Source organism: Flavobacterium supellecticarium (assembly GCF_004801375.1).
GTDB classification, from domain to species: Bacteria; Bacteroidota; Bacteroidia; order Flavobacteriales; family Flavobacteriaceae; genus Flavobacterium; species Flavobacterium supellecticarium.
Map to the genome: position 1 here is coordinate 1 of NZ_SSNZ01000010.1, position 57,671 is coordinate 57,671.

The 57,671-nt window shown below is 39.6% G+C and carries 57 protein-coding genes (1 of these 57 running past the window's edge); 26 read left to right on the plus strand and 31 right to left on the minus strand.

What is annotated here, in order from left to right; translation table 11 throughout:
- Nucleotides 1-677 (plus strand): T9SS type B sorting domain-containing protein (locus E6C50_RS15505; RefSeq protein WP_136404152.1); only part of this gene is annotated, 677 nt, incomplete at its 5' end.
- 177 nt (nucleotides 678-854) lie between these two features.
- Here E6C50_RS15505 and E6C50_RS15510 read toward each other — a convergent pair.
- Entirely contained in the window at nucleotides 855-2,048 is a 1,194-nt protein-coding gene (locus tag E6C50_RS15510; protein ID WP_136404153.1) for a pyridoxal phosphate-dependent aminotransferase, read from the minus strand.
- Between the two features lie 124 nt (nucleotides 2,049-2,172).
- Between E6C50_RS15510 and E6C50_RS15515 the strand changes: the two genes are divergently transcribed.
- On the plus strand, nucleotides 2,173-3,501 hold the full coding sequence (locus E6C50_RS15515; protein ID WP_136404154.1) for a PDZ domain-containing protein: 1,329 nt from the start codon (nucleotides 2,173-2,175) through the stop codon (nucleotides 3,499-3,501).
- Between the two features lie 70 nt (nucleotides 3,502-3,571).
- Here the strand turns inward: E6C50_RS15515 and E6C50_RS15520 are convergent, their stop codons facing one another.
- Entirely contained in the window at nucleotides 3,572-4,006 is a 435-nt protein-coding gene (locus tag E6C50_RS15520; RefSeq protein ID WP_136404155.1) for a DUF1573 domain-containing protein, read from the minus strand.
- A gap of 235 nt (nucleotides 4,007-4,241) precedes the next feature.
- Between E6C50_RS15520 and E6C50_RS15525 the strand changes: the two genes are divergently transcribed.
- From E6C50_RS15525 to uvrB, 3 genes are all read left to right on the plus strand, one after another.
- The gene (locus tag E6C50_RS15525) at nucleotides 4,242-6,875 is read left to right on the plus strand and encodes a valine--tRNA ligase (RefSeq protein ID WP_136404156.1); all 2,634 of its coding nucleotides are present in this window, start codon (nucleotides 4,242-4,244) and stop codon (nucleotides 6,873-6,875) included.
- Between the two features lie 201 nt (nucleotides 6,876-7,076).
- A complete protein-coding gene (locus E6C50_RS15530) occupies nucleotides 7,077-8,408 on the plus strand; it encodes a DUF389 domain-containing protein (RefSeq protein WP_136404157.1) in 1,332 nt (443 codons plus the stop codon).
- Nucleotides 8,409-8,465: 57 nt separating this feature from the next.
- A complete protein-coding gene (gene uvrB, locus E6C50_RS15535) occupies nucleotides 8,466-10,451 on the plus strand; it encodes an excinuclease ABC subunit UvrB (RefSeq protein ID WP_136404158.1) in 1,986 nt (661 codons plus the stop codon).
- Nucleotides 10,452-10,467: 16 nt separating this feature from the next.
- Here uvrB and E6C50_RS15540 read toward each other — a convergent pair whose 3' ends face one another.
- Complete coding sequence (locus E6C50_RS15540; RefSeq protein ID WP_317128634.1) at nucleotides 10,468-10,911, minus strand: TerB family tellurite resistance protein; 444 nt, start codon at nucleotides 10,909-10,911, stop codon at nucleotides 10,468-10,470.
- A 47-nt stretch (nucleotides 10,912-10,958) separates the two neighbouring features.
- Here E6C50_RS15540 and E6C50_RS15545 point away from each other — a divergent pair, with 47 nt between their 5' ends.
- Both E6C50_RS15545 and E6C50_RS15550 read left to right on the plus strand, forming a co-directional pair.
- The gene (locus E6C50_RS15545; protein ID WP_136404160.1) at nucleotides 10,959-11,378 is read left to right on the plus strand and encodes a DUF1456 family protein; all 420 of its coding nucleotides are present in this window, start codon (nucleotides 10,959-10,961) and stop codon (nucleotides 11,376-11,378) included.
- A gap of 1 nt (nucleotide 11,379) precedes the next feature.
- Entirely contained in the window at nucleotides 11,380-11,907 is a 528-nt protein-coding gene (locus E6C50_RS15550) for a DUF4269 domain-containing protein (protein ID WP_136404161.1), read from the plus strand.
- Between the two features lie 41 nt (nucleotides 11,908-11,948).
- Here the strand turns inward: E6C50_RS15550 and sucC are convergent, their stop codons facing one another.
- From sucC to E6C50_RS15570, 4 genes are all read right to left on the minus strand, one after another.
- Nucleotides 11,949-13,142: an ADP-forming succinate--CoA ligase subunit beta gene (sucC, locus tag E6C50_RS15555; RefSeq protein WP_136404162.1), complete on the minus strand. Its 1,194-nt coding sequence runs from the start codon at nucleotides 13,140-13,142 to the stop codon at nucleotides 11,949-11,951.
- 221 nt (nucleotides 13,143-13,363) lie between these two features.
- Nucleotides 13,364-13,621, minus strand: a complete 258-nt coding sequence (locus E6C50_RS15560; RefSeq protein WP_136404163.1) for a DUF6952 family protein — start codon at nucleotides 13,619-13,621, stop codon at nucleotides 13,364-13,366.
- A gap of 2 nt (nucleotides 13,622-13,623) precedes the next feature.
- Nucleotides 13,624-13,938, minus strand: a complete 315-nt coding sequence (locus tag E6C50_RS15565) for a thioredoxin family protein (RefSeq protein ID WP_394346709.1) — start codon at nucleotides 13,936-13,938, stop codon at nucleotides 13,624-13,626.
- 13 nt (nucleotides 13,939-13,951) lie between these two features.
- Nucleotides 13,952-14,587: a peroxiredoxin gene (locus E6C50_RS15570; protein WP_136404165.1), complete on the minus strand. Its 636-nt coding sequence runs from the start codon at nucleotides 14,585-14,587 to the stop codon at nucleotides 13,952-13,954.
- Nucleotides 14,588-14,852: 265 nt separating this feature from the next.
- Here E6C50_RS15570 and E6C50_RS15575 point away from each other — a divergent pair, with 265 nt between their 5' ends.
- From E6C50_RS15575 to E6C50_RS15585, 3 genes are read left to right on the plus strand one after another with little or no spacing between them, the layout of a single operon-like run.
- Entirely contained in the window at nucleotides 14,853-16,805 is a 1,953-nt protein-coding gene (locus tag E6C50_RS15575; RefSeq protein WP_136404166.1) for an amino acid permease, read from the plus strand.
- A 33-nt stretch (nucleotides 16,806-16,838) separates the two neighbouring features.
- Nucleotides 16,839-17,684: an N-acetylglucosamine kinase gene (locus E6C50_RS15580; protein ID WP_136404167.1), complete on the plus strand. Its 846-nt coding sequence runs from the start codon at nucleotides 16,839-16,841 to the stop codon at nucleotides 17,682-17,684.
- Nucleotide 17,685: 1 nt separating this feature from the next.
- Nucleotides 17,686-18,060 carry a methylglyoxal synthase gene (locus E6C50_RS15585; protein WP_136404168.1) on the plus strand — a complete coding sequence of 125 codons (375 nt, stop codon included), beginning with the start codon at nucleotides 17,686-17,688 and terminating at the stop codon, nucleotides 18,058-18,060.
- Here the strand turns inward: E6C50_RS15585 and E6C50_RS15590 are convergent.
- Both E6C50_RS15590 and E6C50_RS15595 read right to left on the minus strand, forming a co-directional pair.
- A complete protein-coding gene (locus E6C50_RS15590; RefSeq protein ID WP_136404169.1) occupies nucleotides 18,041-18,424 on the minus strand; it encodes a RidA family protein in 384 nt (127 codons plus the stop codon). The genes E6C50_RS15585 and E6C50_RS15590 overlap by 20 nt on opposite strands.
- Before the next feature lie 18 nt (nucleotides 18,425-18,442).
- Nucleotides 18,443-21,124, minus strand: coding sequence for a putative LPS assembly protein LptD (locus E6C50_RS15595; RefSeq protein WP_168732840.1), 2,682 nt, complete (start codon nucleotides 21,122-21,124; stop codon nucleotides 18,443-18,445).
- 123 nt (nucleotides 21,125-21,247) lie between these two features.
- Here E6C50_RS15595 and E6C50_RS15600 point away from each other — a divergent pair, with 123 nt between their 5' ends.
- The 8 genes from E6C50_RS15600 to bshA all read left to right on the plus strand — a co-directional run bounded on the left by E6C50_RS15600 (nucleotide 21,248) and on the right by bshA (nucleotide 30,794).
- The gene (locus E6C50_RS15600) at nucleotides 21,248-22,426 is read left to right on the plus strand and encodes an N-acetylmuramoyl-L-alanine amidase family protein (RefSeq protein ID WP_136404171.1); all 1,179 of its coding nucleotides are present in this window, start codon (nucleotides 21,248-21,250) and stop codon (nucleotides 22,424-22,426) included.
- 55 nt (nucleotides 22,427-22,481) lie between these two features.
- Entirely contained in the window at nucleotides 22,482-23,450 is a 969-nt protein-coding gene (locus E6C50_RS15605) for an MlaD family protein (RefSeq protein WP_136404172.1), read from the plus strand.
- A gap of 19 nt (nucleotides 23,451-23,469) precedes the next feature.
- Nucleotides 23,470-24,798: a (Fe-S)-binding protein gene (locus E6C50_RS15610; protein ID WP_136404173.1), complete on the plus strand. Its 1,329-nt coding sequence runs from the start codon at nucleotides 23,470-23,472 to the stop codon at nucleotides 24,796-24,798.
- A gap of 42 nt (nucleotides 24,799-24,840) precedes the next feature.
- Nucleotides 24,841-25,632, plus strand: a complete 792-nt coding sequence (locus E6C50_RS15615; protein WP_136404174.1) for a (Fe-S)-binding protein — start codon at nucleotides 24,841-24,843, stop codon at nucleotides 25,630-25,632.
- A gap of 2 nt (nucleotides 25,633-25,634) precedes the next feature.
- Entirely contained in the window at nucleotides 25,635-26,117 is a 483-nt protein-coding gene (locus E6C50_RS15620; RefSeq protein WP_136404175.1) for an ABC transporter ATPase, read from the plus strand.
- An 81-nt stretch (nucleotides 26,118-26,198) separates the two neighbouring features.
- Nucleotides 26,199-29,102, plus strand: a complete 2,904-nt coding sequence (locus tag E6C50_RS15625) for a glycoside hydrolase family 3 N-terminal domain-containing protein (RefSeq protein WP_136404176.1) — start codon at nucleotides 26,199-26,201, stop codon at nucleotides 29,100-29,102.
- 19 nt (nucleotides 29,103-29,121) lie between these two features.
- The gene (locus E6C50_RS15630) at nucleotides 29,122-29,577 is read left to right on the plus strand and encodes a DUF1801 domain-containing protein (RefSeq protein ID WP_136404177.1); all 456 of its coding nucleotides are present in this window, start codon (nucleotides 29,122-29,124) and stop codon (nucleotides 29,575-29,577) included.
- 83 nt (nucleotides 29,578-29,660) lie between these two features.
- Nucleotides 29,661-30,794: an N-acetyl-alpha-D-glucosaminyl L-malate synthase BshA gene (bshA, locus tag E6C50_RS15635; RefSeq protein ID WP_136404178.1), complete on the plus strand. Its 1,134-nt coding sequence runs from the start codon at nucleotides 29,661-29,663 to the stop codon at nucleotides 30,792-30,794.
- 43 nt (nucleotides 30,795-30,837) lie between these two features.
- Here bshA and E6C50_RS15640 read toward each other — a convergent pair whose 3' ends face one another.
- The 3 genes from E6C50_RS15640 to E6C50_RS15650 all read right to left on the minus strand — a co-directional run bounded on the left by E6C50_RS15640 (nucleotide 30,838) and on the right by E6C50_RS15650 (nucleotide 33,091).
- On the minus strand, nucleotides 30,838-31,332 hold the full coding sequence (locus E6C50_RS15640; RefSeq protein ID WP_136404179.1) for a hypothetical protein: 495 nt from the start codon (nucleotides 31,330-31,332) through the stop codon (nucleotides 30,838-30,840).
- Between the two features lie 99 nt (nucleotides 31,333-31,431).
- Nucleotides 31,432-32,214 (minus strand): hypothetical protein, encoded by a 783-nt coding sequence (locus tag E6C50_RS15645; protein WP_136404180.1) that lies wholly within the window; start codon nucleotides 32,212-32,214, stop codon nucleotides 31,432-31,434.
- A gap of 43 nt (nucleotides 32,215-32,257) precedes the next feature.
- Nucleotides 32,258-33,091 (minus strand): UDP-2,3-diacylglucosamine diphosphatase, encoded by an 834-nt coding sequence (locus E6C50_RS15650; RefSeq protein ID WP_136404181.1) that lies wholly within the window; start codon nucleotides 33,089-33,091, stop codon nucleotides 32,258-32,260.
- Between the two features lie 144 nt (nucleotides 33,092-33,235).
- On the opposite strand from E6C50_RS15650, the gene aroC reads away from it, so the two are divergent.
- Together aroC and E6C50_RS15660 are read left to right on the plus strand one after the other, a co-directional pair.
- Nucleotides 33,236-34,285, plus strand: coding sequence for a chorismate synthase (aroC, locus tag E6C50_RS15655; protein ID WP_136404182.1), 1,050 nt, complete (start codon nucleotides 33,236-33,238; stop codon nucleotides 34,283-34,285).
- A 165-nt stretch (nucleotides 34,286-34,450) separates the two neighbouring features.
- Nucleotides 34,451-35,197: a T9SS type A sorting domain-containing protein gene (locus E6C50_RS15660; RefSeq protein ID WP_136404183.1), complete on the plus strand. Its 747-nt coding sequence runs from the start codon at nucleotides 34,451-34,453 to the stop codon at nucleotides 35,195-35,197.
- Nucleotides 35,198-35,242: 45 nt separating this feature from the next.
- Here E6C50_RS15660 and E6C50_RS17780 read toward each other — a convergent pair whose 3' ends face one another.
- From E6C50_RS17780 to E6C50_RS15670, 3 genes are all read right to left on the minus strand, one after another.
- The gene (locus tag E6C50_RS17780) at nucleotides 35,243-35,386 is read right to left on the minus strand and encodes a hypothetical protein (protein WP_168732841.1); all 144 of its coding nucleotides are present in this window, start codon (nucleotides 35,384-35,386) and stop codon (nucleotides 35,243-35,245) included.
- A 65-nt stretch (nucleotides 35,387-35,451) separates the two neighbouring features.
- The gene (locus E6C50_RS15665) at nucleotides 35,452-35,865 is read right to left on the minus strand and encodes a thiol-disulfide oxidoreductase DCC family protein (RefSeq protein ID WP_136404184.1); all 414 of its coding nucleotides are present in this window, start codon (nucleotides 35,863-35,865) and stop codon (nucleotides 35,452-35,454) included.
- Nucleotides 35,866-35,868: 3 nt separating this feature from the next.
- Entirely contained in the window at nucleotides 35,869-38,040 is a 2,172-nt protein-coding gene (locus E6C50_RS15670; protein WP_136404185.1) for an endonuclease MutS2, read from the minus strand.
- Nucleotides 38,041-38,134: 94 nt separating this feature from the next.
- Between E6C50_RS15670 and ung the strand changes: the two genes are divergently transcribed.
- Nucleotides 38,135-38,800: a uracil-DNA glycosylase gene (gene ung / locus E6C50_RS15675; protein WP_136404186.1), complete on the plus strand. Its 666-nt coding sequence runs from the start codon at nucleotides 38,135-38,137 to the stop codon at nucleotides 38,798-38,800.
- On the opposite strand, the gene E6C50_RS15680 is transcribed toward ung, so the two are convergent.
- From E6C50_RS15680 to E6C50_RS15690, 3 genes are all read right to left on the minus strand, one after another.
- Nucleotides 38,801-39,733: a transglutaminase domain-containing protein gene (locus E6C50_RS15680; RefSeq protein WP_136404187.1), complete on the minus strand. Its 933-nt coding sequence runs from the start codon at nucleotides 39,731-39,733 to the stop codon at nucleotides 38,801-38,803.
- A gap of 24 nt (nucleotides 39,734-39,757) precedes the next feature.
- The gene (locus E6C50_RS15685; protein ID WP_136404188.1) at nucleotides 39,758-40,603 is read right to left on the minus strand and encodes a substrate-binding domain-containing protein; all 846 of its coding nucleotides are present in this window, start codon (nucleotides 40,601-40,603) and stop codon (nucleotides 39,758-39,760) included.
- Between the two features lie 148 nt (nucleotides 40,604-40,751).
- The gene (locus E6C50_RS15690; RefSeq protein WP_136404189.1) at nucleotides 40,752-42,269 is read right to left on the minus strand and encodes a succinate CoA transferase; all 1,518 of its coding nucleotides are present in this window, start codon (nucleotides 42,267-42,269) and stop codon (nucleotides 40,752-40,754) included.
- A gap of 158 nt (nucleotides 42,270-42,427) precedes the next feature.
- Here E6C50_RS15690 and E6C50_RS15695 point away from each other — a divergent pair, with 158 nt between their 5' ends.
- Nucleotides 42,428-43,258, plus strand: a complete 831-nt coding sequence (locus tag E6C50_RS15695) for a helix-turn-helix domain-containing protein (RefSeq protein ID WP_136404190.1) — start codon at nucleotides 42,428-42,430, stop codon at nucleotides 43,256-43,258.
- Here E6C50_RS15695 and E6C50_RS15700 read toward each other — a convergent pair.
- The 5 genes from E6C50_RS15700 to E6C50_RS15720 form a co-directional block, all read right to left on the minus strand.
- A complete protein-coding gene (locus E6C50_RS15700; RefSeq protein WP_136404191.1) occupies nucleotides 43,255-43,791 on the minus strand; it encodes a GNAT family N-acetyltransferase in 537 nt (178 codons plus the stop codon). The two genes, E6C50_RS15695 and E6C50_RS15700, sit on opposite strands and share 4 nt — an antisense overlap.
- Nucleotides 43,788-44,231, minus strand: coding sequence for a DinB family protein (locus E6C50_RS15705; protein WP_136404192.1), 444 nt, complete (start codon nucleotides 44,229-44,231; stop codon nucleotides 43,788-43,790). The genes E6C50_RS15700 and E6C50_RS15705 overlap by 4 nt, the downstream gene beginning before the upstream one ends.
- 1 nt (nucleotide 44,232) lies before the next feature.
- Nucleotides 44,233-45,105: a nucleoside phosphorylase gene (locus E6C50_RS15710; RefSeq protein ID WP_136404193.1), complete on the minus strand. Its 873-nt coding sequence runs from the start codon at nucleotides 45,103-45,105 to the stop codon at nucleotides 44,233-44,235.
- 15 nt (nucleotides 45,106-45,120) lie between these two features.
- Nucleotides 45,121-45,471, minus strand: coding sequence for a translation initiation factor (locus E6C50_RS15715; protein WP_136404194.1), 351 nt, complete (start codon nucleotides 45,469-45,471; stop codon nucleotides 45,121-45,123).
- 104 nt (nucleotides 45,472-45,575) lie between these two features.
- Nucleotides 45,576-46,526 carry an isopenicillin N synthase family dioxygenase gene (locus E6C50_RS15720; protein WP_136404195.1) on the minus strand — a complete coding sequence of 317 codons (951 nt, stop codon included), beginning with the start codon at nucleotides 46,524-46,526 and terminating at the stop codon, nucleotides 45,576-45,578.
- A gap of 219 nt (nucleotides 46,527-46,745) precedes the next feature.
- Between E6C50_RS15720 and E6C50_RS15725 the strand changes: the two genes are divergently transcribed.
- From E6C50_RS15725 to E6C50_RS15735, 3 genes are all read left to right on the plus strand, one after another.
- On the plus strand, nucleotides 46,746-48,722 hold the full coding sequence (locus E6C50_RS15725) for an alpha-ketoacid dehydrogenase subunit alpha/beta (protein ID WP_136404196.1): 1,977 nt from the start codon (nucleotides 46,746-46,748) through the stop codon (nucleotides 48,720-48,722).
- 173 nt (nucleotides 48,723-48,895) lie between these two features.
- Entirely contained in the window at nucleotides 48,896-49,342 is a 447-nt protein-coding gene (locus E6C50_RS15730; RefSeq protein ID WP_136404197.1) for a hypothetical protein, read from the plus strand.
- 131 nt (nucleotides 49,343-49,473) lie between these two features.
- On the plus strand, nucleotides 49,474-49,758 hold the full coding sequence (locus E6C50_RS15735; RefSeq protein ID WP_136404198.1) for a hypothetical protein: 285 nt from the start codon (nucleotides 49,474-49,476) through the stop codon (nucleotides 49,756-49,758).
- Between the two features lie 72 nt (nucleotides 49,759-49,830).
- On the opposite strand, the gene E6C50_RS15740 is transcribed toward E6C50_RS15735, so the two are convergent.
- A complete protein-coding gene (locus E6C50_RS15740) occupies nucleotides 49,831-50,283 on the minus strand; it encodes a GNAT family N-acetyltransferase (protein ID WP_136404199.1) in 453 nt (150 codons plus the stop codon).
- A gap of 760 nt (nucleotides 50,284-51,043) precedes the next feature.
- Here E6C50_RS15740 and E6C50_RS15745 point away from each other — a divergent pair.
- Entirely contained in the window at nucleotides 51,044-51,373 is a 330-nt protein-coding gene (locus E6C50_RS15745; RefSeq protein ID WP_136404200.1) for a DMT family transporter, read from the plus strand.
- Nucleotides 51,374-51,375: 2 nt separating this feature from the next.
- On the opposite strand, the gene E6C50_RS15750 is transcribed toward E6C50_RS15745, so the two are convergent.
- The 7 genes from E6C50_RS15750 to E6C50_RS15780 form a co-directional block, all read right to left on the minus strand.
- On the minus strand, nucleotides 51,376-51,759 hold the full coding sequence (locus tag E6C50_RS15750; protein ID WP_136404201.1) for a DUF3037 domain-containing protein: 384 nt from the start codon (nucleotides 51,757-51,759) through the stop codon (nucleotides 51,376-51,378).
- Nucleotides 51,737-52,531, minus strand: coding sequence for a HipA family kinase (locus E6C50_RS15755; protein ID WP_136404202.1), 795 nt, complete (start codon nucleotides 52,529-52,531; stop codon nucleotides 51,737-51,739). The genes E6C50_RS15750 and E6C50_RS15755 overlap by 23 nt, the downstream gene beginning before the upstream one ends.
- Before the next feature lie 112 nt (nucleotides 52,532-52,643).
- The gene (locus E6C50_RS15760) at nucleotides 52,644-53,408 is read right to left on the minus strand and encodes a type 1 glutamine amidotransferase domain-containing protein (protein ID WP_230979023.1); all 765 of its coding nucleotides are present in this window, start codon (nucleotides 53,406-53,408) and stop codon (nucleotides 52,644-52,646) included.
- A 3-nt stretch (nucleotides 53,409-53,411) separates the two neighbouring features.
- The gene (locus E6C50_RS15765) at nucleotides 53,412-54,377 is read right to left on the minus strand and encodes an aldo/keto reductase (protein ID WP_136404203.1); all 966 of its coding nucleotides are present in this window, start codon (nucleotides 54,375-54,377) and stop codon (nucleotides 53,412-53,414) included.
- Nucleotides 54,378-54,409: 32 nt separating this feature from the next.
- A complete protein-coding gene (locus E6C50_RS15770) occupies nucleotides 54,410-55,510 on the minus strand; it encodes an alkene reductase (RefSeq protein ID WP_136404204.1) in 1,101 nt (366 codons plus the stop codon).
- Complete coding sequence (locus E6C50_RS15775; RefSeq protein ID WP_136404205.1) at nucleotides 55,500-56,486, minus strand: TIGR03571 family LLM class oxidoreductase; 987 nt, start codon at nucleotides 56,484-56,486, stop codon at nucleotides 55,500-55,502. Before E6C50_RS15775 ends, E6C50_RS15770 begins: the two co-directional genes overlap by 11 nt.
- A 2-nt stretch (nucleotides 56,487-56,488) precedes the next feature.
- Nucleotides 56,489-57,671, minus strand: partial view of an MFS transporter gene (locus E6C50_RS15780; protein WP_136404206.1) — the 3' portion only. Its footprint extends 35 nt past the window's final position; only the last 1,183 of its 1,218 coding nucleotides appear in the window; the start codon falls outside the window, past its right edge — the gene reads right to left on this strand; it ends in the stop codon at nucleotides 56,489-56,491.

The window sequence follows — 57,671 nt, forward strand, 5'->3', positions numbered from 1 at the left end:
TCAACAGCGGATTGGATGCTACAACGCATACGTTCCAATGGTATGAGAATGATGCAGCGGGAGTACCACAACCGATTACAGGTGCAACAGGAGCTACGTATGAAGTAAACCACCCGGGAACGTTCTCGGTAATTGCAACCAGTATTGCAACAGGATGTTCTTCATTACCGGCATCAGTAGTGATCACACAATCGGAACCGGCAGAAGTAACGGCTTATGTATCGAATGCATTTACGGATAACCAATCGATCACAGTAGAAGCGATCGGAATCGGAGAGTACGTGTATCAATTAGACGAAGGCGATATCCAGACAAGCCCGGTATTTACCAATGTAAGCTCTGGCTCGCACACCGTAACGGTATACGATAACAAAGGTTGTGCTACGGTAACAATCCCTGTAACGGCAATCAACTATCCGCATTACTTTACGCCAAATGGAGACGGATACCACGATTTCTGGAATATTGGTGATTTAGAAAACGATGCAAACGCAAAAATTTATATATTTGACCGATACGGAAAACTATTGAAACAGATCAAACCATCGCGCTCAAGCGGATGGGACGGAACGATGAACGGTCAACAGCTGCCATCGACGGATTACTGGTTCACAGTGACTTATACGGAGAATGGAGATATTAAAGAGTTTAAAGCACACTTCTCGTTAAAACGATAATTGTAATTGAATCTCAAATAAAAGGGCTGTCCGATTGGACAGCCCTTTTTGTTTGGGTTGAGAGAAGAAACACCTGACAGGTTTTTAAAACCTGTCAGGTGTAGTATAAATAGCAGCTAAAACAAATAAAAAAAGCGATGCCTTAGCATCGCTTTTTATAATATATGAAAAGTAGTATTACTTATTGTTATACGTATGCAACGCTTCTTTTAAAATTCGAACCGATTGAATCAGATCTTCTTTTTTCAAAACATAAGCAATGCGCACTTCATCAAGACCAACATTTGGAGTAGAATAGAATCCGGCAGCCGGAGCAACCATAACAGTCTCTCCGTTTAAATCGTAACTTTCCAAAAGCCATTGTGCAAAATCATCGGCATTTTTAATGGGTAGTTTAGCAATACAATAGAAAGCTCCTTTTGGAGAGGCAACGGTAACACCATCGATTTTATTTAATTCGGCGATTAACGTATCTCTACGGTCTTTATATTCGGTGATTACATCGTCAAAATAGCTTTGCGGTGTTTCCAGTGCTGCTTCGCTGGCAATCTGTGCAAATGTAGGCGGACTCAAACGAGCCTGAGCAAACTTCATAGCGGTAGCCATTACAGCTTTGTTTTGGGAAACGATACAACCGATTCGCGCACCACACATACTATAACGTTTGGAAACAGAATCAATCATAATAGCGTGCTCTTCCAGTCCTTCGATATTCATTACAGAATAATGTTTATCACCATCGTAAGTAAACTCGCGGTACACTTCGTCGGCAATCAGGAAAAGATCGTGTTTTTTAACCAGTTCGGCCAATTGCATGATCTCTTCTTTCGAATATAAATAACCGGTTGGATTGCCAGGGTTACAAATTAAAATGGCTTTGGTTTTAGGAGTGATCAGTTTTTCAAAATCACTGATTGGAGGAAGCGCGAACCCGGTTTCGATAGTCGAAATAACCGGTACCACTTTTACACCTGATGCAGTTGAAAAACCATTATAGTTGGCATAAAAAGGCTCTGGGATGATAATCTCATCATCAGTATCCATCGTACTTCCCATTGCAAATAAAAGTGCTTCCGATCCACCGGTAGTGATAATAATATCAGCAGTGTCGATAGGAAGACCGTGCTCACGGTAATATTTGGAAAGCTTAGTACGGTAGCTTTCAAATCCTGCGGAATGGCTGTATTCCAACACCGAGATATCGGCATTTTTTACAGCATTTAAAGCTACTTCCGGTGTTTTAATGTCCGGCTGACCGATATTAAGATGGTAAACTTTATGACCTTTCTTTTTCGCAATTTCTGCATAAGGAACCAATTTTCGGATTGGCGATTCAGGCATCTGTTGCCCTTTTAATGAAACTTTAGGCATGGTGATAATTTTTGTTGCACAAATTTGCGACTTTTTTTTAAGAAATTGATAAAAAATCCGCCTTCAAATTTTATATTAATAGGAAATATCGACGAAAATAGCTATATTTAAGAAAAAATTAGTGATGCGGTTATTTGTCTTCCTTTTGCTAATCATCACATATCCCGCCAAACTTTTGGCACAAGAAGGCTTTCAATGGCATTCCCCTAAAGACAAGATTGATATCCCATTTGTTTTTGTAGATAATTTGATCATTATTCCGGTGGAAATCAACAATGCCAAAATGAATATGTTATTGGATTCGGGTTCGGAACCGTCGTTGATTTTTAGCTTTCCACAAAGCGATCCGCTACAGTTATATAATACAAAAAAAGTGCGGATTTCCGGATTAGGTAGTGAAGAGATGGCAGAAGGACTGTTGTCGCAAAAAAACAAACTTAATGTCAGTAATTATATTGATACAAATTTTGAAATTCTGGTGATTCTGGATGAAAAACTAAATTTCTCATCCCGTATCGGAATCCCGGTCAATGGGATTTTAGGGTATTCTTTTTTTAGAAATCATCTGGTAGAAATCAACTATATCAAAAAAAAGATCACACTTTATAAAAACAACGACCTGTTAAAAAGCAAACGGATACGGAAATATACGGCAATACCTTTGGATATTGTAAATGGCAGGCCCTATGTAAATGTAAATACAAAATTGGATGGTAAAGAATTACCGTTAAAATTATTGATGGATACCGGATTAACCGATGGTTTATGGCTGTTTGAAGACGATGTGATCAAATGTAATGACAAATACTTTGAAGATGTTTTAGGGGAAGGAATCGGTGGGACTATTTACGGAAAAAAATCACGTTTATCGGAAATAAGAACGGCTCATTTCCTGTTTAAAGAACCATTGGTTTCGTATCCGGATACGACTTCGTATAAGCAATTAAGCATTGTCAAAGATCGAAATGGTTCGTTGGGAGGGGAGATCTTAAAACGCTTCTATTTGATTGTGGATTATAGCGGAAAACAAATTTATGTAAAGAAAAACAAAATGTTCGACGATCCGTTTTTGTATAATATGAGCGGTATCGAAGTGCAGCATAATGGCGTTCAATGGATACAGGAATCGGTTAAAAACGATGTTAACAAAAATTTGCCAATAGGTACGACCAATATCGATGATATTGTATTTGATAATTCCAGTTTTAAATACAAATTTATGCTGAAGCCGGTTTTTGAAATTGCCAGTGTACGTAAAGGTTCACCAGCTGATGAAGCCGGATTAAAGGCGGGCGATAAGATTATTCGGATCGAGCGTAAAAATGCCTATAATCTGACCAAGCAGCGAATTAATGAGTTGTTGCAGGTCGAAGACAGTAAAACGATTCGGATTGAAATAGAACGCGACGGAAAGAACCAGGAATATCAGGTAACGATCCGAAAGCTATTCTAAAAAATGTTGATCAAATAAAAAAAGAGCAGTTCAAAATGAGCTGCTCTTTTTATATCAGTAAGTAAAGTTGTTACGACTGTGGTGTTGCTTTTGGTTTTTCAAGCACGCCCGATTCCTGTTTTACAACTACTTCTCCTTTAATACGTAAAGCTACTTTTCCACCTTCATAGTTAACCGCATTGGATTCTACTGTAATGGTTTTGCTGATTTTACCAGGGTTCATGTTATATTTAACATCGATTTTACCGGTTTTACCAGGCATAATTGGTTCCGTAGGTTTAGAAGGTACTGTACATCCGCAAGTAGATTGTACATTAGTAATAATTAGCGGAGCATCTCCGGTGTTTTTAAATTCGAAAGAACGAATACCGTTATCCGATTCTTTGGTAACCATACCATAATCGATAGTGTTGTCTTTTGCTTTAAATTCAATTTTCGGTCCTTTTTGAGCATATGAAGCAACACTAAATGCTAATACTGCAACTAATCCTAATAATTTTTTCATTTTCAACTTAGTTTTTTTAATTGTTATTGTAAAATTACATTGTTTTGCTAAACGAACAAATATTTTAACGCTCTTTTTTTATTTGCTCAGATATAACTATTTTTGCGATATAGTTTACAAAAAGTGTACCAAATTATAACGCTATAAAGGGTTCTTTTTTGAGGAAACATTTTGAAAATAAGTGATTTATAGTTCGGTGAGCTATGCTAAACAAAAAACAAATCAAATTATTAATATGACAATTCCAGCTCAATTTGACGCCAAAGCAGTAGAACAGAAATGGTATGACTACTGGATGAAGAACAATTATTTTCACTCGGAACCTGATCACAGAACGCCGTATACTATTGTTATTCCTCCGCCAAACGTCACCGGAGTACTACATATGGGACACATGCTGAACAATACGATTCAGGATGTACTGATTCGTCGCGCCCGTTTGAGAGGATTCAATGCCTGTTGGGTTCCGGGTACTGATCACGCTTCCATTGCGACAGAGGCTAAAGTTGTAGCAAAATTAAAAGAGGAAGGGATCAATAAAAACGATCTTACCCGGGAAGAATTTTTAGTACATGCCTGGGAATGGACCAACAAATACGGTGGCGTAATCCTGGATCAGCTAAAAAAACTGGGTGCTTCCTGCGACTGGGAACGTACGAAATTTACGATGGATCCGGATATGTCGGCATCGGTAATCCGCACGTTTGTGGATCTGTATAATAAAGGATTGATCTATAGAGGATATCGTATGGTAAACTGGGATCCGGAAGCCAAAACAACGCTATCGGATGAAGAAGTTATTTACGAAGAACGTCAGGGCAAATTATACCATTTGCGTTATCAGATCGAAGATAGTAACGAATATGTTACCATTGCAACCACACGTCCGGAAACGATTTTGGGGGATACAGCAATTTGCATTCACCCGGATGACGAACGTTATTTCCATTTGAAGGGTAAAAAAGTAATCGTACCGATCTGTAATCGTGTGATCCCGATTATTTTTGACGAATATGTAGATATGGAATTCGGAACCGGATGTTTAAAAGTAACGCCGGCGCACGATGTAAACGATAAGGAACTGGGGGATAAACACAATCTGGAGATCATCGATATCTTTAACGAAGATGCGACGCTAAACGTGTTCGGATTGCAGTATGAAGGAAAAGACCGTTTTGTAGTTCGCGAAGAAATCGCAAAAGAACTGGAAACATTAGGAGCTTTGGTAAAAGTGGAAACCCATATTAACAAAGTAGGAACTTCCGAAAGAACCAAAGCTGTAATCGAACCGCGATTATCCGATCAGTGGTTCCTGAAAATGGAAGAACTGGTAAAACCGGCGATCAAAGCGGTATTGGAAACGGAAGAGGTAAAACTGTATCCAAGCCGATTTAATAATACGTACCGTCACTGGATGGAAAACATCCGCGATTGGAATATCTCCCGTCAGTTATGGTGGGGACAACAAATTCCGGCCTATTATTATGGCGATGGAAAAGAAGATTTTGTAGTAGCCGAAAGCAGAGCGGAAGCCTTAGCATTGGCAAAACAAAAAACAGGAAATCAGATTCTGACCGAAAATGACCTAAAACAAGACGTAGATGCCCTAGATACCTGGTTCTCTTCCTGGTTATGGCCGATATCGGTTTTTGGAGGAATTATGGATCCTGAAAATCCGGAATATAAATATTATTATCCGACCAATGATTTGGTAACCGGACCGGATATCCTGTTTTTCTGGGTAGCACGTATGATTATTGCCGGTTATGAATATGCCGGAGAAAAACCGTTTACGAATGTATACCTAACCGGTTTGGTTCGGGATAGCCAACGCCGAAAAATGTCAAAATCACTTGGAAACTCACCGGATCCGTTGGATTTGATTGAAGAATTCGGTGCCGATGGAGTACGGGTAGGGTTGTTGTTAAGTGCTTCGGCCGGAAACGATATCCTGTTTGATAAAGAATTGTGTAACCAGGGGAAAGGTTTTACCAATAAAATATGGAATGCTTTCCGTTTGATCAAAGGATGGGAAGTAAGTGATAGCGTAGCACAACCGGAATCGGCAAAAGTTGCGATTGAATGGTATGAAGCCAAATTGCAGAAAACCCTAGTGGAGATCGAAGATCATTTCGAAAAATACAGAATTTCGGATGCGCTTATGGCCATTTACAAACTGGTATGGGACGATTTCTGTTCATGGTTCCTGGAAATGATTAAACCGGGTTACCAACAGCCAATCGATAAAACGACTTTCGAAAAAGCCATCGAAATGTTGGAGGCAAACCTAAAACTATTGCATCCGTTTATGCCGTTCTTAACGGAAGAGATCTGGCAACATATAATCGAAAGAACGGAAAAAGAGGCATTGATCATTTCCGAATGGCCAAAAGCGAAAGCCTATAGTGAGCGTTTAATTCAGGAGTTTGATTTTGCAACCGAAGTAATTTCGGGTATCCGTACGATCCGTAAAGATAAAAATATTCCGTTTAAAGATGCGATTGAGCTTAAGGTGATCAATAACGAAAAAGCAACGACTTTCTTTGATACGGTAATTCAGAAATTAGGAAATATCAGTACGTTGGAATATGTTTCGGAAAAAGTAGACGGAGCGTTATCGTATCGTGTAAAATCCAATGAGTACTTTATTCCGATCACCGGAAACATTAATGTGGAGGAAGAAATTGCCAAGTTAACGGAAGAATTGAATTATATAAAAGGCTTCCTGAAATCGGTACAGGCAAAACTTTCCAATGAGAAGTTTGTAGGATCGGCTCCGGAAAAAGTGGTAGCGATGGAACGCCAGAAAGAGGCCGATGCGCTTGCTAAAATTGAGACGATCGAACAAAGTCTGATGAGTTTAAAATAAACGAAAACGACAGATAAACAAAGGCTGCTTCCTACGAAGCAGCCTTTGTTGTTTATTAATACACCTGACAGGTTTTTAAAACCTGTCAGGTGTTGAATGTTAGCGATTAAAGAAAGATAGATAACCTAACTAAGGTATTGGGAATAAATCACTATCTTTAAGAGGCATATAAAAAGAAGTGTTTTTTAAAAGTTAGAATTTATGATAAAACGCATACTGGAATATTTAAACCTGGAAAGAGAAGTTGACGATTTTGATAAAATCCACGAGAATATCGAAAAAGATGTCATTTTTAAAGGGACAAACCTCTGGATTTTAGTTTTTGCCATTTTTGTAGCTTCGATTGGATTGAATATGAATTCGACGGCCGTGATTATCGGAGCGATGTTGATTTCTCCGTTAATGGGCCCAATCAACGGAATGGGTTATAGTCTGGCAACCTATAACTTTCCGTTATTCCAGAAGGCTTTTAAAAATTTCGGATTTGCCGTTATGGCGAGTTTAATCGCGTCGACCTTATATTTTACAATCAGTCCGGTTTCGACTGCACATTCGGAATTGTTGGCCCGAACCAGTCCGACGATTTACGATGTACTGATTGCTCTTTTTGGCGGTCTGGCCGGAATTGTAGCGATGAGTAGTAAACAAAAAGGAAATGTGATTCCGGGTGTGGCCATTGCAACGGCTTTGATGCCACCTTTGTGTACGGCTGGCTATGGTCTGGCGACGTTTAATCTGAATTATTTTTTCGGTGCCTTTTACCTATTTACGATCAATACGGTATTTATAGCCCTTTCGTCGGTTTTGGTTTCCCAATTATTAAAATTCCCGATTCGTACACTGGTCAACGAAGAACAAAAGAAAAAAGTAAACCGTTGGGTGTCGTTTGTAATTCTCATTACGATAGTGCCCAGTATCTATTTTGGTTATGTTCTGGTTGTAAACGAAAGATTTACGACTCAGGCCGATCGTTTTGTTAAAAGTGTAAGCGTATATGACGGGAATTACCTTTTAAAAAACGAGGTCGATCCCAACAAAAGAAAAATTACGCTGGTCTATGCCGGAAATACCTTAACCGATAAAGCCAAAAAGAACATTCTAAGCAAAGCGCTCGATTTTAGTATCGACAGTTCCAGTGTCAACATTCAGAAAGGACTTGCTTTTGGCGAATCGAATGATAAAAACCTGTCCAAAGTCGAAAGCCTGCAAAGCGAACTGAACCGTATGCATCTTTTGTTAAAAGAAGGTAAGCACAAACAGGATAGTATTAATGCAAGGGTTCGAATCGGAAAACAATTATTGGCTGAGATCAAACCGTTATATCCGGGAATAAGGTCCTGTTCGTTTTCGGAAACGGAAATATATCGGGATACATTACCGGAAAAAACGGCTATTGTAACCTTTTCGGCGATTAGCAATGGCCTAAAACCAGACGATAAAAACAAAATTACCGAATGGATCCGTTCGCGTGTCAATAACGAAAAAACCAGAGTCTATTTTGAAACGGAAGGAGCTGTTAAAAAGGCTCGTTAAACTTTTAGCTGTTTTCGTATTTTCCTTTGTACCTTTGCAACTAGCAAAATGTAACCAATGAAATTTCAGGTAGTTTCCGAGTATAAGCCAATGGGTGATCAACCACAGGCTATAGACAAACTGAGTAATGGAGTGAATAGTGGTGAACGGTACCAAACCCTTTTGGGAGTAACTGGTTCCGGAAAAACCTTTACGGTGGCCAACGTGATTCAGGAAGTGCAGCGACCAACACTGGTACTCGCGCATAACAAGACACTGGCGGCACAGCTGTATTCGGAATTCAAACAGTTTTTTCCGAACAATGCGGTAGAATACTTCGTGTCGTACTACGACTATTACCAGCCGGAAGCCTTTATACCGGTAACCGGAACCTATATTGAAAAAGATCTGTCGATTAACGACGAACTGGAAAAGATGCGACTGAGTACGACTTCATCCCTGTTGTCGGGTAGGAGAGACGTATTGGTGGTCGCTTCAGTATCTTGTTTATATGGTATTGGTAACCCGGTAGAATTTCAGAAAAACGTAGTTTCCATCGAACAGCATCAGGTCATTTCCCGAACAAAATTATTACACCGTTTAGTACAGAGTTTATACGCGCGTACGGAAGCCGAATTTACGCCGGGAACCTTTCGGATAAAAGGGGATACGGTGGAAGTATATCCGAGTTATGCCGATGATCCGTTTCGGATTCACTTTTTTGGTGATGAAATTGAAGAAATCGAAGCCTTTGATCCGAAAACAGCGCAGGTAATCGAAAAATACGACAAACTAAATATCTATCCGGCCAATATGTTTGTAACGTCACCGGATGTATTGCAAAATGCAATCTGGGAAATTCAACAGGATTTGGTAAAACAGGTCGATTATTTTAAAGAAATCGGAAAACACCTCGAGGCCAAACGTCTGGAAGAGCGAACCAATTTTGACTTAGAAATGATTCGCGAATTGGGGTATTGTTCCGGTATCGAAAACTATTCCCGTTATCTGGATGGACGAGCACCCGGAACACGACCGTTCTGTTTGCTGGATTACTTTCCGGATGATTTTCTGATGGTGGTCGACGAGAGTCACGTTACGATTTCTCAGGTGCATGCGATGTATGGTGGCGACCGTTCGCGTAAGGAAAATCTGGTCGAATATGGATTCCGTTTACCGGCGGCGATGGATAACCGTCCGTTAAAGTTTGAGGAATTTGAAAGCCTGCAAAATCAGGTGATTTACGTGTCGGCCACACCAGCCGATTACGAATTACAAAAATCGGAAGGAATTTATGTCGAACAAATTATCCGTCCGACCGGTTTGTTGGATCCGATAATTGAAGTACGTCCAAGTCAGAATCAGATTGACGACCTGATTGAGGAAATACAATTGCGTTGTGAAGCCGACGAACGCGTATTGGTAACCACACTAACCAAACGTATGGCGGAAGAACTAGCCAAATACCTGACAAAAGTGTCCATACGTTGTCGTTATATCCATTCGGAAGTCGATACGCTGGAACGGGTTGAAATCATGCAGGATTTGCGAAAAGGATTGTTTGATGTACTGATAGGAGTAAACCTCTTACGGGAAGGGTTGGATTTACCGGAAGTATCGCTGGTGGCCATTTTGGATGCCGATAAAGAAGGATTTCTGAGAAGTCACCGATCGCTGACACAAACCGTGGGACGTGCTGCGCGTAACGTAAACGGTAAAGCGATCATGTATGCCGATAAGGTTACCGACAGTATGCAGAAAACGATCGATGAGACCAATTACCGTCGTACCAAACAGATGAACTATAACGATAAAAACAACATCGTTCCAAAAGGACTGAATAAAAAAATAGAAAGCGCGCTGACCAAAAACCAGTCGAGCTCCTACCAATATGAAGTGGCAGCCAAAGCGGCAGAACCGAATACGGCGTATCTGTCGAAAACGGAAATCGAAAAGCTGATTCGCGAAAAACGCAAGGCTATGGAAAAAGCCGCGAAAGATCTCGACTTTATGCAGGCGGCCAAATTACGAGACGAAATCAAAAGTTTACAGGAAAAAATATAAGTGTTTTGAAGAACGGCTAGTTATGCTGTTCTTCAAAAGCACAAATCAGAAAAGCCGGTTCGACCATTCGGTTCGGCGATTGTTCCATGGCTTTTAACGTCTTCCGGATTCCCATTGGATTCAATCCCATTTTAATTCCGATTTCATTGATCATCTTTATTTCGCGTTCGTGTAAAACATTGTCCACATGCATTAATAAAGCCAGGCGATAAAATTGCATCACGCGTTGGTGTTCGCTTTGAATTGGCATAATGGCAGCACGTTTTTTAAAAAGCTCCAGAAAGAGTTCTTTTTCAATGGCCAGTTCTTCGGCAACAATCGCTAAAAAATCGTATTCACTATCGTGCAACTCGCCATCAACAATGGCAAAAGCAATCATTTCAGATAAAAGACTTATTCGTTCCTCACGGGTATTCATATCGGGTATTTTTTTGCAAAAATAAATTAAAATCAGATTCAAAACAGAGACCGTTGATTTTATGTATCTTTGAACGATAATTTAGGACTATGACGAATAATGATATTTTTAAAAAGCTTCGCGTGGCATTGCAGTTGCGTGATGATCAAATTGTGGAGATTTTAGAACTGGTTGATTTCAGAATATCCAAAGGAGAGATTGGAAATTTTTTCCGCAATGCCGACCATCCGAAGTTTATGGAATGTGGCGATCAGGTATTGCGTAACTTCCTGAACGGATTGGTGATTCACCTGAGAGGAACAAAAGAGAACCCTAAAAATCCAATGGAAGTACTGGCGCAAAATAAAGAAGCGGTCAAAGCCGGAGGAAAATCGGAAGTAAAAGCGAAGGCACCACAAAAACCGGCAGCTAAAAAGCCAATGGGTAAAAAACCGGTGTTTAAAGCGAAAAAACAAGAACCCGTAGTGGAAAAAATCCGCTTTAAAAACGGAAAGAATAAAAACGCGTAATTTGAGTGTATTTGATACGTTGGATTACCTGAAAAAGGGAAATGCACTACAGCAAAAAAGCTACGACCTTTTAACGAAACATGCTATTTTGGAACTGCTATCGGATTTTGATCCGATTCTGGTTGGAACCATTCCAATCGCTATTGCGATTGAATCGAGTGATCTGGACATCGCTTGTTATTGGAAAGACAAAAACGGTTTTATAGCGACGTTACACAAAGCATTTTCTGGATATCCGGATTACTCTTGTCAGGAATTGGATCATGGCGCTATGGAAGCTATAGTGGCTAATTTCAGTATTGATGGCATTGCAATCGAAATCTTTGGACAAAATATTCCCACACGGGAACAAAACGGTTACCGGCATATGTTGATCGAACACCGGATTTTACAGGAAAGGGGAGCGGTATTTCGGGAAGCAGTTATTGCTTTAAAAAAGAGCGGAATCAAAACCGAACCGGCCTTTGCGCAACTTTTACAAATAGAAGGCGATCCGTATTTAGGATTGTTGGAATATAAAAAAGCCTGAGTTTTAAACTCAGGCTTTATAATTATATAACTTTTTATCAATTATGATAAAGCAGCTTTTACTTGATCAGCGGCTTCCTGGAATTCAACAGCAGATAAAATTGGCATACCGGAATTGTCGATCAATTCTTTAGCAATTTCTGCGTTAGTTCCCTGTAAACGTACGATGATTGGCACTTTAATACTGTCACCCATGTTTTTATATGCATCTACAACACCTTGTGCAACACGGTCACAACGAACGATACCACCAAAGATGTTAATTAAGATTGCTTTTACGTTTGGATCTTTTAAGATAATACGGAAAGCGGTTTCCACACGTTTTGCATCAGCAGTTCCTCCTACGTCAAGGAAGTTTGCCGGCTCAAAACCTGCATGTTTGATTAAGTCCATAGTAGCCATTGCTAATCCGGCACCGTTAACCATACATCCTACGTTACCGTCAAGGTCAACATAGTTTAATCCTACTTCTTTTGCTTCTACTTCAATTGGATTTTCCTCACGGATATCACGCATTTCAGCATACGCTTTCTGACGGAATAATGCGTTATCGTCTAAAACAACTTTTGCATCTACCGCTAAAATTTTATTATCAGATGTTTTTAAAACCGGGTTGATTTCGAAAAGAGAAGCATCAGCACCAACATACGCATCGTATAAAGCGGCAACGAATTTCACCATATCTTTAAACGCATCACCGGATAAACCTAAGTTAAAAGCGATTCTTCTAGCCTGGAAACCTTGTAAACCTACAGCAGGATCGATTTCTTCTGTAAAGATTAAATGAGGTGTTTTTTCAGCTACTTCTTCGATATCCATACCTCCTTCGGTAGAATACATGATCATGTTGCGTCCTTTACCTCTGTTTAATAAAACAGACATATAAAATTCTGAAGTTTCACTTTCACCAGGATAGTAAACATCTTCCGCAACCAATACTTTGTGTACTTTTTTACCTTCTGGCGGCGTTTGCGGCGTTACTAAATCCATTCCGATGATTTGCCCGGCAATTTCCTGAACTTGCTCCAGGTTTTTAGCCAACTTAACACCACCACCTTTTCCACGACCACCGGCGTGAATTTGTGCTTTGATTACATGCCATCCGGTTCCGGTTTCGGCAGTTAGTTGTTTTGCTTTTGCTACAGCTTCCTCGGCATTGTTAGCAACATAACCACGTTGTACTCTAACACCGTGACTAGCTAATATTTCTTTACCTTGATATTCGTGTAAATTCATAATTGGATACGTTTAGCTTTATTATAAAGTGCCACAAAAATAGCAAACTTGATTTAAAGTGCCTAATTAAATTTAGATGAGTTTACGATTATGGGATTAAAATAAAGCACTTTGACTGTTTTTTATTTTGAACGGAGTCTTAAGCACTGTTGAATCGGATAGAAATTAAAAAACGCCTTCCTTTCGGAAAGCGTTTTGTATTACAATTTGGAGCGTCGGGTTTATTTGTCGATCGAACCCAGAACCCGCTTCATAAAACTGTTTAAAGCTTCTTTTTTATCGGTTCCTTCTTTGACCATTTTGTGTACTTCCAATGCGCCATACATATTGGAGATTAACTCCCCGATTACGTCCAGTTCTTCGTCTTTTAACGACGGAACTTCGGTTAAGGCTTCCAGTACTTCGATGGTTTCGATAAGGTAGTCTTGGTCGTTCTCTTCGATAAACTGTGTAAGTTGTTTAATTACAGGTAATTTCATAATTAAGCGATTTCATTTACCAATTCCGACAACACTTCTGCTTTATTGGTTTGCGATTGGTTGACCAAAGCACCGTTTACGAAAGTAGCAAAAGTAGGCAGGTTGCTCACATTAGCCAGTTTTCGGGATTCCGGTGAATTTTCGGCATCAACCAATACAAAAGTGATATTTTCTTTTTCGGAAGCCAGTTTTTTAAATTTTGGCTTCATGATACGGCAGTTTCCACACCAGGAAGCAGAAAATTGTACCACTACTTTTTCGTTAGCACTCACTAACTCCTGTAGTTTATCTTCATTTAATTCAATTAACATAGCAATTTTTTTTAAAGAATTAGTTATTTAAGTAGTTTGCAACACCTTCTCTGGTAGCAAACATCGCTTCTTTTCCTTCTTCCCAGTTAGCAGGACAAACTTCACCTTTAGTCTGAACGTGCGTATAAGCATCGATAAGACGTAGGTACTCGTTTACGTTTCTACCAAGTGGCATATCGTTTACACTTTCGTGGAAAATTTTTCCGGTTTCATCTACTAAATACGTAGCACGGTAGGTTACGTTAGAACCTTCGATAATAACCGTATCCAAATCGTCATTGTAATTCGCTGTTTCGATATCTAAAATACCTAAGATGTTAGCAAGGTTACGGGTTGTATCCGCTAAGATCGGGTAGGTAACACCTTCGATACCACCATTATTTTTTGGTGTATTTAACCAGGCAAAGTGTACTTCGTTAGTATCGCAAGAAGCACCGATTACGATCGTGTTTCTTTTTTCGAATTCAGGTAAAGCAGCTTGGAAGGCGTGTAATTCAGTTGGACAAACAAAAGTAAAGTCTTTTGGATACCAAAATAATAATACTTTTTTGTTGTTTTTAGTTGCTTCTTCGAAGATGTTGATTTTTAAATTATCACCCATTTCAGAGATAGCGTCAATTGCAATGCTTGGAAATTTTTTACCTACTAATGACATAATTTTAATGAATTTTAAAGATTATTATTTTTTTGCAGTACAAAAGTAGCCAATTCTTAGCGGACCTTTGTATTAAGTTTGATTATTATTTTTTATTTTAATATAAATAAAACCTATCTGTATCTATGGATTTTACTTTATTTACCAGAGAACCGACAATTTATAAATTGGTTTTATATATTTGTTTTTATTAGCAGAAAAAAAAATTACGGTTTAATTTATTGTTAATAATCCTAAAACTAACCGATTACGCACAAAATAATTTATGAGTTTTTCCAATTTATTTCGAAAAAAATCCGTTGATGCCATATTAAAGCAGGTAAAAAAGAATGAAGCCGATGGTCACGGAGCCCTTGGTAAGCATTTAACGACAAGGGATTTAACCGCATTTGGAATTGCGGCCATAGTAGGAGCCGGGATTTTCAGTACGATTGGAAAGGCGAGTTCCGACGGTGGTCCGGCCGTTATCTTTTTATTCCTTTTTACGGCGCTGGCCTGTGGATTTGCTGCTTTTGCCTATGCTGAGTTTGCTTCGATGGTACCCGTTTCGGGTAGTGCCTATACCTATTCGTATGTCGCTTTTGGCGAATTAATCGCCTGGATTATCGGTTGGGCGTTGATTATGGAATATGCGATTGGAAATATTACTGTTGCGATTTCCTGGAGTGACTATTTTACCGGGCTGCTCGCAAGTGGTGGCATACACCTGCCACAATGGATACAAATGGATTACCTGACGGCTTCCAACGGTTATGCCGAAGCTACCGCATTAATGCAGGGCGGAAAGTCCTTTGAAAATCTGAGTGCAGCGTTACAGGCGGCTCATGAGGCCTGGACGACGTCGCCGGTTATCGGTTCGTTTCACTTTGTAGCCGATCTTCCTGCATTATTGATCATTATAATTATTACCTGGCTGGTATACCGCGGAATGAAAGAATCCCGTAATGCCAGTAACCTGATGGTGGTCGTTAAACTGGCCATTATTTTATTGGTTATTGCTGTAGGGGTGTTTTATGTGGATACCGAAAACTGGAATCCGTTTGCACCCAATGGTATTAATGGTGTTTTAAAAGGTGTTTCGGCGGTTTTCTTTGCTTATATCGGATTTGATGCCATCTCAACTACGGCTGAAGAATGTAAAAATCCACAAAGGGATTTACCACGTGGAATGATGTGGGCCATCGTAATTTGTACGATACTATATATTGTAATTGCATTGGTATTAACCGGAATGGTTAACTATAAGGAATTGAATGTAGGCGATCCGCTGGCATTTGTATTTGAAAAACTGGATCTGAAATGGTTGTCCGGTATTATCGCTGTAAGTGCGGTTGTGGCGATGGCAAGCGTATTGTTGGTGTTTCAGATGGGACAACCGCGAATCTGGATGAGTATGAGTCGTGACGGATTATTGCCAAAGCGTTTTTCGAAAGTACATCCAAAATACAAAACGCCTTCTTATGCCACCATCGTAACCGGTTTTGTAGTAGCGATACCGGCTTTATTTTTAAACCTTACAATGGTGACCGATTTATGTAGTATCGGTACTTTATTTGCTTTTGTATTGGTATGTGCCGGTGTTTTGGTGTTACAGGATAAAAAAGACATTCCGAGAGGAAAGTTTAAAACACCCTATATCAATGCGAAATATATTGCGCCGGTATTGGTAATCGCAGGTTTGGTATTCGCCTTTACTGTGAATAAAAAGGCGACTATGGATTTTATTACCAATGTGCCGCAGGTTAACGAGCCGTCGGCTATTGTAACGGCTTTAACGAAAGAAGAAGCCACCGGAGTATACAATCAGTTATTACAGGGAGATAAAGCGCATATCGCTAAGGAAACGCAGGATTTAGAACATATTCTAAGTAATTATAAAGAAGAGGATGCCGGTAAATATGCAGAAATGGTTGCCGGATTACCGATAAAAGACTCGGTAAAATATGAAAGCGGATTGGCTTTATTTCAGCATAAAATCCCGATGTGGATCTTTTTTATCGTGTTGATCGGATTAACCGTTTGGGCGTATAGAAAGAATTTGTCGCTGATTCCGCTTTTAGGATTAGTGTGCTGTTTGTATATGATGGCGGAACTAAGCGTATGGAACTGGATTTATTTCACAATCTGGTTGTTGATCGGACTGGCTATCTATTTTGGCTATAGTCAGAAAAACAGTAAGCTAAACTTTAATAAAATTGAGCCGACACTAAACGATTAAAAAGTTTATAAAAGACGAATAACACACAACAGGATGAGATTAGTAGTGGATAGTGGCTCAACAAAAGCCGACTGGATTGCATTGGATAACAAAGGAAATATACAGTTTACGGTGACAACCTTAGGGTTAAACCCGGAAGTGCTGGAAAAAGAAGAAATGTTGGAACGAATGTCACAGCGTTTTGATATTTCGCATAATAGGGATCTGGTTACCCATTTGTTTTTTTACGGTGCTGGTTGCGGAACCGACCGTATGAAGAATTTTCTGGCCGGTGTTTTTAGAGAATATTTTTCAAATGCGGAAGTTGTGGTTCACGAAGATACCTATGCGGCCGTATATGCGACCACGCCTCGAGGTGAAGAAGCAATTGTATGTATATTGGGTACGGGATCGAATTGCAGTTATTTCGACGGAAAAGAATTGCATCAGAAAGTACAGTCGTTAGGGTATATCGCTATGGATGATTGTAGCGGAAACCGTTTTGGTCGTCACCTGATCCGTGCGTATTATTTTGGTACGATGCCAATAGAATTGGCTGAAAAATTCGAAAAAGAATACGATCTGGACCCGGATACAATTAAGCATAATTTTTATAAGGTACCCAATCCAAATGCCTATCTGGCTACTTTTGCGAAGTTCCTTATTCAGCATAAAGACCATGAATTTATTCGTGCGATTATCGTAAAAGAAATGCAGTTCTTCGTTGATCATTATATTATGCAATATGAAAATTGTAAAACGATACCGGTACATTTTATCGGATCAATAGCCTATTATTTGAAAAGGGAACTTCAGGAAATCCTTACACAAAACGAATTAATACTAGGCAATGTATACCGTAAACCGATAGACGGATTAATTAATTATCACACAGTATAAAATGGAAATAGCAGTTATTGCGCATGATGGTATGAAAGCCGATCTGGTTCAGTTTTTAAACAAACACAAAAGCTTTTTGCAATCGGATGAAATAACACTTATTGCAACCGGTACAACAGGGAGTAAAGCCGAAAATGCAGGATTTAAGGTAACCCGAATGTTATCAGGTCCTTTAGGAGGTGATGCGCAGATTGCGGCACGCGTGGCGGAAGGAAAATGCAATATGGTATTGTTTTTTAAAGACCCTTTAGCAAAACACCCTCATGAGGCAGATATTAACATGCTCATAAGGGTGTGTGATGTACATAATGTGCCCTTGGCTACCAATCAGGCTACAGCCGAATTATTGATAAAGGCTATTTCTCAGCAATCATAGAGATTTCGACATTAACGTTTTTAGGCAAACAAGCCACCTGAACCGTTTCGCGTGCCGGAGCGGTTTTTTCGTTAAAATACGCACCGTAAACGCTATTTATTTTTGCGAAATCGTTCATGTCACTAATAAAGATAGTCGTCTTAACAACGTTTTCAAACGACATACCAGCCGCTTCCAATACCGCTTTCATATTTTCCATAACCTGTTTGGTTTCCACTTCAATGGAAGAAGTGATCAATTCACCGGTTTTCGGATCCAAAGCGATTTGCCCGGAAGTATATAAAGTACGGTCGTTTACCAGTACAGCCTGGTTATATGGACCGATTGGAGCCGGTGCATTTTCGGTAAAAATAATCTGTTTCATGCTATTGTGTTTTTATGATTATCGTAAACGACGATCCGGAAGACTACGTTTATCCCACTTGATATCGCTAAGAACGGAAGACTTGATTCCGATAAAGAAGCCCCAGTAGGAGTACGTTCCAAAGGGTACCCAGTTAAAACTCATTCTCCAGCTTAAAAGGTCTCTTTCAAAACGGAATTGCGTAAAGCTTACTCCTTTTCGAACAAAATCATATCCGGTGGAAACCCCAACTTTCCACTGCGGGGTTAAGTCGATATTTCCGGAAACCATCAGGGAGTTGGTTACGATCTGGTTTTCACGGTTATTGTTTCCATAGGTTAGGGAATAGGCAAATTGTAAATCCCAAGGGAGTGCCAGTTGGTAAAACCCTTTAAATTTGTCTTTACCGTCGTCGTCTTTGTCTTTAAATAAACTATGTCTGTTATCGCTCAGGTCGGTAGCGCGTCCGAATAAATCATCGCCACGGCCTCCGTTCATAACATTCTGATCGTTAACTTTTGAGTCTTTATCTGAACTTGGTCCGAAATCGGAACTGGAAAGGCTGTAATTAATAGTAATATTGGCACTCGTCATACGGAACAAACTACCACCGTTATCGATATTATACTTGTTGATTCGTTTTCCGGCATTGTCAATGGCATACATATCGAGTGTCGTACCAAAGTTAACATTCATTTTGTTGTTAAAAAACTGCGTTCCTCCCGAAACCATTACTGGTGACCATGCCAATGAGTCGGCAGCCATATTGTAATTCGTAGAAAAGTTCAGGTTGTTTAACAACATCACTTTTTTCGGTTCGGTTTTGGTTTCGTCCTTATCGCGAACTTTGGCTTCAAAAGTATTGCTCAGGGTAAAGCCAATATTATTTGCCATTAACTTTCCGGGAGCACCGAAGATACCGTTTTCAAAACGCGAATAATCCGCACGTGTCGCTCCGGTAGCATCGATGGCATACGTATCGTAATAGTTGCTAAAACTCGGTAAATAAGAATAGGAAACACTTGGACGCATTACGTGACGGATAGCCTGAATTTTTTTATCATCGCCAAAATTAAACGTACCATAAATGGTTGTTCCGATGTTGGAAGTGAAATTATAAGTGCGATAAGCATCAAAACCATTAATATCGTTGGTAACCACCTTGTTTTGTGAGGCATCGAATTCTTTACTGATAGTTTTCAAATACCATACTTCACTATAGTTGGTTCCGGCCGTCACACTAAAAAACTTGAATACTTTAAAGTTGGTACTAATCGGAATACTGTGCTGGAAACCGGTTTTGGAATCCCGGAACATCTGAGCGGTAAAAAACAGGGAATCGGTGGTGTGGATTCTGTTTTCGGCTCTCAGATTATACTGGAAGTTGATGTTTTTAAAGATCCCTTTTTTAAGTTCGTCTCTTTTGGCAAACGGGAAAATACGATCCACACTGGCCTGAAAAGTAGGTAGGGTCATATCAATAGCTTGCGTATTCGTATTCTGTGAATGCGTAGCGGTTACCGAAAAGTTCACCTGAGGAATAGTTTGTAAGGTCTGCGAATAGGAAATCGAAGAGCTCATGTTGTTATTCAGGGAAGAACCGACGTTAAGCATGTTTAACGTATTACGGAAATACTGACTACTACCTAAATTGACTGATGCGGAGAATCGGGAATTAGGACTGGCTTTGGCATCCTGAGAATGCGACCATTGAATGTTGTATTCGCGTCGCTTGGTATAATCGGGAAATCCTCTTTCGCTTTGAATCTGATTCTCGAAACGTATATTTACCCGTCCGTTAAAAGCATAGCGTTTGGCATAGCTACTTTCAAATCGGAGGGCATAACTTCCGTTGGTATAATAATCTCCTAAAACCGCAAGATCATAATAATCGCTTAAAGCGAAATAATAACCACCGTTCTGAAGGAAATAACCGCGATCACGGGTGTCACCAAATGAAGGAATTATAAAACCGGAAGCGGATGTTTCGCTCATCGGAAAATAACCAAAAGGCAATCCTAAAGGAGTTGGTACATCGGCGATAACCATATTGGTAAGACCAACAACTACTTTTTTACCGGGTACAAATTTGATTTTTCGCGCCAGGAAATAATATTCCGGATCGTCGATATTTTTTGAAGTGGTAAAACGGGCATTTTTCATAAAATACACCGAATCATTTTCTCTTTTGGAAACCTCTGCTTTGATACGGAAATCACTTTGCTCAGTTCTGGAGTTCCAAATTTTGGCTTTTTTTGTCTTAAAATTGAAACGAATTGAATCGGGTTCGACTACGTTTTGTCCCTGTTTAAAATAGGGGAATTGGGTGTAATTTCCTAAACTGTCTTTGATTCGTCCGGCATATACTTCGTCTTTGTCATAGTCTAATACGATGATTCCGGACTTTAATTCGATGTCTTTATAGTATAATTCGGCCTCGTTATAGAGGGTAAGTTGTTTCTTTTTTTGATCAATTTTTTCGTAATCTTTTGCTTTACGCTTCACAATACCGTCTATAGAGGACTTCTTTTTTTTGATAGTGTCGTTCTTGGTTTCGACAGTCGGTTTTTTTAAACTGTCAGGGTTCAGATGAATACTATCTTTCTGTTTTTCAGCGGGTATGTTTTTAGTTAAGGACCGGTTTTCCTGAGAATAGATTTCATGTTTTCCTGCGAGAAGAAAAAATGACAATAAAACGATATGAAATAAGTTTGTACGCAAAGGTTTTAATACTATTTTTGTAAAAATATGGCTCAATTTTTGACGGTTCAAACTTACATATATTTTTTTTCAAAAATAAGCATTTAATAAAATTATAACCAATATCGATAAATATCAAAGACAATGAGAGGGAACATCAAGTTTAATTTTATAAGACCAATTTTTTTACTATTGTTTTTCCATGCTGCTTTTGCTCAAAATAATACAAAATTTAAGGTTGTTTTGGATCCCGGACACGGTGGTAATGACTTTGGTGCCGTTTATCACGGCTATGTTGAAAAAAACAACGCCCTGAACGTAGCACTAAAAGTAGGGAAATTATTGGAAAAAGACCCTACTATACAGGTAATTTACACCCGTAAGACCGATGTTTTTATCGAATTGGACGAAAGAGCCAACATTGCGAACCGAAATGACGCTAATATTTTTGTGTCAATTCACTGTAATGCCAATAAAAATCTGGCCGCTTCCGGAACCGAAACTTATGTAATGGGGGTTACCCGTAACGCGTCCAACCTTGAAGTAGCGAAAAAAGAGAATGCCGTGGTTACGATGGAGAGCGATTATAAAATGAAATACGACGGATACGACCCGAATTCTCCGGAATCGTTAATCGGAATGACACTTTTACAGGAAGAATATATCGAGCAAAGTATTGATCTGGCTGCCCGTATTCAGGATGGTTTCGAAAACGGATTGGGACGAAAAAGCCGTGGTGTAAAACAGGCGGGATTCCTGGTATTGCGTAAAATCTATATGCCACGCGTATTAATCGAGATGGGATTCGTATCCAATAAAGACGAAGGTTCGTATTTGAGTTCGGATAACGGTCAGGAAGAATTGGCCAAAGCTATCGCCGATGCGATCATCGGCTATAAGAAAGAATACTTCGTACCCGGTGTTTCCGTAGGAAGAGACGAAAGACCAACACCGTCTAAAACAGTCGAAAAAGAACGTGAAAAAGAAAAAGATACCAAAGTAGTTAAGGTAGATTCCGCTAAAGTTACCAAAGAAATTAAAAAAGAAATCAAACCGGTTGCTTCGGCAAAAGGGGTGGTGTTTAAAGTGCAGATTTCGGCCAGTGGTAAAAAACTGGATTTAACACCAAGTAACTTTAAAGGGCTGAATAACATTTCGATGGAAGAAGATAAGACCATTATTAAATATTACTACGGACACGTAAAAGAGCATTCCGAAGCCAAAGAACTTTTAAACGAAGCGAAAGAAAAAGGCTTTACATCGGCCTTTATCGTGGCCTTTAAGGATGGTAAAAAGATTAGTATCCAGGAAGCATTAAAATAAATAATACTGTAGGTAAAATATTTATTTTTAATTTTGCTCATTAAATATTTGAATTTTGAAAATAACTAGAGAAGTTAAAACAGCAATTTTAGTCATTACCTCTATAGTGGTATGTTTATGGGGGTATAGTTTTCTGAAAGGAAAAAATCTATTTGACTCCAATCGTAAATTTTATGTTGTATATGATAACGTAGAAGGTTTATCACCTTCGGCGGCCGTAACGATAAACGGATTGGTAGTGGGGAAAATATCCGCTATCGAAATCCAGCCAAACACCGGGAAATTACTGGTGGAAATGCAAATTAAAAATGATTTTGCGATTTCGAAATCGAGTGTTGCCAGTATTTACGAACCGGGATTTATCGGAGGTAAACAAATTGCGATCCTTCCGAATTTTAAAGATACCAACATGGCACAGTCAGGCGATTATTTACAAGCCGATGTGAAATTGGGCTTAACAGCCAAACTGGAAGACAAATTGGCGCCGATTCAGGAAAAACTGAATAAAGTTCTGGAAAGTACCGATGTGTTGCTTAATAATATCAATAATGTAATGGATACACAAACGCAGGCGAACTTAAAAAATAGTTTAGCGGAGTTAAACAAAACGTTGACCAACTTTAGTGCGGCTTCGGTAAATGTAAATCATCTACTGGCAGACAATAAAGGTAAACTTGATCATACGATTACGAATATTGATAAAGTATCGACTAATTTTGCGAAGATGTCCGATTCATTAGCGAAAGCAAACATTGGTAAAACGGTTAAAAACCTGGAAAGCACATTAGCTAATGTCGACAAGATCATGAACGACTTACAGTCCGGAAAAGGATCTATGGGGAAATTGTTAAAAGACGATGCGATGTATAAAAACTTGGCGGGCGCTTCCAAACAATTGGAATTGCTGTTAGGCGACATGAAGCTAAACCCGAAACGCTATGTACATTTCTCTCTATTCGGAAAAAAAGCAGCGCCTTATGTAGCACCGGAAGAAGAGAAAACAACAACAGAACAAAAACAATAAGCATTAATCTATACTTTATATGAGTTATTTAGATAATATACTATTTGCCATTATCCTTGTTTTAGGAATCGGTTTTTTTGCACAGAATGTCAAAAAACTGATTCGCAACATTAAATTAGGACAGGATGTAGACCGTACAGATAATCCAAAGGAAAGATGGCGTAACATGGCAATGATTGCCTTAGGTCAATCGAAAATGGTTAAAAGACCGGTAGCCGGAATATTACACATCATAGTATATTTAGGATTCATTATTATCAATATTGAAGTATTGGAAATCCTGATCGACGGTTTATTCGGAACACACCGCGTTTTCTCCTTTTTAGGCGGATTCTATAATGTATTGATCGGTTCGTTCGAAGTATTAGCTTTTTTAGTAATTGTAGCTATTGCAACGTTTTATATCCGAAGAAATATCATCAAATTAAAACGTTTTATCAGCAATGATTTAACCGGATGGCCAAAAAGTGACGCAAATAATATTCTATATTTCGAAACGGTATTGATGGTTTTATTTCTGGTTTTAAATGCTGCCGATTTGCATTTACAGACACTAGGCGTAGGTCATTACAATCAGGCGGGAGCTTTTCCGGTTTCGCAATTTATCGCACCGATCTTTAACGGAATTTCCGAAAACATCGTGGTATTGATCGAAAGAGCAGCCTGGTGGTTGCATATTGTGGGAATCCTGATCTTCCTGAATTATTTGTACTATTCGAAACACCTCCACATTCTATTGGCTTTTCCGAATACTTATTTTGCCAACCTGAAACCACAGGGGCAGTTTGATAATCTGGAATCGGTTACCAAAGAAGTAAAACTAATGATGGATCCGAATGCTGATCCGTTTGCAGCAGCACCGGCAGGAGAAGAACCGGTACATTCCAAATTTGGAGCCAGCGATGTTCAGGATTTAAACTGGGTTCAGTTGCTAAATGCGTATACCTGTACCGAGTGTGGACGTTGTACGTCGTCCTGTCCGGCAAACCAAACGGGTAAAAAGCTGTCACCAAGAAAGATCATGATGGATACCCGTGACCGACTGGAGGAAGTAGGGAAGAATATTGATACCAATAAAGGCGTATTTGTACCGGATGGTAAATCATTGTTAAACGACTATATTTCAACAGAAGAACTATGGGCTTGTACCTCTTGTAATGCCTGCGTGGAAGAATGTCCGGTAAACATTAGTCCGCTTTCCATCATCATGGACATGCGTCGTTACCTGGTAATGGAGCAAAGTGCCGCGCCGATGGAATTAAACAGTATGATGACCAACATCGAAAACAACGGAGCACCTTGGCAGTACAACCAGATGGACCGTTTGAACTGGAAAGACGAAAACTAATTAAAAAACAAACCTTGCAGTATTGCAACTAGTATAAAAGATATGTCAGCAAATTTAGTAGTTCCTACAATGGCCGAAATGATGGCAGAGGGAAAACAGCCGGAAGTCCTGTTTTGGGTCGGTTGTTCGGGAAGTTTTGACGATAGAGCGAAAAAAATAACCAAAGCGTTTGTAAAAATATTAAACCAGGCCAACGTATCCTTTGCCGTATTGGGCACGGAAGAAAGTTGTACCGGTGATCCCGCAAAAAGAGCCGGAAACGAATTCCTGTTCCAAATGCAGGCGATGATGAATATTGAAGTGATGAATGCCTACGAAGTAAAAAAAGTCGTAACCGCATGTCCGCACTGTTTTAATACCATCAAAAACGAATACCCGGAATTGGGCGGAAGCTACGAAGTGGTCCACCATACCCAGTTTTTAAAATCCCTTTTGGACGACGGACGTTTAACCATCGAAGGTGGACAGTTTAAAGGTAAAAAAATAACCTTCCACGATCCGTGTTATTTAGGACGTGCGAATAATGTTTATGAAGCACCACGTGAGCTAATCCAGAAACTGGATGCGGAATTAGTGGAAATGAAACGTTCGCGTGCCAACGGACTTTGTTGCGGAGCCGGAGGAGCACAGATGTTTAAAGAACCTGAAAAAGGAAATAAAGATATTAATGTAGAGCGTACCGAAGATGCGCTGGAAACCCAGCCGGAAATCATAGCAGCCGGCTGTCCGTTCTGTAATACCATGTTGACCGACGGTGTGAAATTCAAAGAAAAAGAACACGAGATCAAGGTAATGGACGTGGCAGAATTAATTGCTAATGCCAAAGATTTATAATTATGTACGTACCTTTTGATACTATGCCTGAAGAATCCCGAATCTGGATTTATCAGGCCAACCGAAAACTTAGCGACGAAGAAATGCAGGAAATTGAAGTCGCTTTGGTAGCATTTGTATCCAATTGGGCCGCTCATGGAACCGGTCTTGAAGCTTCGTTTATTACCAAATACAACCGTTTTATCATTTTAACGGTTAACCAGGAGAAACAAGCAGCAACAGGTTGTTCGATTGATGCGTCGGTTCAGTTTATACAGGATCTGGAAAAGAAATACGAAATCGACTTGTTGGACAAAATGAATGTAACGTTTCGTTTAGGTGACTTTATTGCCCACAAACCGTTGATTGAGTTTAAGAAGATGGCCAAAGAAAAAGCCGTATCCGGTAACACTATTGTTTTTAATAATTTAGTGAATACACTGGGAGAGTGGCAGGAATTTTGGGAAGTTCCGGCTAGCGAAAGCTGGCATAGTCGCTTCTTCTAAACGAAAAATAAAAATACTAGCATCTAAAATCATCATGTGCAACGTTGCGTGATGATTTTATTTATTTAAAAAATTAAGTTAATGAGATACCCTGTTTTTCTACTGTTATTAATTGGTCCGTTTATTTTTGCACAAAGCCCCAAACCTGTTTCCCATTATTCTGAGGAAAGAGAAAAAACCTGGGTGGACAGCATTTATAACAACCTGAATTTCGAGGAAAAATTGGGACAATTATTCATGGTTGCGGCCTATTCGAATAAAGATGCCGCTCATGTTAAATCGGTTGAAAAACTGGTAACCGATTATGGCGTGGGAGGATTAATCTTTTTTCAGGGTGGTCCGGTGCGGCAGGCAAAGCTGACAAACTATTACCAGTCGAAAGCAAAAGTGCCGCTTTTTATGGGAATTGATGCCGAATGGGGATTGAGCATGCGACTGGATTCTACCTATCGTTATCCGTGGAATATGACATTGGGTGCGGTTCAGGATTTAAAACTGATCGAAAAAATGGGACAGCAAATGGCTATTCAGGCTAAACGCATGGGCTTGCATTTTAACTTCGCTCCGGTTTTGGATATCAATACCAATCCGAAAAATCCAATTATCGGAAACCGTTCGTTTGGGGAGAATAAAGAGAATGTAACCAAAAGAGCCTTGGCGCTGATGAAAGGGATTCAAAGCGAAAATGTCTATGCGACCGGAAAACACTTCCCGGGACATGGAGCGACCGAAAACGATTCGCATTATACCTTACCGTTGATCAATGCTACCCGGGAACAACTCGATGATGTCGAGTTTTACCCGTATAAAAAACTGTTTCGGGAAGGATTGTCCAGTGTAATGGTAGCGCATTTGAATGTGCCGAGTCTCGAGCCACGACCGAATTATCCGAGTTCGATATCCTATGAAGTTGTAACCAATGTGTTGAAAAAGAAACTCGATTTTGACGGACTCATTTTTACCGATGCGCTCAACATGAAAGGTGCGAGTAGTTTCAAGCAACCGGGCGATATCGATTTGGAGGCCTTTTTAGCTGGAAATGATATTCTTTTGTTTGCCGAAAATGTTCCGGTGGCGATCGAAAAATTCTGTCAGGCGTATAATGATTCAATATTATCGGACGATAGAATCGAGTATTCGGTAAAAAAAATCCTGAAATACAAATACCGAATCGGATTGAACCATTACAAGCCAATCGATTTAAACAATTTGGTTAAAGATTTGAATGCGCCGGAATACGACGATTTGAATTACCAGTTATACGAAAATGCCGTTACCGTTTTAAAAAATACTGATAACGAATTGCCAATTGGTGATCTGGAAAACGAACGAATAGCCTATATTAAATTAGGCGACGATAAAAACGAAACGTTTTTAAACACACTGCGAACGTATGCGCCAGTCACCGATATTCCATTGGATACGGTGCCTTTAATGCTCGAACAACTGCGAAATTTTACCAAAGTCATTGTAGGTTTCCATAAAGCAGATGGTGCCTGGAAAAAGCATGATTTTACGCAAAAAGAATTGTCGATGCTCAACCTGATTGCTTCCAATCATAATGTGACGCTAACAGTTTTTGCTAAACCGTATACATTATTAGCAATCGATAACTTCAATGTCTTTAGAAACGTAGTATTGGCTTATCAAAACAACGATATTGCACAAACCGTAGCGGCCGAAGTTATTTTTGGAGGAGTCGGAGCCAAAGGAAAACTACCGGTTTCAATTAACAATGCATTTAAAGTTAACGACGGTCTCAAGACGCAAAAAATGAATCGCTTGTCGTTTACGACACCGCAAAATGTAGGAATGAACCCGACAATATTGGCAAAAATTGATAAACTGGCACAAAAAGCCATTGATGGTAAAATGACACCGGGACTGCAAATCGTAGTCGCGCGTCATGGACGGGTTTTCTACCAGAAATCATTCGGATACCGCGATTATAAAAACACCGATAAAGTGACCAATCAAGACGTATACGATCTGGCATCACTAACCAAAATCCTGTCGACTTTACCGAATATCATGCAATTGTATGATAAGAAAAAGATCAACATGGATACCAAACTGGGCGATATGCTACCGGTTTTTGCAAATACCGATAAAAAGAACATTACTCTAAAAGATATGTTGACGCATCAGGCTCGTTTTCAGGCCTGGATTCCGTTTTATCAAGCCACTTTAGACAGTACCAAACACCCGTCTAAAAAATACTATCGCTATACCTATTCGCCGGATTTCCCGCTTCAGGTTTCCGAAAACCTGTATTTGCGTAAAGATTATTCCGATACGATTGTAAAAAGGATCGCAGATAGTAAGTTACTACCGAAAAAAGAATACAAATACAGTGATTTTCCGTTTATCATCCTAAAAGATTATCTGGAAAAAACCAACCATACGACCTTGGATGTTTTAAGTGATAAGGCCTTTTACAAACCATTGGGATCGGCCACGATGACCTATAATCCGTTGCGTAAAATGGATATGGATATCATTCCGCCAACCGAAAAAGACAACTATTTCCGTTATACAAAAGTGCAGGGTTATGTACACGATATGGGTGCTGCGATGCAGGATGGCGTAGCGGGACATGCCGGTTTGTTTGCCAATGCCATCGATGTGGTCAAAATGATGCAGATGTATCTTCAAAAAGGAAACTATGGAAACCATCAGTATTTTTCGGAAAAGACATTCGATGAGTTTAATAATTGTGCTTTTTGTAAGGAAGGAAACCGTAGAGGAATTGGTTTTGACAAACCGCAACTTGGAAAAGAAGGACCAACCTGTGGTTGTGTATCGATGACCAGTTTCGGGCATACCGGATTTACCGGAACCATGGCCTGGGCCGATCCGGAGAAAGATATCGTTTATGTATTCCTGTCCAACAGAACCTACCCGGAAAGTGCTGTAAACAAACTTTCAAAAGAAAATATCCGTGAAGATATTCAGAAAGTGATTTACGAAGCGATTACTGACTAAACCATCAAAAAATATCCTTATGCAATCAAAAGAAACCACTCCTGATGCTTATTTCGATTCGTTACCAGACGATCGTAAACCAGTGATGATCAAATTAAGAAAGATCATAAAAGAAAGTTTACCAAAAGGATTTGAAGAAGGAATGGGCTATGGAATGGTAGGCTATTCGGTTCCACATTCGACCTATCCGAATGGGTACCATTGCGATCCGAAACAACCGTTACCGTTTTTAGGAATGGCTTCTCAAAAGAATTTTATTGCCATTTACCATATGGGGATTTATGCCGATAAGGCATTGTACGATTGGTTTGTTGGAGAATATCCGAAGCATGTCAAAACCAAATTGGATATGGGAAAAAGTTGTATCCGCTTTAAAAAAATGGACACGATTCCGTATGAACTACTAGCGGAACTTTTTACCAAAATGACGGTAGAAGACTGGATTATACGCTATGAAAGTATGCTGAAACGCTAACTTTTTCGTTTCGTTAATTTTATCTAAAAATCCGGATTACCTTACTTTTTTGCAGTACTTTAGTTCACTTTTAAAAACTAAAAATGAAAATTGCTATAGTATGTTATCCTACCTTCGGCGGTAGTGGTGTAGTGGCAACCGAGTTGGGTTTGGAGCTCGCCCGGAGAGGTCACGAAATTCATTTTATAACGTATAGTCAGCCGGTGCGATTGGCCTTGCTGAATCCTAATATCCATTATCACGAAGTACACGTACCGGAGTATCCGTTGTTTCATTACCAGCCGTACGAACTGGCCTTGTCCAGTAAGTTGGTCGACATGGTAAAACTGCATAAAATTGAACTTTTACACGTACATTATGCTATTCCGCATGCCTATGCCGGTTATATGGCAAAAAAAATGCTGGAAGATGAAGGAATCCGTATTCCGATGGTGACTACACTACACGGAACGGACATCACGCTGGTTGGGAACCACCCGTTTTACAAACCGGCTGTATGTTTCAGTATCAATAAATCGGATGTGGTGACTTCGGTATCGGAAAGTCTTCGCGATGAAACCTACCGACTTTTTGATATCAAAAAAGAGATTGTGGTGATTCCGAATTTTATCGAGATTGATAAAAACAGAATCGATGAAAATTCCCCTTGTCATCGTTCGTTAATGGCGACAAAAGAAGAAAAAATCATTACCCATATCAGTAACTTCCGAAAAGTGAAACGCATTCCGGATGTGGTGAAAATTTTCAACGAGATTCAAAAAGAAATTCCTTCCAAGTTAATGATGGTTGGCGACGGACCGGAAAAAGAAGTGGCCGAAAAATTATGCGAAGACCTGGGGATTACCGACAAAGTGATTTTCTTTGGAAATAGTAGTGAAATCGATAAAATTTTATGTTACTCCGATTTGTTCCTGTTGCCATCGGAAACGGAAAGTTTTGGATTGGCCGCATTAGAAGCAATGGCTTGTGGTGTGCCAATTATCTCAAGTAATTCGGGCGGATTACCGGAAGTAAACAAAGACGGTTATTCGGGTTACCTGAGCGATGTTGGGAATGTACAGGAAATGGCTGCCAATGCGATAAAAATCTTATCGGACGACGAAAAGCTACTGACGTTTAAAAAGAATGCGCTCGAAGCATCCAAAGAGTTTGATATCATGAATATACTTCCGCTTTACGAAAATCTGTATCGCAAAGCACTGGAAGATTTTGCATAAATTAGAAAATAAAAACGGGTTGTCTTAGACAACCCGTTTTATTTTAGAAACGGTAACGAATACCTAATGCGATATCCGGACCGAAGTTATCACCTCTGTAATCGTCGTTAAAGTATAGCTCCGGACGGAAGTCTAATGAAATTTGTAACGGAATGTCGAATACATATTCGATACCGATATCACCGGCAGCAAATACAAAAGTACCGCTGTCTTTTACATCTACATGGTAGTCATTTTCATAACTCCAGCTTCCGATTCCTCCACCAACACCGGCATACCAGTTAAAGCCACCGTCGATGTTCCAAACCCACTGGTACAAACCGCTAAGTTTGAAGGCATCTACATGCTTGCTGTTTCTCCATCCAAGGTCGACTTCCAAACGGTTATTTTTAGAAAGACCTCGCTGATAGGAGATCTCACCACCAAAACCATCGTTGTCGCCTAAACGCAGACCTAAAGCATTTTTAGAAATTTCCTGTGCTTGTGTGCCAAATGCTAATCCCATTAACATGAAGGCAGATAAAAATAGTTTCTTCATATAAAAAATTTTAACAATATAACCCTGCTGTTTGGTTATTATTATAATTGTCGGCTTTATTTTAACAAACAATTTTATTGTATGGCAGGGTAACTTTTTTTAATTAATATGATAATCATCTAAGAATTCCTGTTGCGTCTGATTTCCGGAATTCGGTATTGGTAAAGGGATTCCGGCTGGAATACCACTACTCAATGCATACTGTAAATGGGTATTGGTATGCACCACACCGATGTCTTTGGCGAAATACTGCGTAGAAACAAGAACATCTTGTGAAGGTAAGACTACAAAAGGTATGCCAAAATAAACGGTTGAGACCTGTAAATTTATGATTGTGTTAACAGCTTTTACATTGGTGTAGGCATCACCGTTAGGTGAAGTATAGTTTGGGAACGTGACTCCGGCGATGCTAGTTGTCTTATATTGAATGGTTAACGGTAAATCCTGAACGGTTTGTTGTAAGGTTCCGGTGACGTTACTTAATGTTTGTCCGGTGGTAGCATTTTCTTTAAAAATAATAAAATTATTTAGGCTAATCGCGATAGGGAGTCCGGTAAAAGCTTCCAGATCGAAGGTCCCGGAAGCCAGAATCTCATCGCCCGACTTACGAATTCCGTTTTTATTTAAAGAGTTGGAATAAAATCCAACTGGAAAATCTTTGGCTTTGCATTTTTTATGAGGAGTGCTGGCAATCAGTGTGTCGTTTGCGATATAAAGGGAATCCCGCATGGCATCGACGGTATACGTCCAGTAGTTATTAGTCGATAGAGGAAAATAAACAGAATTGGAAGGTGTACTACCCGTTGTTGATTCTTCAGTAGAGGAAGAACAGGAGCAAAGTAGCAAAACACCCAAAAGGGCCGGGATGTATCTTAAAATCATTTAGTAAAATCTTTTAGCTAATGTACTAAAAAATGTTAAAATATTAACCTTTCATTAGTATTTTTAAGGATAATAACTCCTGGCTCAATTTGGTTTCCTGTTCGAAATAATCATCCTCCTCTTCGGCTTGCACCGCTTCCGGAGAATACTGATACAATTTCCATCTTTTTTTATTGTATTCCAGCGCGGTCAGATTTTCAATCCAGTCACCGGAGTTCAAATAGAGTGTTTTCCCTTTTTTATTTTCCTTTTCAACGATTTTAGGTTCGTGAATATGTCCACAGATCACATAGTCGTAGTTTTTTTCGATGGCCAAATCAGTTGCAGTCGTTTCGAAATCGGAGATAAATTTAACGGCTTTTTTGACACTGCTTTTGATCTTTTTGGATAGGGAATACGGTTCTTTTCCCATTTTTATCAGACACCAGTTGATAAAACGGTTTAGCAAAATCAGATAATCGTAGCCAATACCGCCTAGTTTCGCGATCCATTTGGCATGATGTACGGAATTATCAAAAATATCACCGTGAAAAATCCAGGCTTTTTTATCGTGTAAATCCAAAACCAGTTTGTCGACTATGGAAAAATTCCCCATTGTGGTGTCGCTGAATTTCCGTAACATCTCGTCGTGATTTCCGGTGATATAATAAACCCGCGTCCCTTTTGAAGAAAAATCCAGTAATTTTTTTACGACTTTAAGATGGGATTTTGGGAAATAGGATTTTCGAAACTGCCAGATATCGATAATATCACCATTTAAGATCAGTGTTTTGGGCTTGATCGTGTTCAGATATTTCAGTAATTCTTTCGCATGACAGCCATAAGTACCCAAATGTACATCGGAGATAACAACAATATCAACGCTTCTCTTTTTCAAGGAATTGAAATTTAAGTTTAACAAATAAACCCTTTTGTTGTTATTAAAAATTTAATGAAACATTAAATAATTATTAGTTCTTTGCGAAAAGTTTAGTATTGCCGTGCGATCAGAATAGTTTATTTTTGTATAAAAATACGCGTTATGGCAGGAAATACATACGGAACATTATTCAGGATAACCACATTCGGGGAATCGCATGGAGAAGCTTTAGGAGGAATTATTGACGGATGCCCGGCTGGGATTGCTCTGGATTTTGAAGCCATTCAAAAAGAAATGCAACGCCGGAAACCGGGACAATCGGCTATAGTAACCCAACGAAAAGAGGAAGATGCTGTACAATTCTTATCGGGAATTTTCGAAGGAAAAACAACCGGAACGCCAATCGGTTTTATTGTACCGAATACGAATCAGAAATCAGACGATTATTCCCATATAAAGGACACGTATCGTCCCAGTCATGCCGATTATGTATACGAACAAAAATATGGCATCCGCGATTATCGTGGTGGCGGACGTAGTTCAGCTCGTGAAACAGCGAGTCGGGTAGTGGCCGGAGCGATCGCCAAACAAGCCATGCCGGAAATTAAAATCAATGCGTTTGTCTCGTCGGTTGGCGATATTTTTATCGACAAACCCTATCAGGCCTTGGATTTTTCATTAACAGAAAGTAATGCGGTACGTTGCCCAGATCAGGCGACGGCCGAAAAAATGGAAGCGTATATTAAAGAAATCCGAAAAGAAGGAGATACTGTTGGTGGTACTGTTACCTGTGTCATTCAAAATGTACCAATCGGTTTGGGCGAGCCGGTATTCGACAAACTGCATGCCGAACTGGGAAAAGCGATGTTATCGATTAATGCGGTAAAAGGGTTTGAATATGGTAGTGGTTTTTGTGGTGCCAAAATGAAAGGAAGCGAGCATAACGACCTGTATAATCCCGATGGAACCACTAAGAGTAACCTCTCCGGAGGTATTCAGGGGGGAATCAGTAATGGTATGGACATTTATTTCCGGGTTGCCTTTAAACCGGTTGCAACGATCATGCAAAAACAGGAAGTTCTTGATAATAAAGGGAATATAGCCGAACAGCAGGGCAAAGGACGTCATGATCCTTGTGTGGTGCCGCGTGCGGTGCCGATTGTCGAAGCAATGACTGCAATTGTCCTATTGGATTTTTTCCTTAGGAAGTGAAAAATTAGTAAAAAAAATGAATTTTCTTTAAAACCTTAAGTTAATAGTAAGGTTTTTTTGTGTGTGTTAACGGAAGGTTGTATTTATTTTGAATTAACATTTGTGTTGTTTTTTCCTTAAAATTTAATAGTTAATTTTACTTTTAGTAATACAAAACCAATTATAATGAAAAAAACATTACTTTGTTTATGCCTTGTGTTGGCATCAATAAACACAACGTTCGCACAATCGGTAACGGTTCCTTTTAACAATATGGCAATCGAAAGCTTTATGTTTTATAAGCTTAATGAGCCGGGAGAATTCACCGGGACGCTAAACAGTGTTACGATGAATGCTATCCTTAACGATTCTGCCATGGAAACGTATGCGAGTGATCTTACAGTATATGTTACGGCTAATGGCGATATTAATTCATTGGGATTATTGCAAATTGGAGGGTACGACGATTTATATGCAGACCAGAGCTATTTCTGGGATGATGGTGATTCGGACGAGCCAGGAACTCCTGTAACAGGAACAATTGTATTGGATACACCGCTTAGTTTCGACGGAACAACGTATACCGTTTGGTTAGGTCATGGTTACGATGGAGAAGGAGCAGCAGGTATCTGGACCGGAACGTTAACGTTAAACGGTCTTACAGAAGTAACGGCTTCTGCTAACGATTTTTCAAAAGCGAAATTTACAGTATTCCCGAATCCGGTTCATGATGTGGTAACAGTTGCAAACGATGCTAACGTTATGGTGAACCAGATTGCAATCAACGATATCAATGGAAGAACGGTAAAAACTGTAAAATTTGATGCGGTTTCGGAAGCTCAGGTTAATATTGCCGATTTAAATTCCGGAATCTATTTTATGAATATCACAACAGATAAAGGTGTGACAACTGAAAAGATTGTCAAAAAATAATAATTATTTTTTCTGATTTGTATTTGTAAGAGCGGGACTATAATATTAGTCCCGTTCTTTTTTCTTTTTATTGCTGTTCATCATCAGGAAAATAGATGCGACTAATGAAAAGATGACGAACGAAAAAATACCAATCATAATAAAGGCACCAACGGACCAGGAATACAGGGAAATAAAAAGCTTTACCATTTTTAAGAGATTTAGTTACCCAAATCTAACTTTAAATTAGCGGTAAAATGATGATAATTATCAGGTTATAAAAATTTTGCTTTAATTTCCGGACTCGGTAACATACACTGGTCTTTTTTACCATACCATTTATAGCGGTTTTTAGCCACATAATCGTAAACAGCATTGGAAATCGGTTTTGGAACCCAACTAAATAAACCAAATAGCGAATAAACGCCACCGATGGTTTTGGCAATCGAAATCGCAGCATCGGCTTTATAATGGTAGGCTATTCCGGGTTCGTACAGAATAATACTGTCGGTTTTGGAGGTGTCCACACCGATATGGCGAATTACTTGTTGCCCCAATTCCGATTGTAACGGAAGGAAACGAAACACATCTTTCTTGTCGTGTTTGATGATAAACTGCACCGAACGATCACACAAGTTGCAGAAACCGTCAAAAAGCACGATCTTTTTGTCTTGAGGTAAACCTTCCATAGCCTATTTTTTGCGTTCGACCAGTTCCAGATTATCCAGAGCAACTTTGGATGTGAAAATACCATAATTGACCGTTGCTTTATTCTTTTCGATGGCATCAATGCTTCCTACAGCTTTACCGTCGATCATACGAACGCGGTCGCCCACTTTTAATGGGATTTTAGGTTTGTTGCTTTCTTCCTGAATGGCTTTTATTTTCTTTTCCTTTTTCTCTTTTCGGATCACTTCAACCTTTTCCTTAACCTCTTCGATAATTTCTTTCTGAACCGCTTCTTTGGCTTTTTTCTCCTTAACCGTAATTTTTTTACGCTTGGAGTTTTCGATCTCTACCATTTTCAGGAATTCACCGATAAGTTCTTTTTTATTTTTGTTATTAAAGTACTTTTCGGAAATATCGTCCATTTTTTGACCCATATAGATCAAACGTTGGTTGGAATCATACAATTCCTGGTAGCTTTCCAGTTTTTGCTGAATTTTCGTATTGATACCTTCTAATTTTCGGCTTTCCTCGCGCGCCCGGGTTTCTTCCTCTTTTAGGTTTTGAGAAGTTTTTTCCAGTCGGGAACGCTCTTTTTGCAGGTTGGCAATCGTTTTATCAAAGCGGACTTTATCGCCTTCAACTTTTTTCTTCGCACGATTGATCAAACTGTATGGAATGCCGTTTTTCTGCGCCACTTCAAACGTAAAGGAACTACCGGCCTGACCCAGGTGTAATTTATACATCGGTTCCAGTGATTTTTCGTCGAATAACATATTTGCATTGGTAGCAAAAGGCAGTTCATTGGCAAGTATTTTCAGATTGGTGTAATGCGTGGTGATAATCCCAAAAGCTTCACGGTGGTAGAATTCTTCCAGAAAAGTTTCGGCCAAAGCACCACCAAGCTCCGGATCGGAACCGGTTCCGAATTCATCGATCAGGAATAAGGTTTTGGCATTACACTTTTTTAGAAAGTAATTCATATTTTTCAACCGGTAACTGTATGTACTCAAATGGTTTTCGATGGATTGGTTGTCACCAATGTCGGTCAGAATACGGTCAAATAAAAACGTTTCACTGCGTTCGTGTACCGGAATCAGGATACCGCTTTGTAACATCAATTGTAATAATCCGATGGTTTTAAGGGTGATACTTTTACCACCGGCATTGGGTCCGGAAATGACAATAATCCGGTTTTCCTGCGTCAATTCGATTGTTTGCGGATAGGTTGGCGCATTTTTCTGTTTGTTATTCAGATACAGAATCGGGTGGAAAGCTTCGCGGAAGTACAGTCTTTTCTCTGTCGTTATTTTCGGAAGCAAACCATTGATTTTATAGGCATATTTTGCCTTCGCAGCGACCACATCGATAGCGCTCAGAAAGTCCTGATAGTCTTTTAAAAGCTGAATATACGGGCGGATGGCATTGGTGAGCTGCTTTAAAATCCGGGTAATTTCTTCGCGTTCTTCATATTCCAGATTACTCAGTTCCCGCGAATAGCGCAACGTGGCTTCCGGCTCGATATAGGCGATACTTCCGGTTTTGGAACTGCCTAATATGGTTCCTTTAACTTTACGACGGTACATGGCCAAAACGGCCAACACGCGACGGTTATCCACAATCGTTTCCCGAATGTCGTCCAGATAGCCCATGCTATTGTAGCTGGATAAAGCTGCGCCAAAACTCTGATTGATTTTTCCGCGAACCAGATTCATATTACGACGGATTTCGACTAAATCCGGAGACGCATTGTCTTTAATCTCGCCGTATTTGTCGACTACCTCATCAATTTTCTGGATGATGAATTTTGTCAGTTCGACCTCCGAAGCCCGAAGGTTTAATTTCGGATAATAGTCATCGAATTTTCGGAAAAACTGAATCAGCGTATTGGAAGTATCGGAAAGCGCACTAATCTTTCGAAAGCCGCTCAACTCCAGAAAACTATCTTCAATAGCCAGGTATTTTATTTCGTGGTGAATCGCATCAAAATAGTGATTCGGGATTACATTATTATTGGTAAAAGAAGAAACATACTCGGATGTTTGCAATAGCGAATCCATTAGCGTTTCCTCAGTTTTGAAAGGGATAATCTCAAGCGCCTTCTGTTTTCCGGTTTCGGTATTACACAAGTCCGAAATGGTTTCCAGTATGGTTTTAAATTCTAAATCCTGTAGGGTTTTATCGGTAATTGAAATCATTTTTTTAAATTGAATTGCAAATTTACAAAGAAGATGCGGTATCGTTAAAGCTAAAAGTTAGCTAAAAGTGTTATTTTTGGTAAAAAATTATAAAATGCAAGTAAATATACATCCTTCCTGGGAAAACGTACTATCCGCCGAATTTGAAAAACCGTATTTTGACAAATTAATTCATTTTGTAAAAACGGAATATGCGCAAACCCGTTGTTACCCAAAAGGAAATCATATTTTTGCTGCATTCGATCGTTGTCCGTTTGATAATGTTAAAGTTGTAATCATCGGACAGGATCCATATCATGGCGCGAATCAGGCCAATGGTTTGTGTTTCTCGGTAAACGATGGTATTGCTTTTCCACCGTCATTACTCAATATTTTTAAAGAAATTGAAACCGATTTGGGTATTCCGTTTCCAAAAAGCGGTAATCTCGAACGTTGGGCCGATCAGGGCGTATTGTTGTTAAACGCTACGTTAACCGTTCGGGAAAGTATGGCCGGTAGTCATCAAAACCAGGGTTGGGAAACGTTTACCGATGCTGTGATTCAAAAAGTTTCCGACGAAAAAAAGGACGTAGTCTTTTTACTTTGGGGCGGATTTGCCAAGAAAAAAGGAGCTAAAATCGACAGAAATCGCCACTTTGTATTGGAAACCGGACATCCGTCGCCATTAAGTGCCAATCGCGGACTATGGTTTGGAAACAAACATTTTAGTAAAGCGAATGCATTTTTACAGCAAAAAGGCAAACCGCCAATCAACTGGTAATTAGTAAAACGTTAATTCTCCTAAAATTTCTTCCGACATAAACGGACCACCGGGATACTTGGCGGTATAATCCAGATTGAGCCAGATTTGACCGCGTTCGTCGATATGGTAATTGATTTCTTTTCCTCTGCTTTCGTCTTTAAACAACACTTCCTTGATCAGGTAAATTACATTTTCCAGGTCGGCTTTGGTTCCGATTAACATTTCGGGATACAAATGCCCACCGGTATGGATAATCCGCGGGGTACCGCCTATAGCGCGGATCAATGCGGCCATCAAAATTGCATGATCATCACAATCCCCCGAAAAGTGTTGTAACGACTCACTGGCCGAGGCAATATATTCCCGCCCCTTTGGGTCGTTTACATAATTCCAACGCTTTTTTACTTCTGCAAAAACCGCAAAACACTGAATCGTTTGTCGGTATTCACGGAATCCTTTCACATCCTGGAAATGTAACGTTGTGGCTTTTAAAGCAAAATTCCGAACCTTAGGATTGGTATAATCCACCGCGTCGATAATCTTGGATTTATTCGGAAACGGAAGTAGTTTGGCAATGATAATGTCCTGTGGATTGGCGTCGTCCGACATGGTATAGATCATGGCCCGATAATCTTCAAAGACCGAATTAAAACCGTATCCGCCAAATAAGGTTCCCCAGATTAATGCCAGTAAATACAGAAAAATACAAATAATGATCACGGTTTTAAGCATTCGTAAAACCAATTGGATGATAACCAGTATGACGACAAAAAGCAATACGCGATCGATATGTAAAAACCATTCCGGGTCGATAATATTCTGATGGACAATAATAAATATCGGAATGGTGATCAGTATATTCAGGAAAAAAATGACAACATTGTCCCAAGGCTTTGGCAAAGAAAGCTTTTCTTTTATTTTTTGGATCTTGGTTTTTTCGGACAAAGTCATTTTTTAGCGATGGCTTGTAAATACTTATTTTATGACGGATTCATAAGCGGCTTTGGTTTCGATTATGTTTAAATCGAATAATTGATTTTGAATTTTTTCAAAGGTTTTTTTATCCGGTTTTTTTTGCGACCAACGCGTTAGTTGCAGCCATTCCTGTATGTCTTCCTTTTTTTGATTAAAACGATTCGCCAGTGTTCGGTCGATACTCGGAATTTCTTTAAACTCGCGGGTGGTGGTATTGATAATTTCCAGAATTTGATCAATCACATGTTTGTCGGTTGCCAATACGTCATTGCGAACGGCAATTACAAATGACGGCCATGGCGTAGGACAATCGCCCAAATGACGGAAGGTACCGTTATCCACCAATGGTTTGGTCATAAAACGTTCCCACATAAAATAATCAGCTGTTCCATTGGTAAGTGCAGTAACGGCACCGTCTATGGTGTTCACAATTTCAAAAGGAATGTTTTGCGTATCCCAGCCTTCGTTTTTAGCATTTACGATCGACATCAGTTGGGAACCCGATCCGATCCGACTGATTGCCGCTTTTTTACCCTTCAGATCGCTCAGTTTTTGATAAGCCGATTGCGCGCCTACATGGATACCCCATAACAAAGGTGATTGTACATAAAGCTGTACGATACTACTTGGGTTACCATTCGAAATATCTTTTAGGATGCCTTCGGTTAAAATAATAGCGATATCGGTTTCGTTATCGCGGAGCATCTGACACATTTTTCCGGTTCCTTCGGGCACATCGGTCCACTGTAAATCGATGTCAACCTCATTAAATTCGCCGTTTTCAATGCATAAATGCCAGGGTAAATTAAAATGCTCGGGTACTCCTGCAATTCGAATTGTTTTCATGTGAAAAAATTAATTGCTAAGATAGTAAGAGTAAACAAATTTTTGCGATAAGAAGGGGTTAAAAATAAACATTCCCCGCATAATAACTTATAAATTACTATCGGGGAAGTTTTCGCAAATAAACAAAGAAAACAACACAAATGTTACCTTACCCTTCGTAGGTTGCAAGGCAATTTTGTTTCATGGTGCCTGTTTCCAGGTATCGTGTATGGAAATTAAAAGCTTCTTCCAGTATATGTGGCGTATGCCCGCCGCGTTCAGAGGCTCTGTTGTAGTAATCCTGTAATTGCTCGCGGTATTCGGGATGGGCACAATTTTCAATGATTACTTTGGCGCGCTCGCGTGGTGCCAGTCCGCGTAGGTCGGCCAGACCTTGTTCGGTTACCAGAATGTCCACATCGTGTTCCGTATGGTCGGTATGGGATACCATGGGTAGTACATGGGAAATAGCGTTTCCGTCTTTTGAAGCCGACTGTGTTACGAAAATACTCAGGTAGGCATTACGGGCAAAATCACCCGAACCACCAATTCCATTCATCATCTTCGTTCCGGAAATATGCGTTGAATTGACATTACCGTAAATATCAAATTCGATAGCCGTATTGATGCCGATAATACCCAGGCGACGGATCACTTCTGCGGAATTACTGATATTCTGCGGACGAAGGACAATTTTGTCTTTATATTGATCGAAATTGTTCAAAAGGTGTTGGTAACAGGATTCCGAAACGGTAATAGATGAAGCCGAAGCAAACGTCATTTTGCCGGTATCCATTAGTTCGAAAGTACTGTCCTGTAGTACTTCGGAATACATCACCAGATTTTCAAAATCACCTTTAGCCAACCCCGACAATACCGCATTGGCCACCTTACCGATACCGGCCTGTAATGGCATCAAAGATTTTGTTAAACGCCCGCTTTGTATCTCTTTTTCAAAAAAGGCCAGTAAATGGTTGGCAATGGCAGTGGTTTTAGCGTCCGGAGCAGTGGTTTGCGCCGGACTATCCGGGATTTCGGTAAAAACGATTCCGACCACTTTATCCGGGTCAATACGGATAACATCGGAGCCAATGCGATCGTCGGAAGCCGTAATGTTAATGACATCACGATTAGGGTAGTGGGTTGGTATAAAAATATCGTGTATTCCTTTAAATTCAAAAGGAATGGAGGTGTTGATTTCAATAATGATTTTGTTGGCCAAATGGGCAAAAGTAGCCGAGTTTCCAACGGAAGTTGTTGGGATTATATGCCCGTTGGTGTCAATATACGTGGCTTCAATAATCGCAAAATCCAATTGGGCAAGGTGTTTGTTTTCGAGTAATTCAGCCGTTTCGCTAAGATGTTGATCAATAAATAGAATTTCTCCGTTGTTGATTTTTCCCCGCATCACCGGATCGACCTGGAAAGGCATTCGTTTGTACAATGCATTCGTTCTGGCCAGATCGGCATCGGTAGTATGACCAAGGGAAGCACCGGTAATCAGGGTAATCCCGATATCCTCATGTTCGGCACGCAACGCAAAAGCCGGTAAAACTGCTTTACTGTCACCTGCTTTTGTGAATCCACTGGAACCGACAACCATTTTATCTTTAAAAAAAGCGGCGGCCTGGTGGGCGGAAATCACTTTGTCTTCGTATTTTTGAAATTGAATTCTTTCTGGGTTCATAAAATGATTTTTTGATAAAAAATTAAACCAAAAAATAAAGTTTTATTAACAAAAGCTTTTACTTGTTTTTATTCTTATTGGTTTAGTTTACAATTTTAAAGAAATAATCCAGTAGCTAATTATCGTAATAAGCCAAAAAAATATTCATTTCAGACAGCATGGAAAAGGAAAATCTAAAGGTAGAGAAGTATTATACCAAGGATGTAGACACGGATAAGAACAGTATTTATTGTCATCACGACCTGATGGGTGAATTATTGATTCCGACGCATAAACATGAAAAAGCACAGCTGTTGTATACCGAAGGCGGATTGGTGTATGTGACTACCGAAACCAAAACCTACTTTTTACCGGCGCGCCATTTTATGTGGATTCCGGATACGATCAAACACAGTATCCATCCGAGTTCGGAAAATGTAATGATGCGAAACCTGTATTTTCCGGTCGACAAAAACGAACATTCCTTTTATAATAATGAAGGGATTTATCCGGTTAACGATTTGCTACTGCAAATGATGTTGTTTACTAACCGTTGGAATGGCAATCTAAAAAAAGGAAGCCGTAATTATTTTATTGCAAGAGCCATCAAGGCGATCTTACCGGAGATTTGCGAAACCAACCTGCCATTAGCGTTACCCACAGCCAAAGACAAACGATTATTAAAAGTGATCACCTATCTGGATGAGCATCTTGATGAAACCATTTTCTTTTCCACATTGGCCGAAAAATTCGGATTTAGCGAACGGTCGTTATACCGTTTGTTTCAAAAAGATATGGGCATGTCGTTTATTCAGTTTTTTACCATCCGAAGAATGCTAAAAGCGATCGAATTATTGCTGGAAAAACGCTTGCCGGTTAGTGAAGTCGCGGTGGCGGTGGGTTATAATAGTATACCGACTTTTAGTAATACGTTTTATAAGTTATTGGGACAACGTCCGTCGGATTACCTGAACGGTGTGGAAATCCTAAAAAAAAATCAGCAGGTTTAACTGCCGATTTTGTTATTTTGAAATTCAAACCAAATGGTTTCGACTCCTTCATCCCAAAAAGATTCCGTATGCACGGGTTGTAATTTTTGTAATATCGTATTAGAACCGGTATTTCCCTTTTCGGCATTGGCATATACTTTTTCGAGTTTCATAACCGAAAAAGCATAATCCAAACAGGCCTTAGCCGCTTCAAAACCATAACCTTTCCGCCAATGTTCCTGAACCAATCGGTAACCAAGGTCATAAAAATTCCGATGACCGTTCACTTCTTCTGTGTTGATCAATTTAAGCCCCGTCCAACCGATAAACTCATTTGTGTCTTTTAATACCATCGCCCAACGCCCAATACCATTCGTTTCATATTGTTTTCGAATAAAGGAAATGGCATTTTGTGCCTCTTCTATGGTTGTAATAGGCGATTTTCCCAGATATTCATGAACGGCCGGGTTGGAATCTAGTCGGAAAATACCTGCGGCATCATCGGGTTGTAATTCCCGGATGATCAGTCTTTCGGTGGTGATAATGGGCTTCATTTTCGTATTTCAATTAAATGATGTTGTATATGATGAATATAGTCGGTCATTAAAAAACGCAAATCCGATGTAGTTCCGTCGGGTAATAGTAATGGTAAAGCCAGTGTTTCTGTTGTTTGACACTGCATTATAAAAGCAATTTGTCGGTTTAAAGCCGACCATAATAACAGTAATTCGCTACTTTCGCGTTGTTGATACTGATTCGCTTTAACCTGTTTGTCCTGATTGTACTGGCGAACCGTATACGGATTTTCAGCATACTGAATTTCCGTAAAACGTTCCAGATTATAACGTGCTGAATCGATCAAGTGGCCTAGTATCTCTTTTTTAGACCAAATGGACTCCCCAGATTTTACCTCAAAACCGGAGATATGTCCCTCGTGAAACTGACGTTCAAAGGCTGTGATTTCTGCGATAAGTTGTGAAGCCAGCGTATGCATGTTATTCTGCCAGTTTATTTAATGTATATAGGATAAGCGCATCAACAGCTTTATACGGATCTTCGCTAAAAGTACCATCAGCACGATTGGCAATGATGGCGTTAAGCGATAAGGCCTCGTGACCTAATAAACGGGAAAGTCCATATATAGCGCCGGTTTCCATTTCCAGATTGGTCATTCGCGTACCGTTATAGTTAAAACTGTCCATTTTGGCGTTTAGTGTTTCGTCCTGAATCGGAAGGCGCAATACGCGTCCCTGTGGACCGTAAAAACCACCTGCCGTACCGGTAAATCCTTTATGAATCTCGGTACTTTCGATTTTCTGAGCCAGTTTTTCACTGCCTTTGATTACATACGGTTTTCCCTTGCGCATGTCCCAGTTGGTGTGCGCTATAAATGCCTCTTCAATAGCTGTTTCAGAAATCGAATCGATAATATAGGAGCGGAGCATATTGTCCAATCCTAAGCCATATTCAGACATTACAAAACTATCCACCGGAATGTCGGATTGTAACGAACCCGATGTCCCGATACGAACGATATTTAAGGATGTAAGCTCCGGTTTGATCATACGGGTGTTGAGGTCAATATTCACCAAAGCATCCAGTTCGTTCATCACAATATCAATATTGTCAGGGCCAATTCCGGTAGACATCACCGTAAGGCGTTTACCTTTATAGGTACCGGTTTCGGTTTTAAATTCACGTTTTTGAGTTGAAAATTCAACGGTATCAAAGTGTTTGGTGATTTTTGAAACCCGGTTTTGATCGCCCACAAAAATAATATCGGTAGCGATGTTTTCCGGTTTCAGATTTAAGTGGTACACACTACCGTCGGGATTCAGGATTAATTCGGATGATTTAATTGCTGTCATTATGTATATATTTTATTAACCGCCTACGCGTTTTATTTTATAGCCTTCTTTTGTCAGAAAATCCATGATTTTGTCACGGAAATTCCCCTGGATGATAATTTCGCCGTCTTTTGCGGAGCCACCCACGCCGCAAAGCGTTTTTAGTTGTTTGGCAAGCGTCTTCAGGTCGTCGTCATTACCGACAAACCCTTTGATGATGGTTGCCACTTTTCCGCCCCGGTTCTTTTTGTCGAGGTGTGCTTCCAGTTTTTGCTGACCGGCAGACAGGGTTTCTTCCTGTTCGGACTCGGTATTAAATTCAAAATCTTTATTGGTGGAAAAAACAAATCCGCCTAAATCTTCCAAACTGCTTATTTTCTTTGTCATAGTGCTAAATCGATCGATGTATTATTGCATTTCAAAAGGTTGTAAAAGATAAAAGACATTGAGTGTAAAACCCAATGTCTTTTACGATTTTATAAAAATAAGGATTATTTTTTAATTAAGCCCAAATCAACCAAACGTTCGTAAAGGAAATCACCAGCGGTAATATCGTCATAACGTTTTGGATTTTCGGCATCGATACAGTTTTCCAGACAGTTAAGTGGCATTTCGCTTATCGGGTGCATAAAAAACGGAATCGAAAAACGGGAAGTTCCCCATAATTCACGTGGTGGATTGACCACCTGGTGAATAGTTGATTTTAGTTTGTTGTTGGTGTGACGGGAAAGCATGTCACCCACGTTGATCACTAATTCATCCTCCTCAGCAATGGCATCGATCCAGTCGCCGTTATGATTTTGAACCTGTAATCCTTTACCTTGTGCACCCATTAATAAAGTGATCAAATTGATATCACCGTGAGCAGCGGCACGAACGGCATTTTCCGGTTCCTGTGTAATAGGAGGATAGTGGATAGGACGTAGAATACTGTTTCCGTTTTTGATGTAGTTATCAAAATAAAACTCATCCAGTCCAAGGTATAAGGCTAACGCTCTTAAAACATATACACCGGTTTTTTCCAACATCTGATAGGCTTCTTTACCTACCGTGTTAAATTTAGGAAGTTCGGCAACTTCCACATTTTTAGGATATTCAGCTTCCAGTTTCGGGTCGTTTTCGACATACTGACCAAAATGCCAGAACTCTTTTAAATCACCTTCTTTTTTTCCTTTGGCATGTTCCTTTCCGAAAGAAACATAACCACGCTGTCCACCAATTCCAGGAATTTCGTATTTTTCTTTTACCTCAAGTGGCAAGCTAAAAAAATTACGAACCTCACCATAAAGTTCATCAACTAATTTGTCATCTAAAAAATGACCTTTTAATGCTACGAAGCCGATGTCTTCGTAGGCTTTTCCGATTTCATTTACAAATTTTTGTTTACGTACCGGGTCGTCCGATAGGAAATCACGCAAGTCAACACTGGGAATGTTTTGCATCTTGAAAAATTTTGTTAATAACTTTTTGGTTGTGAAACCATTATAAAACAAAGGTAAATAATAATTTTTAGATAAAATTTATAAAGTTATCAACAATGAGATTACGCGTCGTAATTACCCGGACGAATCCGATAATTTGGGAAAATATTTAGAGTACAATTCCATTGGTGCTGGTTATTTTTTTATACTTTTGGAAGCGTTTAATCAAAGCACAACATCATGAATTTTGATCGGAAAAATCTAAGTGACGAAAAACTATTAGATTTATATAAGAAATTAATCAAGCCAAGGCTGATCGAAGAAAAAATGCTGATCCTGATCCGCCAGGGGAAAGTTTCCAAATGGTTTTCCGGTATTGGACAGGAAGCCATCTCAGTAGGAATTACATCCGTTTTGGATCAAGACGAATATATTTTACCAATGCACCGCAACTTAGGGGTGTTTACAACCAGAGAAATCCCATTGTACCGTTTATTTTCGCAATGGCAGGGAAAAGGGGATGGTTTTACCAAAGGACGTGACCGTTCGTTCCATTTTGGGACACAGGAATATAAGATCATTGGAATGATTTCGCACCTTGGACCACAATTAGGCGTGGCCGATGGTATTGCTTTAGCGAATAAATTAAAGAAAAATGGAAAAGTAACCGCTGTTTTTACCGGTGAAGGTGCTACTTCCGAAGGTGATTTCCACGAAGCATTAAATATTGCCTCCGTTTGGGATTTACCGGTACTGTTTGTGATCGAAAACAACGGTTACGGATTGTCGACACCAACAAATGAACAATATAGATGTGAAAACCTGGCTGATAAAGGAATTGGTTACGGAATGGAGAGTCACATTATCGACGGAAACAATATTCTGGAAGTGTATACTAAGATTGACGAATTAGTTGCTTCCATGCGCGAAAACCCGCGTCCGGTACTATTGGAATTCAAAACCTTCCGTATGCGAGGGCATGAAGAAGCCAGTGGAACAAAATATGTACCACAGGAGTTAATGGATATGTGGGCAATTAAAGATCCGGTAGATAATTTCCGCAAATACCTATCGGAAGCAGGAATCCTGACACCGGATATGGATGAGGCGTACCGCGCTGAAATCAAAAAAGAAATTGATGAGCATTGGGCAAAAGTTCAGGCAGAACCTGAAATTGTGGCAAATCTTGATGAAGAGTTAAATGATGTATACCGACCGTATACACATGAAGTATTTGATCATAGCGAAGAAGTGGAAAACATTCGTTTGGTAGATGCGATATCACAGGGATTAAAACAATCGATGGAGCGTCACGATAATCTGGTGATTATGGGACAGGATATCGCCGAATACGGCGGAGCCTTTAAAATAACAGATGGTTTTGTAGCACAATTCGGAAAAGAACGTGTCCGCAATACGCCAATTTGTGAAAGTGCAGTAGTTTCTGCGGGTATGGGATTGTCTATTAACGGACATAAAGCGATAGTAGAAATGCAATTTGCGGATTTCGTTTCTACAGGATTTAACCCGATTGTGAACTATTTAGCAAAAGTACATTACAGATGGCAGGAAAATGCCGATGTAGTAGTGCGGATGCCTTGTGGCGGTGGAACTCAGGCAGGACCTTTCCATTCGCAGACAAACGAAGCCTGGTTTACTAAAACACCGGGATTAAAAGTGGTATATCCGGCTTTTCCATACGATGCCAAAGGACTTTTAAATACGGCAATTAACGATCCGAACCCGGTAATGTATTTTGAACATAAGCAATTGTATCGTAGTGTTTATCAGGATGTGCCTAAAGATTATTACACGATTCCTTTTGGAAAGGCAGCTATGATCAAAGAAGGTGAAGATGTAACGGTAATTTCATTTGGAGCCGGTGTACACTGGGCTTTGGAAACTTTGGCGAAACACCCTGAAATTAAAGCTGATTTAATCGATTTACGTACGTTGCAACCATTGGACATGGAAACAATTTATGCATCGGTTAAAAAGACTGGTAAAGTGATTATACTACAGGAAGATACACTTTTTGGAGGTGTTGCCAGCGATATATCATCGATGATCATGGAGAATTGTTTTGAATATCTGGATGGACCTGTTAAACGGGTAGGAAGTTTGGAGAGTGCAATTCCATTTGTAAAAGCACTGGAAGATCAATATCTGCCAAAACAACGATTTGAAAACGATTTATTGGAATTATTAGCATACTAATATTCTGGTTTTCGATAGCATAAAAGAAGCCACATCAATGGATGTGGCTTTTTTAATAAAATTCTAATAAAAAAAACGATGTAAGCTGTTAATTAAATGTGTTTTTGTTTGTAATTTTATAATTAATAGTTACTTTTTTAAGTAAAAAAGAATAATAATCTAAAATTATAAATATGAAAAAAGCAATTTATTTTGGTTTGTTAATGGTCTTTTCATTAACTGTTTTTGCTCAGGAAGCAGCTGTTAAAAAAGCTGCTAAAAAAGCCGATACCGAAACGGCTAAAACCAAAAAGAAAACAGATGAGGCTAAAACAGCCGTCAAAGACGATACGAAGGTCCTAAAAGAAAAAGCGACCAAAGCAACTGCCGATACTAAAAAGGCTGTTAAGGATGATACTAAAGCAGTAAAAGAAAAAACGACCAAAGCAACTGCTGATGTAAAAGCAGATGCTAAAAAGGCGACTACAACAGAAGCAAAAAAAGTTACTGCGGCCAAAACAACAAAAGTAGCGTCGGAAGACAAGGTAACGGGTACTTATAACGGAAAAAAAGTATACACCGGACCAAGGGGAGGGAAGTATTATATCAATGACAATGGAAATAAAACATATATAAAATAATATAAATCAGGAATATATGAAAAGTCACAAGATATTGTGGCTTTTTTAATACTTTTTTATGAAATATTTAAGGTATTTTTTTTTAATTTAGTTAATAGATGTGAGTATTTAATTAAATGAAAAAAGAACTTATGGATGCAAATTTTGAAATAGTTAGCAAAGAAGAAATAGAAACACTGAATTTTCCTGAAAAGGATGTTTTAGAGGAAGATGTATTGGCGATTAAAAGAAGAATAGAAGATCTGAATCGTGCTTTGGCACTGGGTAATCTGGAACATGGAAAAATCAAAATTTATTTTGAAGACAATGTCTCTAAAAAAGTAGTAGAGACCACTATATGGGGAGTTACAGATGAACGTATCATTTTAAAGCAAGGCGTAGTAATCCCGATACACCGGATTCATATGACAATTTAAGACGTAGAATAGTTAAAAAAGAAGTTTTAAACTTCTTTTTTTTATGGTAAAAACAGACAATTTATAAAATGCTTATAAGATAATCTTTCTCATACACAGGCTACTGGTAATACCTTCATATTGTCCAAAATTAGGTATTAAATGATAGCCCGATTTTTCATATAGACGTACAGCTTCTAAATGGTCTTTTCCGGTTTCCAGTATACATTCTGAAAAAAACAATTCAGTAGCCCATCGTTCCAGTTCTTTTAGTATTTCACCGGCAATTCCACGGCCACGGAAACTGGGATGGACATACATTCTTTTGATTTCAGTTATGTCGTCAGAATATTGTCTTAAAGCACCACAACCAACAGCTTTGTCCTCTTTGTATGCTAAAACAACGTGCTTAATTTTATCTATTTTATTAAATTGTTCAAAAAAAGAATGTTCTTGTCCATCCTTAATTTTTAATTCATGATTCAGTAAAGCAACAAGATCCTTAAAGTCCTTGTTGTTTGATGTTGTTCTTATTAAAATTGGCATAATTAAAAAATTATTTAGACAGATTTTAAAAAGAAATGGGGCTTGGTAAAGATACGAATGTTTAGTAAAAAGGAGTGAATTTTATCTGTTTACTTTACATTATTTGATTTAAAATATAAAAAAAGGTTATAAAAATAATGTTTTGTGATGTTTTTTATTTTTAACAAGGTATGAATTGAGATTATGTCCTTGAATTTTAACAATGATGTAATAAAATTATAAAAACTGTCATGATCGTTAGCGCTAATGTATTGACTGTGAAACTTTGAACTTAGTTTCATTTTTTAAAACCGAACAGTTTAAATTAGGCTTATAAATACGAACTGGAATTGAAGTTTGAAAACTGCTCGGTTTATAAAAGTATTACAATAGAAAAAAGTAAGTCCTAAAGGCGGTTTGAAAAGACAGTCAGTTTGACTAACTGTCTTACAAACCCACATAATACACTTTAGTTTAGTCCTTAAAAAAAATACTGAAATAAATTAATTGAAATCAAGGACTTACCTGATGTTGAAAAAATACTACAAAACCAAAAACATCGTAAACTAAACAGTAAGTGTATTACACAAAACAAAGTAAGGGAATTGGAACAACTTTTGCAGTATTTCTACACACGCATAGATACTCAGTTTTTTATAATAGTAATTTTGAGTGTTTTTGAGTAATATTATGATGGTTTTGCTATAAGGATAAAGTCAATTACCATGATTATAAATAAGTAGCAAACTAAAAATGTACCTTTAGGTCATAAAAAAGGAAAATGAAATACCTGTTTTTAATAATAGCTATTTTTTTTGAGGTGATAGCGACCTGTGCTTTAAAATCGTCGGAACAGTTTACCCGACTGCGGCTCAGTTTAGTGGCCGTTTTGGGGTATGCAGTGGCCTTTTATTTTTTGTCATTAACACTTAAATCAATGCCAATAGGTATTGCTTATGCTATTTGGTCGGGTTTAGGAATAGTTTTGATCTCAGGGATTGGTTACTTGGTTTATAATCAGTCACTAGATTTTCCGGCTATAATCGGGATTCTTTTTATAATTATTGGAGTACTGATTATTAATCTGTACTCCAATAGTGTGTCTCATTAATATTATAAAACCAGTTCGGTAAAAAGTCGTTCAATAGTGCGATCCAGGTTAGCACAAAAACCGGGATGGGGACGGGATGTTTGTATTACAGAACTCCTCACAGCGGTGAGCCATCGAAAACGGGAAGGAATGTCAAGTTGAGCAATCGGGCCGCCATTTTTGTCGCCCAGTGCAATTTTTTGAAACGATTCCAGATTTTGCTGTAACTGTTCAATATCCAGTTCATCTGAAAGCATAAGAAGTTTCTGTTCGTTAATGGAAAAACGAACATTAATGTATTGGGCACTTTTAGAAAAAAGAATAATGCCAACATTCAAAAATTCTTCCCGCTCAACCTTAGGCAAAACGCGGATCACAGCATATTCATATAAGTGTTTGTCTTGCATTTTGCGCTTCTTTTATAAAAATTTCAGAATTATTTTTTCGGATCAGTAAAAACTGTATATAAACTTCTTTCAGATCTTCCGGTACATCGCGGTTATCGTCCCATAACAACCATTCATCCGGGATTGTATTTACGATTTCACGGATCTTTTCCTCTGTTAAAATTTCTTTAAAGGCTTTATCAACCTGTTCCAGTTCTGTTGCTTTGGGTAATAGAACATGATCTTTGATCAATGCAAAAGGGCTTTTAGCATGATTCTCCCAATTGTTCCAGGAATGATGGAAATAAAAAGAAGCGCCGTGATCAATCAACCACAATTCTTTATGCCAAATCAGCATGTTGGTATTTCGAAAAGTCCGGTCTACATTGGTTATAAAGGCGTCCAGCCAGACAATTTGTGAGGCTAAAAGTGGGTCAACATCGGTAACAACGGGATCAAATGTAATGGCACCCGTCAGGAAGTGTAGCGCCAGATTTAATCCCTGACTCCCTTGTAGGAGATCCTGTATTTCTTCGTCAGCTTCGGTGCGGCCAAAAGCTTCATCAAGATTAGCAAAAACGATTTCCGGAACCTGAAGCCCTAAAGCGCGTGCGATTTCACCACCTAGAAGTTCTGCTATTAAGGCTTTACTGCCGTGACCAGCGCCTTTGAATTTTAGCACATATTTAAAATCATCGTCGGCCTCAGCAAGTGCAGGAAGCGAACCGCCTTCCCGCAAAGGGGTGATATAACGGGTCACCTGAACCGTACGTAAATGGAGCGTATCACTCATAAAACTTTGTTTTGTATACTGTCACAAATGTATTAAAAAGTAAAGGATTTTTTGAAGCACAAAAACCTGACAGGTTTCACAAACCTGTCAGGCTTAATATAGGGTAATCCGATTATAATTTTTTCAATTCGGCTAAAACTGTTTTTCCGACAGCTTCGGCAGAGGCCGGATTTTGACCGGTAACCAAACGTTGATCTGCTACGACATGCGATTGCCAGTTACCCGTTTTTTCAAACTTCGCACCACGCGCTTTTAATTGATCTTCCAACATAAAAGGGACTACTTTTTCCAATCCAACGGCAATTTCTTCTTCATTGGTAAAGCCATTTACTTTTTTGCCATCGATTAAATAGTTCCCATTGCTCAGTTTGATGTTAACCAAACCGGCCGGTCCGTGGCAAACAGCACTGACAATTCCGTTATTTTCATAGATTTTGGTTGCAATAGCAGCAATTTCTTTATTTTCGGGTAAATCCCACATTGCACCGTGACCACCTGCATAGTGTATCGCTATATAGTCTTTAGGATTAACTTCTGAAGGTTTCATCGTGTTTTCCACTTTTGCATGGTACATTTTGTCATCCCAGAATTTTTTATTGATCGGATCTTTTAAATCAAATCCATCCACCGGAGCTTTGCCACCTTTTGGGCTAACAAAGTCGATTTCATAACCGGCGTTGTGTAATACTTCCCACGGATGCGACACTTCGCTAAGGAAATACCCGGTAGGTTGTCCGGTGTTGCCTTTTTGATCATGGCTGGTTACCACAAATAAGATTTTCTTTTTCATCGTTCCTGTTTTTTTTGTTTGCGCTACAATATTTAGACTGCTGAAAAGCAATGTCAGACTGGTTACTACCGTTAAAAATTTTCTCATTATTTATAAAATATGAAGTTGGTTTGTAATAAAAGTTAGTTCTTCGGGGGTTAATTCAAAATGCAGTGCCTGTGCATTTGAAATGGCTTGTTCGGCATTCCGCGCACCGGCAAGTACTGCAGTAATTCCCGGTTGCTGTACCGTCCAGCGTAATACCAACTGCGCCAGTGTGCTATTTTTTGCATCGGCAATAGGTTGAATGTTCTGTAAAAATTGTTGCACTTTTTTCAGATCATACTGACTGAAATATCCGTTACGGTGATCATCTTCTGTTAGTTTTCCACCTGTAAAGTATTTTCCGGTCAGTAAACCGCGTTCCATCGGGCTATATGCAATGATACCAATATTTTGATCAATACTGTAAGGTACCAAGTCCTTTTCGATAGTACGGTTTAGCATACTATAGGCCACCTGGTTGGAAGCTAAAGGTACGCTTTTTTGTGCTTCTTCCAGTTGAGAAACGGTATAATTGGAAACCCCTGCCGCTTTGATCTTTCCTTTTTGGATCAGTATTTCCATCGCTTCCATGGTTTCAGATATCGGTGTAGTACTATCCGGCCAGTGCAATTGCAGTAAGTCGATATAATCGGTTCCCAAACGTTGCAGACTTTCTTCCACTTCTTTGATTATATTGGCTTTTGAAGCGTATTTATAAATGGATTGACCATCAGCTTCAAAGAAAAATTCTCCGTTTCCATTATTGCTTCCGTCCCAAACCAGACCGAATTTTGTCAATATCTGAATTGTACTGCGATCCCGGCCTTTGATGGCTTCCCCAATCAGGGATTCACTCAGACCAAAACCATAAAACGGAGCGGTGTCGATACTGGTCACACCATTGTCAATTGAAGCTTGTATGGCTGCAATGGAGTCTTTTTTTTCATTTCCGCCCCACATCGTACCACCAATTGCAAAAGCACCCAGGGTGATAGGGGACACTTCGAGAGAAGAATTTCCTAATGTTCTCATATTGTATAATTGTTATGTAAGTGTATTTGTTGTTATTGATAAAAAGGATAATCGGTATAACCAGTAACACCACCTCCAAAAAAGAACTCGCGTTTCGGTTCGTTAAGCGGTAAATTGTTTTCCAATCGGTAGGGAAGATCCGGGTTAGCGATAAAGGGTCTGCCGAAACCTATCAGATCCGTCCAGCCTTGCTTTAAGGCTTCTTCGGCCCGGGTTTTGGTATATTTCCCGGAATAAATCAGGGTTCCGGTAAAATTGGCCCGGATACTTTCTTTAAACGAACGTTCCATCACCGGCGCATCCTCCCAATCGGCTTCGGCGATATGAATATAGGCTACTTTCAGACGATCTAAAAGTTTAATAGCTTCAGTATAGGTTTCCACGGGGTTATCGTCAATGGTACCTTGTAGTGTGGTTAATGGCGCCAAACGAACGCCAACTTTTTCATTACCGATTGCATCCGAAATGGCCTGAACAACCTCTTTTAAAAATCGCAGTCGGTTTTCAAGAGAACCACCATACGTATCGGTTCGGTTGTTGGCCTGTGAGTCGATAAACTGGTTGATCAGATAACCATTGGCCGCATGGAGTTCGATACCGTCAAATCCGGCTGCCATTGCATTTTGAGCCGCTTTGGCATAATCGGATATAATTTCCCGAATTTCCGTTTGGGTAAGTGCTCTTGGTTTGGAGTGTTGTACCATTTCGCCAACGCCATGTTCCGGCCCGCGATTTTCCACATCGACAAACACTTTTACGCCATCCGCTACCAGTTCACTGGAGGAAACCGGTGCTTCATTATTTTTTTGTAAGGCAATATGAGACACCCGTCCAACATGCCATAACTGTGCGAAAATAATTCCGTTTTTACGATGTACGGCATCGGTAGTCCGTTTCCATCCGGCAATCTGCTCCGGAGTATAAATTCCGGGTGTCCAGGCGTATCCCTGTCCTTGTTGACTAATCTGAGTTCCTTCAGAAATGATAAGTCCGGCGGAACTTCGCTGTTCGTAATATTCGGCCATAAGTGGAGTGGCTACTTCGCCTTTGGCAGCACGGGAACGGGTCATTGGTGGCATTACAATACGGTTTTGTAATTCGATGTTTCCGAGGGTATGTTTTTTAAATAGCATAATCGTGTTCTTTATAATTAAAATGAGGTAAAATAGTTGTGGCAATACGTTCGATTGTTTCTTTAACCGGCGTTTCCGATTTTCGAAGATGCAAGGCCATATGATTCACGCCAACTTCTTCGTAGGCTTTGAGTAACGGTAGCAACCCATTGATTCCTACCGCTCCGCCAAAACGATGGGGACGGAATGGCGCATTGTCATCGAGCAAAAGATTGAGATGGAAAGCTGTGATATACGGTTTGGAAGCCTGATTGTTGTCGTAAAGCACATTCCGCCAGTCGATAATCTGCTTTGCGGTTTCGGCTAACGGACGCGGATAATTAAACCAACCCTGCATATTTTGGCCAATCCAGTCCATACTTTGTTGTGCACGTCCGGCAATAATCCACGGAATCGGATTTTCCGGTTTTGGAAATACCTGGATGTTTTTATCCAGATTTTCATAATACTGACCAAGTCCGCTTTGCGTTTTCCAGGCTTCTTCGATTATAGCATGGTTGTGACGGAAACGTTCGGCCCGGGTTTCAAAATCATATCCGAACAATGGAAACTCCACTGGACGATCGCCAAGGCCGACACCAAACAGAAACCGACTTCCGGATAAATTTTCGATAGACGCAACCGCTTTGGCCAGTTGTAACGGATCGTGTAGCGGTAAGACGATAGCAGCGGTTCCAAGGATAATGGATTTGGTGATTCCGGCGATATAACCCAGATAAGCTATTGTATCAAAAAGTTGGGCACCATCGCCAAAACCAGGATCGTATACCGGAACTTCGCGCATCCAAAGCGCAGAATAACCCAGTTGATCCGCTAATTGAATGTATTCCGTATGCCGACTGATATCCGGAATACCAAACGGACGTCCGGAAACGTTGCGTTTTTTCTCACCTTCCAGCGACCAGTCGTTATCGAGCGGAAATTCCAATCCGATGGTCATTTTTCCGGGAATATGGATGTTACAAATCGTTTCCATAATCAATTGTTTTTTTCGCGTTTATAACTGATAAGTGTTACTAAAAATCCGATGGCAACCAATACCGCACCAACCCAGGGAGTGGATTGAATACCGAGTGACGATTCGACTACATGTCCACCGATAATGGCACCGATAGCGATACCTACATTAAAAGCCGCAATATTCAGTGCTGAAGCGACATCTTCGGTTCCCGGCAGGTATTTTTCAGCCATTTGCACCACGTAAAGTTGTAAGCCGGGAACATTCGAAAAGGCCAGAATGCCCATCGCAAACAAGGTGATTACGGCAGCTATCTGATGAAAGACAGTAAAAGATAAAACCAATAATACCAAGGCTTGTAGTACAAACATGATCATCAGTGCTTTAATCGGTTTTTGATTGGCTACTTTTCCGCCGATCACGTTTCCTAAGGCAATTGCAATTCCGTAGATCAGTAGTAACAAGCTGGTTGCATCGGCCGAAAAACCGGAAATGTTTTCCAATAGCGGTGCCATATAGGTAAAGCTTACAAAAGTTCCGCCGTAGCCCAAAGCAGTAATCGCTAAGACCAATAGTATCGATGGGTTTTTAAGCACCTTTAACTGATCCTTTAATTGTAAAGGTTTGCTTTTCTGTAGGGTATCCGGAATTAAAAGACTACTGGCGATAAGCCCGATGATTCCCAAAGCTGCTACTCCGATAAAAGTCGCACGCCATCCGAAATGTTGTCCGATATAGGTTCCTAAAGGAACACCGGTAACGATGGCTACGGTTAATCCGGCAAACATAATCGCGATCGCACTGGCGCGTTTGTCTTCGGGAACCAGGCTTGCGGCTATAGTTGCTCCGATCGAAAAGAAAACACCGTGTGCAAATCCGGTTAGGATTCGGGCGAGGACTAATGTGATAAAAGAAGGCGCAATGGAAGCCAGTCCATTACCAATAATAAAAAGTACCATAACGCCTAACAATAATTTTTTGCGATCGATACGACTGGTTAAGGCCGTTAATATAGGTGCTCCTACGGCTACACCCAAAGCATAAAGACTTACGAGCAGGCCGGCGGAGGAAATAGACGTTTTTAAATCGTTGGCAACAGTGGGTAAGAGACCGACGATTACAAATTCGGTAGTACCAATACCAAAGGCACTGATGGTTAAGGCCCATAAAGCGGCCGGAAGTTTTTTAGATTTCGAAGGTGCT

What these genes read in the sequence shown, in the direction of transcription:
- E6C50_RS15560 (WP_136404163.1), bottom strand. Translation starts at nt 13,621, where the DNA reads ATGAAATTACCTGTAATTAAACAACTTACACAGTTTATCGAAGAGAAC.
- E6C50_RS15645 (WP_136404180.1), bottom strand. Translation starts at nt 32,214, where the DNA reads ATGATTTTAAGATACATCCCGGCCCTTTTGGGTGTTTTGCTACTTTGC.
- E6C50_RS15630 (WP_136404177.1), top strand. Translation starts at nt 29,122, where the DNA reads ATGCAATCAAAAGAAACCACTCCTGATGCTTATTTCGATTCGTTACCA.
- E6C50_RS15755 (WP_136404202.1), bottom strand. Translation starts at nt 52,531, where the DNA reads ATGAGTGATACGCTCCATTTACGTACGGTTCAGGTGACCCGTTATATC.
- E6C50_RS15680 (WP_136404187.1), bottom strand. Translation starts at nt 39,733, where the DNA reads ATGACTTTGTCCGAAAAAACCAAGATCCAAAAAATAAAAGAAAAGCTT.
- bshA (WP_136404178.1), top strand. Translation starts at nt 29,661, where the DNA reads ATGAAAATTGCTATAGTATGTTATCCTACCTTCGGCGGTAGTGGTGTA.
- E6C50_RS15610 (WP_136404173.1), top strand. Translation starts at nt 23,470, where the DNA reads ATGAGTTATTTAGATAATATACTATTTGCCATTATCCTTGTTTTAGGA.
- E6C50_RS15515 (WP_136404154.1), top strand. Translation starts at nt 2,173, where the DNA reads ATGCGGTTATTTGTCTTCCTTTTGCTAATCATCACATATCCCGCCAAA.
- E6C50_RS15665 (WP_136404184.1), bottom strand. Translation starts at nt 35,865, where the DNA reads ATGGAAGGTTTACCTCAAGACAAAAAGATCGTGCTTTTTGACGGTTTC.
- E6C50_RS15690 (WP_136404189.1), bottom strand. Translation starts at nt 42,269, where the DNA reads ATGAACCCAGAAAGAATTCAATTTCAAAAATACGAAGACAAAGTGATT.
- E6C50_RS15750 (WP_136404201.1), bottom strand. Translation starts at nt 51,759, where the DNA reads ATGCAAGACAAACACTTATATGAATATGCTGTGATCCGCGTTTTGCCT.
- E6C50_RS15620 (WP_136404175.1), top strand. Translation starts at nt 25,635, where the DNA reads ATGTACGTACCTTTTGATACTATGCCTGAAGAATCCCGAATCTGGATT.
- E6C50_RS15745 (WP_136404200.1), top strand. Translation starts at nt 51,044, where the DNA reads ATGAAATACCTGTTTTTAATAATAGCTATTTTTTTTGAGGTGATAGCG.
- E6C50_RS15685 (WP_136404188.1), bottom strand. Translation starts at nt 40,603, where the DNA reads ATGAAAACAATTCGAATTGCAGGAGTACCCGAGCATTTTAATTTACCC.
- E6C50_RS15520 (WP_136404155.1), bottom strand. Translation starts at nt 4,006, where the DNA reads ATGAAAAAATTATTAGGATTAGTTGCAGTATTAGCATTTAGTGTTGCT.
- E6C50_RS15575 (WP_136404166.1), top strand. Translation starts at nt 14,853, where the DNA reads ATGAGTTTTTCCAATTTATTTCGAAAAAAATCCGTTGATGCCATATTA.
- E6C50_RS15760 (WP_230979023.1), bottom strand. Translation starts at nt 53,408, where the DNA reads ATGAGAAAATTTTTAACGGTAGTAACCAGTCTGACATTGCTTTTCAGC.
- E6C50_RS15600 (WP_136404171.1), top strand. Translation starts at nt 21,248, where the DNA reads ATGAGAGGGAACATCAAGTTTAATTTTATAAGACCAATTTTTTTACTA.
- E6C50_RS15730 (WP_136404197.1), top strand. Translation starts at nt 48,896, where the DNA reads ATGAAAAAAGCAATTTATTTTGGTTTGTTAATGGTCTTTTCATTAACT.
- E6C50_RS15695 (WP_136404190.1), top strand. Translation starts at nt 42,428, where the DNA reads ATGGAAAAGGAAAATCTAAAGGTAGAGAAGTATTATACCAAGGATGTA.
- E6C50_RS15735 (WP_136404198.1), top strand. Translation starts at nt 49,474, where the DNA reads ATGGATGCAAATTTTGAAATAGTTAGCAAAGAAGAAATAGAAACACTG.
- E6C50_RS15715 (WP_136404194.1), bottom strand. Translation starts at nt 45,471, where the DNA reads ATGACAAAGAAAATAAGCAGTTTGGAAGATTTAGGCGGATTTGTTTTT.
- E6C50_RS15640 (WP_136404179.1), bottom strand. Translation starts at nt 31,332, where the DNA reads ATGAAGAAACTATTTTTATCTGCCTTCATGTTAATGGGATTAGCATTT.
- E6C50_RS15625 (WP_136404176.1), top strand. Translation starts at nt 26,199, where the DNA reads ATGAGATACCCTGTTTTTCTACTGTTATTAATTGGTCCGTTTATTTTT.
- E6C50_RS15510 (WP_136404153.1), bottom strand. Translation starts at nt 2,048, where the DNA reads ATGCCTAAAGTTTCATTAAAAGGGCAACAGATGCCTGAATCGCCAATC.
- E6C50_RS15525 (WP_136404156.1), top strand. Translation starts at nt 4,242, where the DNA reads ATGACAATTCCAGCTCAATTTGACGCCAAAGCAGTAGAACAGAAATGG.
- E6C50_RS17780 (WP_168732841.1), bottom strand. Translation starts at nt 35,386, where the DNA reads ATGGTAAAGCTTTTTATTTCCCTGTATTCCTGGTCCGTTGGTGCCTTT.
- E6C50_RS15660 (WP_136404183.1), top strand. Translation starts at nt 34,451, where the DNA reads ATGAAAAAAACATTACTTTGTTTATGCCTTGTGTTGGCATCAATAAAC.
- aroC (WP_136404182.1), top strand. Translation starts at nt 33,236, where the DNA reads ATGGCAGGAAATACATACGGAACATTATTCAGGATAACCACATTCGGG.
- E6C50_RS15615 (WP_136404174.1), top strand. Translation starts at nt 24,841, where the DNA reads ATGTCAGCAAATTTAGTAGTTCCTACAATGGCCGAAATGATGGCAGAG.
- ung (WP_136404186.1), top strand. Translation starts at nt 38,135, where the DNA reads ATGCAAGTAAATATACATCCTTCCTGGGAAAACGTACTATCCGCCGAA.
- E6C50_RS15705 (WP_136404192.1), bottom strand. Translation starts at nt 44,231, where the DNA reads ATGCATACGCTGGCTTCACAACTTATCGCAGAAATCACAGCCTTTGAA.
- uvrB (WP_136404158.1), top strand. Translation starts at nt 8,466, where the DNA reads ATGAAATTTCAGGTAGTTTCCGAGTATAAGCCAATGGGTGATCAACCA.
- E6C50_RS15545 (WP_136404160.1), top strand. Translation starts at nt 10,959, where the DNA reads ATGACGAATAATGATATTTTTAAAAAGCTTCGCGTGGCATTGCAGTTG.
- sucC (WP_136404162.1), bottom strand. Translation starts at nt 13,142, where the DNA reads ATGAATTTACACGAATATCAAGGTAAAGAAATATTAGCTAGTCACGGT.
- E6C50_RS15725 (WP_136404196.1), top strand. Translation starts at nt 46,746, where the DNA reads ATGAATTTTGATCGGAAAAATCTAAGTGACGAAAAACTATTAGATTTA.
- E6C50_RS15765 (WP_136404203.1), bottom strand. Translation starts at nt 54,377, where the DNA reads ATGAGAACATTAGGAAATTCTTCTCTCGAAGTGTCCCCTATCACCCTG.
- E6C50_RS15590 (WP_136404169.1), bottom strand. Translation starts at nt 18,424, where the DNA reads ATGAAACAGATTATTTTTACCGAAAATGCACCGGCTCCAATCGGTCCA.
- E6C50_RS15720 (WP_136404195.1), bottom strand. Translation starts at nt 46,526, where the DNA reads ATGCAAAACATTCCCAGTGTTGACTTGCGTGATTTCCTATCGGACGAC.
- E6C50_RS15580 (WP_136404167.1), top strand. Translation starts at nt 16,839, where the DNA reads ATGAGATTAGTAGTGGATAGTGGCTCAACAAAAGCCGACTGGATTGCA.
- E6C50_RS15710 (WP_136404193.1), bottom strand. Translation starts at nt 45,105, where the DNA reads ATGACAGCAATTAAATCATCCGAATTAATCCTGAATCCCGACGGTAGT.
- E6C50_RS15775 (WP_136404205.1), bottom strand. Translation starts at nt 56,486, where the DNA reads ATGGAAACGATTTGTAACATCCATATTCCCGGAAAAATGACCATCGGA.
- E6C50_RS15770 (WP_136404204.1), bottom strand. Translation starts at nt 55,510, where the DNA reads ATGCTATTTAAAAAACATACCCTCGGAAACATCGAATTACAAAACCGT.
- E6C50_RS15570 (WP_136404165.1), bottom strand. Translation starts at nt 14,587, where the DNA reads ATGTCATTAGTAGGTAAAAAATTTCCAAGCATTGCAATTGACGCTATC.
- E6C50_RS15585 (WP_136404168.1), top strand. Translation starts at nt 17,686, where the DNA reads ATGGAAATAGCAGTTATTGCGCATGATGGTATGAAAGCCGATCTGGTT.
- E6C50_RS15700 (WP_136404191.1), bottom strand. Translation starts at nt 43,791, where the DNA reads ATGAAGCCCATTATCACCACCGAAAGACTGATCATCCGGGAATTACAA.
- E6C50_RS15530 (WP_136404157.1), top strand. Translation starts at nt 7,077, where the DNA reads ATGATAAAACGCATACTGGAATATTTAAACCTGGAAAGAGAAGTTGAC.
- E6C50_RS15740 (WP_136404199.1), bottom strand. Translation starts at nt 50,283, where the DNA reads ATGCCAATTTTAATAAGAACAACATCAAACAACAAGGACTTTAAGGAT.
- E6C50_RS15670 (WP_136404185.1), bottom strand. Translation starts at nt 38,040, where the DNA reads ATGATTTCAATTACCGATAAAACCCTACAGGATTTAGAATTTAAAACC.